The organism is Serpentinimonas sp. SSL01 (assembly GCF_056323735.1).
This window is the reverse complement of record NZ_CM150487.1, coordinates 724,224-781,894: the sequence shown is the minus strand read 5'-3', so window position 1 is coordinate 781,894 and position 57,671 is coordinate 724,224. Positions and strand designations below refer to the sequence as shown.

Here is a 57,671-nt window from a genome sequence, read left to right as displayed (position 1 = left end):
GCCGCCATGCCAGCGGCTTCGCTGCGCAAGGCCGCGCTCACCTCCTCGTCCCCCAGCCACACTTGCTGGCCCTCAAAGCGCAGCGGCAGCTCGCGCGCCAGCTGGCCCAGCGCGGCGGCGCAGCCCGGCTGCTGCAGGGCCGGCGCGCGGGTGTCGATGCCGGCGCGCTCGGCCGCTAGGCCCAGCAGCCGGTACAGCAGGCCGGAATCGAGCCGGTGGTAGCCCAAGCGCTGCGCCAGCTCGGTAGCCAGCGTGCCCTTGCCCGAGGCCGTGGGCCCGTCGATGCACAGCACCGGGATGTGGGCCGCATCGGTCTGGCAGACCGCGAACAGGGTCTCGAAAAAATCGGGGAAGGTCTTGGCGACGCACTTCGGGTCCTCGATCCGCACTTTGATGCGCGCCGGGTTGAAGGCGGCCAGGGCAAAGCACATCGCCACCCGGTGGTCGTCGTAGGTGTGGATGCTGGCGCTGCGCCAGCCGCTGCCGTCGGCGGGCAGGGGCTCGATGCGCAGATAATCGCTGCCCTCCTCGACTTGGGCCCCGAGTTTGCGCAGCTCGCAGGCCATGGCGGCCAAACGGTCGGTCTCTTTGACGCGCCAGCTGGCGATGTTGCGCAGCACGCTCGGGCCGTCGGCGTACAGCGCCAGCACGGCCAGCGTCATGGCGGCGTCGGGGATGTGGTTGCAATCGAGGTCGATGGCGCGCAGCGGCCAGCGAGCGCGGCGCACGAGCAGCGCGTTGGGCTGGCCCTCGACTTCGGCGCCCATGGCGCGCACGGCATCGACGAAGCGGATGTCGCCCTGAATCGAATCCAGCCCCACGCCCTCGATGCGCAGGCCCGCGCTGCCGGGGCTGGGCGGCGCGATGGCTCCGAGCGCCACAAAGTAGCTCGCCGACGAGGCATCGGCCTCGACGTGCAGCGCGCCGGGCGAGCGGTACTGGCTGCCCGCCGGGATGACGAAGCGCTCCCAGCCCTCGCGCTGCACCTGCACACCAAAGCGCGCCAGCATGGCCAGCGTGATGTCGATGTAGGGCTTGGAGATCAGCTCGCCCTGCACCTCGATCGCGATCGCCTGTTGCGCGCTCACCAGCGGCAGCGCCAGCAGCAAGGCGGTGAGGAACTGGCTCGAGACGTCGCCGCGCACCCGGATGGCCTCGTCCAGCCGCAGCGCGTGTTGCGCGCCGTCGCCCACGCGCAGCGGCGGGTAGCCTTCTTGGCCCAAGCACTGCACCGGGCAGCCGAGCTGGCGCAGCGCGTCGAGCAAATCGCCGATGGGGCGCTCGTGCATGCGCGCCACGCCGGCAAGCTCGAACTGCGCCCCTTGGGTGGCCGCCAGCAGCGCCAGCGCCGCCGTGAGCGGGCGCATGGCGGTGCCGGCGTTGCCCAAAAACAATTGCGCTTGGCGCTGCACCAGCTGGCCGCCGAGTCCGTGCACTTGCAGCGTCTGCGCGCCCGTGGCGTCGATGCGGCAGCCCAAGGCGCGCAAGGCCGCCAGCATGACTTGGGTGTCGTCGGACTCGAGCACCTCGTGCAGCGTGGTGCAGCCGGCGCTGAGCGCGGCCAGCAGCAGCACGCGGTTGGAGATGCTCTTGGAGCCCGGCAGCCGCACCCGGCCAGCGGCGCTCGTCAGGGGGGGCAAGTCGAGGAAGGCGGTTTGGTACATGGTGAAAAATGGGTGCGGTGGCGGCCTGCGGTGGCGCCACCCTAGGGCCGATGCGGTGGCGCGGTGCTCGGGGCAACGGGCGGTGTGCAGCCAGACGCCGGCTGCCACTGGCTGCGCAGCGCGCTGGCGTGGGCGATCAGCTTTTGCAGGACGCTGCCGTCGCTGTGCTGCATGGCCGCTTCGAGCGCGTCGAGCGCGGCGCGAAACTGGCGCGATTGCGCCAGCACCTCGGCCGCGTTGGCCTGCAAAATGTCGCGCCAGATCACCGGGTCGCTGGCGGCGATGCGGCTGAAATCCCTAAACCCGGGGCCGGCCAGCTCCAGCCACTGGCGGCCGGCGCGCTGCTGCCCGAGCGCATTGACGGCCGCAAAAGCCAGCAGGTGCGGCAAGTGGCTCACGGCGGCGTAGGCGGCGTCGTGGTCTTGTGCGTCCATCAGGCGCACCTGCGCCCCCAGCGCCTGCCAGAGCTGCTGCGCGCGCGCGCTCTGCTGCGGCGCGGTTTCGGGCAGCGGCGTCAGGATCACTTGGCAGCCGCGGTACAGGTCGGCGTCGGCGTGCTCGATCCCGGCCACCTCTTTGCCGGCGATCGGGTGCGCAGGCACGAACTGCGGCAAGTGCGCGCCCAAGGTGCGCCGGGCCGCCGCCACCACGTCGGCCTTGGTCGAGCCCACGTCCATGAGCAGCGCCTGCGCCCCGAGCAGGTGGCGAACGGCCTTGAAGGTGTCTTCAGTCGCCGCCACCGGCAGCGCCAGCAGCACCAGGTCGGCCCCCGAGACCGCCAGCAGCGCCGACGGCGCTTCGACGTCGATCACGCCCAGCGCCCGCGCCCGGCTCAGGGTGAGGGGCGATTTGCTGTAGCCCACCACGCGCCGCACCAAGCCGGCGCGCTTGAGCGCCAGCGCAAAAGAGCCGCCCATGAGGCCGCAGCCGATCAGACCGAGTTGTTCGAACATCACCGCCGCCCCCTTCAATCGGCCACCGGGTAGGCCCCGAGCAGTTGGTAAAAGGCACACAAGCCCTGCAACTGCTGCAAGGCCGCAGCCACGTTCGGCTGCGTAGGGTGGCCGGCGAGGTCGATGTAGAAGTAATACTCCCACTGGCCCGATTTGGCCGGGCGCGATTCGAAGCGCGTCATCGACACACCGTGCTGCTTGAGCGGCACCAGCAGATCGTGCACGGCACCGGGGCGGTTGGGCACCGACAGCACCAGGCTGGTGCAGTCGCGCCCTGAAGGCGGTGGCATGGCCATGGTCTGCGGCAGGCAGATCACGGCAAAACGGGTGCGGTTGTAGGCTTCGTCTTGCACCGCGTGCGCCACGATGTGCAGGCCAAACTGGGCCGCGGCGCGCTCGCTGGCCAGCGCCGCCCAAGCCGGGTTGGCGGCCGCCAGCCGCGCGCCCTCGGCGTTGCTCTCGACCGCGCGCCGCTCGGCCTGCGGCAGGTGCCGCGTCAGCCATTGTTGGCACTGCGCCAGCGCCTGCGGGTGCGCCAGCACGGCCTCGATGCCCTCGAGCGCGTTGCACTGGCGCAGCAGGTTGTGGCGGATCAGCAGGCTGACCTCGCCCACCACGTGCACCGGCGAGCGCAAAAACAAGTCGAGCGAGCGCGTGACCACGCCTTCGGTGCTGTTTTCGATCGCCACCACGCCAAACTGCGCCGTGCCGGCGGCGGTGGCGTGAAAGACTTCGTCGAAGCTGCTGCAAAAAATCAGGTTGGCGGCGCTGCCAAAATACTCCACCGCCGCCTGCTCGCTGAAGGTGCCCGCCGGCCCCAGCACCGCCACCCGCTGCGGTGCCTCCAACGCCAGGCAGGCCGACATGATCTCGCGCCAGATCGCGCCCACGTGCTGGTTTAGCAGCGGGCCGGGGTTGCGCGCCTGCAGGCGCTCGATCACCTGCGCGACCCGGTCTGGGCGGAAAAAAGGCGAACCCTCGGCGCGCTTGATCGCCCCCACCTGCTCGGCCACGCGCGCGCGCTGGTTCAAGAGCGCCAACAGCTGCGCGTCGAGCGTGTCGATCTGCAGCCGCAGGTCGGCCAGCGCTGGGGTTTGCACGACCGGGTTTTCAGCGACCGGGCTTGGCAGACCTGCCGGGCCAGCAACAGGCGCGGCGGCTGTTGGATCGGCTGGCCCTGAAGCAGCCGCGCTCGAAGAGGCAGGGTGAGGCAGGCTCATGGGGTGTGGTCTGCGGTGGGGTTTATGACTGGCGCTCAAACTCGCGCAGCCACTCCACCAGCGCTTGCACGCCTGCCAGCGGCATGGCGTTGTAGAGGCTGGCGCGCATGCCGCCCACCATTTTGTGGCCCTTTAGTTGCAGCAGCCCGCGCTCGGCCGCTCCGGCCAGAAACGCGGCGTTGCGCGACTCGTCGCGCAAGAAAAACGGCACGTTCATGCGCGAGCGGCAGGCCGGATCGACCCGGTTCTCGTACAGCTGCGAGCCATCGATGCAGTCGTAGAGCAGCTGGGCCTTGGCGATGTTGCGCGCCTCTACGGCGGCCAGCCCAGTCAGATCGCCCTCGCGCTGCGCCTTGATCCACTGCAGCGTCAGGCCGGCGATGTAGATGGCGTAGGTGGGCGGGGTGTTGAGCATCGACTGGTTGTTGGCCTGCAGCCGGTAGTCGAACACGCTCGGGCAGATCGGCAGCGCGTGGCCCAGCAGATCTTCGCGCAGCACCACCAGCGTCAGGCCAGCCGGACCGATGTTTTTTTGCGCCCCGCCGTAGGCCAGCGCCACCCGGCTCCAGTCCAGCGGGCGCGACAGCACGTGCGAAGAAAAATCGATCGCCAGCGGCGCCTCGCTGCCTAGGGCGCGCAAGTCGGGCAACTGGTGAAACTCGACCCCGTGCACGGTCTCGTTGCTGCACAGGTGCACGTAGCTGGCCTGCGGGCGCAGCCGCCAAGTGGCGGGGTTTGGGATGTGGGTGTAACCGTCCGCCTTGGCCACCACTTGCGCGTCGCCGTATTTCAGCGCCTCTTCGGCCGATTTTTGGCTCCAGCTGCCGGTGACCACGTAATCCATCTGCCGCTGCGGCTTGAGCGCGGCCAGATTGAGCGGCAGCACCGCGTTTTGCGCCTGCGCCCCGCCCTGCAAAAACAGCACGCGGTAGTGGGGCGGAATCGCCAGCAACGCACGCAAATCGGCCTCGCATTGCTCGATGATGAGGCCGTAGTCGCGGCCGCGGTGGCTCATCTCCATCACGCTCATGCCGCTGCCGTGCCAGTCGAGCATTTCGGCGGCGGCCTGTTGCAGCACCGATTCGGGCAGCGTGGCCGGGCCGGGGGAAAAGTTGTAGGGGCGGCTCATGGGCAATGGGGGCTAAAGGGTGGGCGCTGCGGCTCAAGCGCTGGGGTTGGCGTCGGGGTTTGCTTCGGGATCGGTGGCATCCGGGGTGGCGTCGGGGCTGGCCTCGGGGTCGGCGGCAGGCTCGGTGGCGGCGTCGTTTTCCACCACGCGCTGCAAGCCGCTGAGCTTGGCGCCGGCGTCGGTGGCGATCAGCGTCACGCCCTGGGTGGCGCGGCCCATCTCGCGGATTTCGGCCACCCGGGTGCGCACCAGCACGCCGCTGTCGGTGATGAGCATGATCTCGTCATCGGGGTGCACCAGCGTCGCCGCCACCACGCGGCCGTTGCGCTCGCTTTGCTGGATGGCGATCATGCCCTTGGTGCCGCGGCCGTGGCGCGTGTATTCGCTGATCGCGGTGCGCTTGCCGTAGCCGTTTTCGGTGGCGCACAGCACGCTGGCGCGCGCCGCCGGGGTGGTGGTGCTGGCTTGCGCGCCGCCCGCTTCGTCGGGCGCCTCGGCCACCAACATGGCGATCACGCGCTGGCCTTCTTCGAGCATCATGCCGCGCACCCCGCGGGCGTTGCGGCCCATCGGGCGCACATCGTTTTCGTCGAAGCGCACCGCCTTGCCGCCGTCCGAGAACAGCATCACGTCGTGGCGGCCGTCGGTGAGCGCGGCGCCGATCAGGAAGTCGCCCTCGTCCAGATCGACAGCGATGATGCCGGCCTTGCGCGGGTTGGAGAACTCATCCAGCGCCGTCTTTTTCACCGTGCCCATGGCGGTGGCCATGAACACATATTGGTCCGCCGGGAAGCGCCGGTGGGCCCCGGTGAGCGCCAGCGCGACGTTGATCTTTTCGCCCTCGGCCAGCGGGAACATGTTGACGATCGGTCGCCCGCGGGCGCCGCGCGAACCCGAGGGCACCTCCCAGACCTTGAGCCAGTACAGGCGGCCGCGGTTGGAAAAGCACAAAATCCAGTCGTGCGTGTTGGCGATGAACAGCTGGTCGATCCAGTCGTCCTCTTTGGTGGCGGTGGCCAGCTTGCCGCGCCCGCCGCGCTTTTGCGCCCGGTACTCGTTCAGCGGCTGGCTCTTGATGTAGCCGCCGTGGCTGAGCGTGACCACCATGTCGGTCGGGGTGATCAGGTCTTCGGTTGACAGGTCGTGGGCGCTGTGCTCGATGGTGCTGCGGCGCGCGCCCAGCTTGGTCTGGCCAAACTCGGCCTTGATCGCGTCCAGCTCCTCGCCGATGATCACCGACACGCGCTGCGGCGTGGCCAAAATGTTGAGCAAATCGTCGATCTCGGCCATCACGGCGCGGTACTCGGCCACGATCTTGTCTTGCTCCAGCCCGGTCAGGCGCTGCAGGCGCATCTGCAAAATCTCTTGCGCCTGGGTCTCGCTCAAGCGGTACAGGCCGTCGGGCTGCATACCAAAGTCACGCTCCAGCGCATCCGGCCGGTAGTCGTCGGCGTTGACGCTGCTGCCGTCGGCGCGCGTGCGCGTGAGCATCTGGTGCACCAGCGCGCTGTCCCAGCGCCGCGCCATCAGTTCGGTGCGTGCGATCGACGGCGTGGCCGACTCGCGGATGATGCGGATGAACTCGTCGATATTGGCCAGCGCCACCGCCAGCCCCTCGAGCACATGGCCGCGCTCGCGCGCTTTGCGCAGCTTAAACACCGTGCGCCGCGTCACCACCTCGCGCCGGTGCTGCAAAAAGACCTCGATCAAATCCTTGAGGTTGCACAACTTGGGCTGGCCGTCGATCAGGGCCACCATGTTGATGCCAAAGGTGTCTTGCAGCTGGGTCTGTTTGTACAGGTTGTTGAGCACCACCTCGGGCACTTCGCCGCGCTTGAGCTCGATCACCAGCCGCATGCCGGATTTGTCGCTCTCGTCTTGGATGTGGCTGATGCCCTCGATTTTTTTCTCGTGCACCAACTCGGCCATGCGCTCTTGCAGCGTCTTTTTGTTGACCTGATACGGCAGCTCATCGACCACGATGGCTTGGCGCTGGCCGCGGTCGATGTCCTCGAAGTGGCATTTGGCGCGCATCACCAGCCGCCCGCGGCCGGTGCGGTAGCCCTCGCGCACGCCATGCACGCCGTAGATGATGCCGGCGGTGGGGAAGTCGGGCGCCGGGATGATCTCCATCAAGTCATCGACGCTGGCCTCGGGGTGGCGCAGCAGGTGCAGGCAGGCATCGACGACTTCGTTGAGGTTGTGCGGCGGGATGTTGGTCGCCATGCCCACGGCGATGCCGGTCGAGCCGTTGACCAACAGATTGGGCAGGCGCGCCGGCAGCACCAGCGGCTCTTTTTCGCTGCCGTCGTAGTTGGGGCCGAAGTTCACCGTCTCTTGGTCGATGTCGGCCAGCATCTCGTGCGCGATCTTGGACAGGCGGATTTCGGTGTAGCGCATGGCGGCCGCGTTGTCGCCATCGACCGAACCGAAGTTGCCCTGGCCATCGACCAGCAGGTGGCGCAGCGAAAAGTCCTGCGCCATGCGCACAATGGTGTCATAGACCGCGCTGTCGCCGTGCGGGTGGTACTTACCGATCACGTCACCGACGATGCGCGCCGATTTTTTGTAGGGCCGGTTCCAGTCGTTGCCCAGCTCGTGCATGGCAAACAGCACGCGCCGGTGCACCGGTTTCAGGCCGTCGCGCGCATCGGGCAGGGCTCGACCCACGATCACGCTCATGGCGTAGTCGAGGTAGCTGCGCCGCATCTCCTCTTCGAGGCTGATGGGCAGGGTTTCTTTGGCAAACGAGGTCATGGCGCGGCAGGGTTGGCAACGGGAAGGCAATCCGCGATTTTAGGCGCTGGCGCTGGCGCGTCGTCTTAAACCCCGGCCAAGCTTTCAGACTTGGCCCGTGCAGCCCAAGAACCTAGGTCAAACCCTAGCCATGTTGCTGCCATGCAACATTGGTGACATCTACGGCACCGGCGCAGCATCTGTCTCGCGCACAATCAGATTCGCCACTCGATTCGCTTGTGGCACAATGTGTACACCTTCGGGCGAGGCTTCGTGCTTCGGTTGAATCTCAGTCCACCCGCTTTTAAAGAGGAATGCAATGAAAAAACTGAACAAAATCGCAGCATTGTTTGCCGCAGTTGCCCTGACCGCCGTTGCCGCCTTGCCAGCCCACGCACACAACCACGGCGCCCCCGCCACCGCCACGATCGACAACTGGCGCGCCACCGACGGCTCCGTCTGGCGCAGCGCCGACCGCCTGTGCTGGCGCAACGCCAGCTGGACCCCGGCCACGGCTGCCCCGGGCTGCGATGGCTTTATCGTGCCACAACCAGTTCCGGCTCCTGCGCCCGCTCCGGCCCCCGCACCCGCTCCGGCTCCGGCACCCGCTCCGGCTCCGGCAGCCGCCCCGGCCCCAGCACCCGCTCCGGCCCCAGTCGCCGCTGCACGCGTCACCTTCTCGGCCGACGCCTTCTTCCCCTTCGACAGCGCCGTGCTGCAACCCGAAGGCCGTGCCCGCCTCGATGACCTGGTCGAAAAAATCGCCCCGATCAACCTCGAGGTCATCATCGCCGTGGGTCACACCGACTCCGTAGGTTCGGCTGCCTACAACCAAGGCCTATCCGAGCGCCGCGCCGAAGCCGTCAAGGCCTACTTGGTGAGCAAAGGCATCAGCGCCGACCGCGTTTACACCGAAGGCAAGGGCGAAACCCAGCCGGTGGCCGACAACCGCACCCGCGAAGGCCGCGCACAAAACCGCCGCGTCGAGATCGAGGTGGTGGGCACGCGCCGCAACTGATCCTGCTGGGCCTAGCCCAGACGGCTCGAAACCGCCCTTCGGGGCGGTTTTTTTATGGGGCAGCATTGCGCCCTTTAAACGCGATGCTCGCTGCACGCGCACCTGCGCGTAATTTTGTATGCACCTGCAAGCCCAGCCATAATCCGGCCATGGACAAACCCCTCAACGCCGACCCGGCCGAACTGGCCAAATTCTCCGAGCTCGCGCACCGCTGGTGGGACCCCGAGAGCGAATTCCGCCCGCTGCACCAGATCAACCCCCTGCGCTTGGGCTGGATCGAAACCCTCGTCCCCTTGAGCGGCAAAACCGTGCTCGATGTGGGCTGCGGCGGCGGCATCTTGGCCGACGCCATGGCACGCAAGGGCGCCCAGGTGCTGGGCATCGATTTGGCCAGCAAAGCGCTCAAGGTGGCGCAGCTGCACGCGCTCGAGGCCGAAACCCCGCGCGTCAGCTACCGCGAAGTCAGCGCCGAACAACTGGCGCAAGAGCAGCCCGCGCACTACGACGTGGTCACCTGCATGGAAATGCTCGAGCACGTGCCCGACCCGGCCTCGGTGGTGCAAGCCTGCGCGGCCTTGGTTAAGCCCGGCGGCTGGGTGTTTTTTTCCACCCTCAACCGCAACCCCAAGTCGTTCGTGTTTGCCATCATCGGTGCCGAATACGTGCTCAAGCTGCTGCCCAAAGGCACGCACGAATACGCCAAATTCATCCGCCCCAGCGAACTGGTGGGCCACTGTCGCGCCGCCGGCCTGCAAGCGCAAGGCATGCGCGGCTTGCAGTACAACCCGCTCACGCGCCGCTACTGGCTCGACGCCGACACCAGCGTCAACTACCTCGTGGCCACCCAAAAACCATTCGCATAAAACCCGCCGCATGAAATTTGCCCATGTACGCGCGGTGCTGTTCGACCTCGACGGCACCCTGATCGACAGCGCGCCCGACCTGGCCTGGGCCGCCGACCAACTGCGCCGCACGCGCGGCCTAGAGCCGCTGCCGCTGGCCCACTACCGCCCGGCCGTCGGCGCCGGGGCGCGCGGGCTGATCCACGCCGCGCTCGGCTTGGGCCCCGAACACCCCGAATTCGATGCGCTCAAACACGAGTTCTTCGACACCTACCAAGGCTGCATGCACCAGCGCACCCAAGCCTTTGAGCAAGTGAACGAAACAGTCGCCGCGCTGCTCCAATACGGCATGGCCTGGGCCGTGGTCACCAACAAAATCGAGCGCTTCGCCCTGCCCATTACCGCCGCGCTGCCGCTGTTTGCCAGCGCCGGCACGGTTATCGGTGGCGACACCACGGCGCACCCCAAACCGCACCCGGCCCCGCTGCTGGAGGCGGCGCGCCGGCTGGGCTGCGCCCCCGCGCACTGCATCTATGTGGGCGACGACCGGCGCGACATCGAAGCCGGCCGCGCCGCCGGCATGGCCACGGTGGCCGCGCTGTACGGCTACATCGGCCACGCCGACGACCCCCACACTTGGGGGGCCGACGCCGCCATCCATGCCCCGCTCGAACTGTTGAACTTTTTGCAATCGGGTGTACACTAACCCGGACTGGGGCTGCATTGGTTTCGACGTGGGAACGGATGCGCTGCAGGGCATGTCGAGGTTCTGTCACCTCGTTAATCAGCAGAAAAAAAGTAACTGCAAACGACGAACGTTTCGCACTCGCCGCTTAACCCGGCGAGCCTTGCAACAGTTGGCCAATGGGCTGGGCAAGGGCGGCAGCGGTAGCAATACCGTTGGCGTCCCGGCTGCAAGGTAATCTACATCGGCTGGCCAGCGCGCGGGCAACTTGCGCACTGGTAAGACTCAAGGTTGCTGGCAGGGTGTGCAGCGTGTCGCTGCGCGGCACACCTAGCGAGACCCAAATCAGACGACTACACATGTAGAACTGCACACAGATGGCTTGCGGACGGCGGTTCGATCCCGCCCAGCTCCACCAAATTGAAGGGCTCGGATAATCTCCGGGCCCTTTTTCTTGCCTGCTATCCCCGCGTGGCGCGGGGTTCCGAGGGTTTGCCCTGCGGGTGCCATCCCCTTCGGATGTGCCGAATCGGCCCGTTTCCCGGCCAGCCCAGTCTCTTTTCTCCGTTTGCCCTGCGGGTAGTCGCGAGGCCGAGCCCTGCAATTACAGGGACTTGGCGCGGCCTTTCTGTGGTCAACCATGGTCACCAATCGGTCGACAAACCGCTATGCATCGAACCCGTCGACCACCCGCCGCTGCTCGATCCAGTCCAGCGGCAACGGGTTGCGCTGGAACCAGATCAGGCTCATGCAGCGCGGCTGCGTGCCGGCCAGGATGGCCTGGATGATGGCAGGCTCCAGCAGGGTCAGGCGCAGCAGTTCGTTCACCGTCGAGTGATGCAGGCCTTCGCGCTGGGCGATCTCGGTGCCGCTGGCGACCACGCCGTCATCGAGCAACTGCTGCCAGTAGAAGGCCCGTGCCAGCGCCACCAGCATCGGGCTGTCGAACTGGCCGCGTGCGGTCGGACTGGTGCTCTCCCCGTCCGGGCGGATCATCACCTTGCGCACGCCGCGCTTGCGGATCTGCAACGGAATGAAAGTCGAGAGTTTCAAGGCACCGCCGTCCATGCGCTGCAGCACGGTGGCCTCGCCCGATTGCCGTATCCGCGTCATACCGTCATCTCCACTTCCGCAAGTTCCGCGCCGATGCTGCCGGGGCGCAGTTCGTCGATGAGTTCCACCCAGCCGGCGTCGCGCCAAAGGATCTCCAGCCCGTCGTCGCCGATCAGCACCCGCTCAATCAGCAGCTGTGCCAAGCGCCGCTGCTCGGCCGGAAACAGCGAGGGCCATACGGCGGCGAGCTGGCGCATTGGCACCACCACCCGTGCCTGGTCGAGATCGAGGCCGCTTTCGCGTACCCGGTCCCACACCGCTTGCACGCTCTCTGGCGCCCGCAATACCTGGCAGATCTGTTCTACCACCAAGGCCTCGATGGGCTCGGCAGGCAGGCTACCGAAGTCGGAGGCGCCCGCCCCGAAGTGCCGATCCTTGCTCGGGGTGTAGTAGCGGTAGCACTGGCCCTTCTTGGTCGTGCGGGTCGGGATCAGCCGCTCGCCGCTGGTGGTAAAGATCAATCCGCGCAGCAGCGGCAACCCCCGCCCGTCCGTGGCGACCGCCGCGCGCCGTTCCTCGGCGGTCTGGGCCAGAACATCGTGCGCGGTCTGCCACTGGGCGCTGGTCAGGATCGGCGGGTGCTGGCCGGGGTAGTAGCGGCCCTTGTGGACGATCTCGCCGAGGTACATGCGGTTGTGCAGCAGCTTGTAGATCGACTGCTTGCAGAAGGTGCGGCCCGTCTTGGTGCGGATGCCCTCGGCCGCGTAGTTTCGCACCATGTGGGTGGTCGAGCGATCGCGGGCGAAGTCCGCAAAGATCCGCCGCACTACGGCAGCCTCGGCCTCATTGACGACAAGCAGGCGGTTCTGCACGTCGTAGCCCAGCGGCAGCGGGCCACCCATCCACATACCCTTGGCCTTGCTGGCGGCGATCTTGTCGCGGATGCGCTCGCCGGTCACCTCGCGCTCGAACTGGGCAAAGGACAGCAGCACGTTCAGCATCAGCCGTCCCATCGAGGTGGCTGAATTGATCTGCTGGGTGACGGCGCTGAAGCTCACGCCGCAGCGGTCGAACACTTCCACCATGCGCGCGAAGTCGGCCAGTGAGCGGCTGAGCCGGTCGATCTTGTAGACCACCACGATGTCGATGCAGCCGGCTTCGATGTCGGTCATCAGTCGTTTCAGCGCGGGGCGCTCCATGTTGCCGCCGGAGAAGCCACCGTCGTCGTAGTCGTCCGCCACCGCGATCCAGCCCTCGTGGGTCTGGCTCTTGATGAAGGCGCGGCCGGCTTCCTTCTGCGCGTCGATGGAGTTGAAGGACTGGTCGAGGCGTTCGTCGCTGGAGACGCGGCAATACACCGCGCAGCGCTTGGGTGAGGCCAGGATGGCGGTGCTCATCGTTTGCCTCCCTTCCCGGGCTTGAGCCCAAAGAACTTCGGCCCCGACCACTGCGTGCCGGTGATGTGGCGCGCCGCCGCCGACAGGCTTTTGAAGCGCTGGCCGTTGAGTTCGTAGAGACCGTCTGCGGTCACGGTCACCCGGTACTCGCGCTCATCCCATTCGCGCACCAGCACCGTGCCCGGCATCAGATGGCATTCGGTGCCGCGCCCGGCCTGCTTGATCTTCGAGAACTGTGCGCCGCGCTCCACCAGATAGCGGCGCACGCCTGCCGGCAGCGGCCCGTAGGCCTGCTCCTGCAGCCGGTAGGCCAGACGCGATTCCACGTAGTGGCGGTTGGTGTGGGCGGGACGGCGCGGGAAGTGCGCGTCCCACAGCGCCCAGAGGTCTTTCATGGGCAGGCCAGGCAGCGCCGCCACCTGCGCGCTGATGCTGTCTTTCATTGCGGTATCGGTCATCGGTTTACTCCTGTGGTTGAGACAGGTCGATGAACGCGCTGTGGCGGGCAGAAGCCAAGGTGAAACCCCTCTCAGCGGGCCGACAAATCAGCATCCAGCGCGGTACTGGCCGCCTCGAGGGCCTCCACGGGGATCTCGATCTCGTACCGCCCCTGCTCCCGCGTGAACCCCGCCCGATGCCGCGCCACCGCCGCCCGGGCGATGACGCCGATGAAAGCCGGCAACTGCTCCTGCAGTTCGATCTCGGCCACCATGGCCTGGGCGCCCCGATAGCTGTCCCGCGCCAGACGGATTTGATCGGGCAAGGCATCATGCTCGCTGTGCAGGGTCTCGATGCGCCGTGCCACTTCGTCGCGGGTGTGGCGGGTGGCAGTCAGTTCCGCGTGCAATGAGGCCAGCGCCGCCGGGAGTGCGGTCAGCTCACCAGCATCGATCAGACGGTTGGCGGTGGTCTGAGTGTCTCGGGCGATCTGCTGCTCGACAGACTCGATGCGGGCATCGAGCTGCGTCTGCAGCGTCCTGGCCTTGCTGATCTCCTGGGCCAGCGCCGTGCGCCGGTCGGTCAGCGCCGCCATCTCGACGCGCGCTGCCTCCAGCTGGGCGGGCGCCTGGACTTTCCATTTCAGACGGGCGTGCTCTTCACGCAGCGGCACCAGATCCTGCTGGAGTTGCCGGGCGACGGCTTCGAGCTGGTTCTTCTCGCGGAAAAGGCGCTGCTCGATCACCGACCAGTGTGTGGAGTTCGAACGCTGTTCGAGTTCGTGATAGGCACGGCGTTTGGCATCGGCTTCCTCCTGTGCGGTGTTGGCGGCAGCTTCTGCTTCTTGCAACTGCTGGGTCAATGCGTCGAATTCGCTGCGCAGGGTGTCGAGGTAACTGGTGGATGCCTGACGGCGTGAGGGGTTCGATTTCATGGGCGGGCTCCTGGGGTTGGCATCGCCACAACACCACGTCGCAGCGACCGTTTCGCACTGTCGAAATGGTCGCTGTCAGAGACTGGTTTGGTCGATCAGCGCGCAGCGGGCGAACGCGGTCCGTCGATGACGGATGCGGGTGGATGCGTACTGCCGCGCGCCCGGACATGAAATGGCGTCGAAGCTCGAGGCGCATCGAACGCATGAGCACGGGTGCGGAGTTCAGCGCCCCGCGCGTCATTGCCGCACCGGCGAACACCGCGAAGAATCCCGTTCATCAGGTGTCACCGAGCCCCAGTGAGGGCCGCTGGGGGCACCGCTCACCGAACGGGAGTCACACCATGAACGTCACCCTGCCATCCACCGAACTGCTCAGCCCACGCCAGCTCGCCGCTCGCTGGGGCTTGTCTGAAAAAACTCTCGAACGCTGGCGGATGCTCGGCACCGGCCCCGCGTTCCTGAAACTCGGCAGCCGCGTGCTCTACAGCCTGGCCGAGATCAAAGCACACGAACGCGAGCGCACCCGTAGCTGCACGGCAGGCGATCGGCCTCGCGAGGTGTGGGCATGATGAACCGCCAGCAGCGCCGAGAGCGCGAACGCATGACGCGGCAACTGCGCGCCCACATCGCCCGGCATGGCATCGAGCCAGTGCTCGACAAGATGTTCGGCCCCGGCAGCTGGCGCTATGACGCTGACGAGGAAATCTGGATCGTGCCCGACACCCAGCATGTCGGGCCGGGGCGTTCCTACTACTGCGTGCGCGCCAACGGCGACTGGTTCAAGGCACGGCTCGAAGGTGAGCACACCCAATGAGCACGACCGCAATCGACACGACCACCATCCCGCTCCATCCCTTCTTCGACTTCAACGACGCGCCCGACCGGATCGAGCGGCGCCACGACAAGGACGATCTGCGTGCCCGGCTGCTCGATCAGCTCGAAGCCGTGCTGCTCTATCTGTTCCCGAACGGCAAACGCCAAGGCACGCGCTTCGTGGTCGGCAACGTGCAGGGCGATGCCGGCGACAGCCTGGTGATCGAACTCGAAGGCCCGAAGCGCGGGGTGTGGATCGACTTCGCCACCGGCGAATCCGGCGACGTGCTGGCGCTGTGGGCAGCGGTGCGGGGTTTCGCGGTGCCGCGCGACTTCGGGGAACTGCTGGATGACGTCGATGATTGGCTGGTGGTGCCGGGCTCGTTCACCCCGGCGCCGGCCAAGTCGTCCGCCGCTCATGACACGCTCGGCCCGCACACAGCGAAGTGGGACTACCGCAGCGCCGACGGTGAACTGCTGGCCTGCGTGTACCGCTACGACACGCCCGAGGGCAAGCAGTACCGACCTTGGGATGTCGCCTCCCGCGCGATGCGCATGCCTGACCCGCGCCCGCTCTACAACCTGCCGGCTGTCGCCGGTGCCGATACCGTCGTACTGGTCGAGGGCGAGAAGTGCGCGGACGCGCTGATGCAGACTGGCATCGTCGCCACGACTGCGATGGGTGGCGCCGCGACGGCTATCAACAAGACCGACTGGTTCCCGCTGGCTGGCAAGACCGTCATCGTCTGGCCAGATCACGACGAGGCCGGCGCCAGGTACGCCGATACCGTGATCCCGAAGTTGTTGAGCATCGGCGCCAATGTGCGGCGCATCCACGTGCCAGCAGACAAGCCCAAGAAGTGGGACGCCGCCGATGCCGTGGCGGACGGCAGCGATATTCAAGCCCTGTTGGCCAGCGCCACGCCTCTATCCAGCTGCAAGGTCGAACGGTACTTCGACATCACGCAATGGCTTGCCTGCGAACGCTTCACCAGCGACCCGCAGCCCCGGCGCTGGCTGATCGAAGGTGTGTTTCCGCTCGCCCAGGCCGCGCTGGTGGCGGCCGGTGGCGGTGTCGGCAAATCCTTCCTGCTGCTGGCACTGGCCCGCGAGGTCGCCGCCTTCGATGGTGTCTGGGCTAATGCGCCCACGCTGTTCGGTGGCGCGCTCGCCGGCCAGGGCGTGGCGATCTATGTCACCGCCGAGGACGACGCCATCGAGGTCCACAATCGCCTGAACGCGCTGGGACCGATCCCCGACCGGCTCTACGTGCTGCCGCTGCCCGATGCCGGCGGCGCCGTGCCGCTGTTCGCGCCCGATCCGGCCACACGAGGACCAGCGACCACGCCGGCGTGGCTGGCTTTGGAACATCAACTGACCACCCTGGCCGGCCTGAGTCTGATCATCCTCGATCCCCTGCAGCCGCTGTGCGCACTGGATCTGAATGTGCCGGAGAACGCCCAGTTCGTCTGCTCGCGGCTCGCCGCACTGGCGGCCAGCACCGGTGCCTCGGTGATCGTCTCGCACCACTTCGCCAAGCGCGAGGCATCCACACCGGAGCAGGCCCGCGAAGCGATCCGAGGCACCGGCGGCCTGGTGGATGGGGTGCGCTCGGTCTACGCGCTGTGGAACCCGAAGGAGGATCAGGCCAAGGCGATCTGCAAGGCGCTGGGCGAACCCTTCGAGCGCGGCCGGGTGGTGATGGGTGGCGTGGTCAAGGCCAATGGCCGCGCGAATCTGCGGGTGACCACCTTCCTGCGCGACAGCCGTGGCCTGCTGGTGGATCGCAGCGACGCCCTGGTCCGCGCCCGCCAGACCGACGTGGATCTGCTGCCGGACCTGAAGGCCGCCATCGCGCGGGCCGCCGCCGAGGGTAAGCCCTACACCAAGACCGGCGGCAACGGCGTCTACGAGCGTCGCCATGAACTGCCCGAAGCCTTCCACGCCATCGGCAAGCACCGGCTGGCTGAATGGGTGGGCACACTGCTCGACCGGGAGGAGCTGGTCATGGCCATGGTTGATGGCTCGAAGCTGGTGAAGTGGCTGGACGTGCCCGATGGCCCCATGGCCAGCGGCGAGGCCGCCTTCGTCACCGGGCACCTGAAGCGATCGGCTGCGGGCCAGCGGGATCAGACGTGAGCATTCCCGGCGCAACCGTCCGTTCCCGGTTTCCCGGTTTCCCGGTTCCCGACCGGGAATGCAGGGCCGGGCGGGAACGCCAAACCCAAGCCTGGCACGGGTTTCCAGCGTTCCCGGGCAGAATCGTTCCCGGATGGGGGTGGGAACGCGCAAACCCAGCAACGACGCCACTTTCCCGGTTCCCGGGGTTTCCTCTCTAAAGAGAGAGGGTGAGCATCGGGAATGCTCACCTCCCTCGATTCCACTGGCTGGTCGGGCATGGGAACGGTGCACCGAGGAGACGGCACGGGTCCTTCCTGGCCGGATTCGTATACGGGGGGCGCGAGCGCGCTGCTCGTCCACCGTCAGGGTGCAAACCGAGGTTTGCAGGGTTTGCGGTTTGCACCCGCCCGCCTCGACCCGCTCCAAAGGCGAACAGGGTAATCCTGTAGCCAATGGGGCAATGGCAACGGCTGTTACCCCATTTCCCGTACGCCCAGAAGATCACTGCTAGCGACAGATACTATCCGCATCTGATAGCATCCCGAAACCACATCGGGGGAATCGAAGCATGCGCACAGTGATTGGCATCCGTCCGACCAAATCCGGTCGTCGGGCAGTCGATGACGCCAACGGCCCCACGCCCACCGTCTGGTTCGATTCCTGGCGGCAGTTGGCCAGCCTGCTGTCGGACGAAAACCGCGCGCTGCTGCGCCTGATGCAGGAGCGGCAACCGCGCACGGTGCTGGAGTTGGCCGAGTGGTCAGGCCGCGCAGCCAGCAACCTTTCGCGCACCCTACGTCACCTGGAGCGCCACGGCCTGGTCAAGATGCACCGCAGTTCGGACACCCGAGCCGTGCGTCCGGAGGCACTGGCCACCGAATTCTTGATCGTGCTGGATTGATGGAGAAAAACAATGAATAGAAGCCTGCAGGAGTACGCCGTTTGAGCCAAGAAGGCCAACTCCTCGACCAAAAATCCTTGCGGTCCGTGTTCGGCAAAAGCGCCGACTGGAACGAGCTGTTCAAGGATTGCATCGCCTTCGCCAACGCGACGGGCGGTCGTCTGTTGCTCGGCATCGAGGACGGTCAGGACGCGCCACCCACAGGCCAACAGATTCCCGCCGATCTTCCGGACACCATCCGGCGCAAGATTGCCGAGCGCTGCGTCAACGTGGCCGTGCTTCCGGATGTGATTACTGCAGCCAATGGCGGGCAGTACATCAACCTTGCCATTCCCCGGGCCATCGCGGTGGCATCGACCACCGACGGCCGCTACTACCTGCGCGTGGCCGACCAGAGCAAACCTGTCACGGGTGACGATGTGCTCCGGTTGGCGGCGGAGCGTGCGGCGCTGCCGTGGGAAACCCAGACCACACTGCAGGTGCCCAGATCAGCAGCCGCCCCGGACAAGCTCGGCAAGCTGGTGAATGCACTGAGGGGATCGGACCGAGTCAAGCCGTCCGTCAAGGAAAAGTCCGATGACGAGCTGCTCGACCACTACCAGCTCGCACAAGGTGGCTACCTGACCCACCTGGGCATCCTTTGTCTGGGACAGCAGCATCAGCGTGCGCAGCTGACCACCGCCCCGGTGATCCAGTTCATCAAGTACGACGAGCACGGCCAGAAGGTCAACAAGCTGGTGTGGGACGACCACACCTTGAATCCGATGGAACTGATCGAGGCCGTCTGGGTGGAGGTGCCCGACTTTCGCGAGCGCTACGAATTGCCGGATGGCCTGTACCGCCAGAACGTGCCCGCCTTCGACGAGGTGGTGGTACGCGAGCTTCTGGTCAACGCGCTGGTGCATCGCCCCTACACCCAGCGCGGCGACGTCTTCCTGAATCTGCACCCGGACCGGCTGGAAGTGGTCAACCCGGGTCCGCTGCCGCTGGGCGTGACTCCGCAGAACGTGCTGCACACCACCGTGCGCCGCAACGAGCACCTGGCCCGGCTTTTCCATGACCTGAAGCTGATGGAGCGCGAAGGCAGTGGCTTCGACAAGATCTTCGAGGTGCTGCTGTCGCAAGGCCGTCCGGCGCCGGAGCTGATCGAAACTCACGACCGCGTCCAGGTCACGGTACGCCGCCGCATCCTCAAGCCCGAAGTCATCGACTTCATTGCCAAGGCGGACCAGACCTACCAGCTTACCCAGCGCGAGCGCATCGCCCTGGGCCTGCTGGCGCAGCACGACGCCATGACCGCCCGCGAACTGGCCGCCGTGTTGGAGCTGCCTTCGGTCGAGGCGCTGCAACCGTGGATCAAGCGGCTGCTGGAATGGGATCTGATCCAGAGCGCAGGGCGCACGCAAGCCACGCGCTATTTCGTCGATCCGGGGTTGCTGCGCACCCTCAATTTCGTCGGTGGCACCACGCTCAAGCGCATCGAACCGCACCGATTGGCCGCGCTGATCGTCGAGGACGTCGGTCGCTACCCCAAATCGAAGATCGGTGACATCCACGAGCGGATCGGACTGGAAATCCCGCGCTCGCGCATCCGGCGGGGCATTGAACAACTGGTGAAGGCCGGCAAGCTGATGGCAGAGGGGGTGAAAAATGGCACACGCTACCGCCTTCCGTAATTTGGCTCAAAGCCGGGTCTATCTGCCCGCCTTGCGCCAAACCGCTGCACCAAAAGCCAGGGGCACAACCGTAACTCTTTGTCCTGCCTGGCTTTTCGTTTTGGCTCACGCTGAATGCCCGAGCCAAAGCGATGCGCCAAACACCGCTCCCCAACATGCCGTAGCGGGGATGACTCACGAACAGAACAGGTGGCCTCGATGACGGCAGCGACCCAAATCATGACCGAGGCCGATACCTGCCGGGAACTGGTCACACCCAAGCTCGTCGAGGCCGGATGGGGCAATGCGCCGCACGTGATCGGCGAGCAACGCACCTTTACCAATGGCCGCATCATTGTCACCGGTGGGCGTGTGCGCCGTGGCAAGCAGAAACGTGCTGACTACCTGCTGTACTACCGGCGCGACTATCCACTGGCCGTCGTGGAAGCGAAAGAACTGGGGCTACCGGCGGAAACCGGGGTGCAGCAGGCCAAAGAGTACGCCGAGATCCTCGGCCTGAAGTTCGCCTATGCCACCAACGGCCACCGCATCATCGAGATCGACTACACCACCGGCACCGAGCGTGAGGTGGATCGCTTCGCCACGCCCGCCGAGCTCTGGCAGCGACTGAGCGCCGCCACCGCGCTGCCCGATCCGGCCACACCCCACCTGCTCGAACCCTTCAACCTGGTGTCGGGCAAGGTGCCGCGCTACTACCAGCAGATCGCGATCAACCGGGTGATCGAGGCCATCCTGCTCGGCCAGAAGCGCGTGCTCGCCACGCTGGCCACCGGCACCGGCAAGACCTGCGTGGCGTTTCAGCTGTGCTGGAAGTTGTGGAACAGCCGCTGGAACCGCACGGGCGAATACCGGCGACCGAAGATCCTGTTCCTGGCCGATCGCAACATCCTGGTCGATGACCCGATGGCCAAGATGTTCGCGCCCTTTGGCGATGCCCGCCACAAGATCGCCGGGGGCGACGTGAGCCAGAGCCGGGACATGTACTTCGGCATCTATCAGGCGCTGTCCACCGCCAACGAAGACGTGTTCCGCCAGTACCGACCGGACTTCTTCGATCTGATCATCATCGACGAATGCCATCGCGGCTCCAGCCGCAACGACAGCAACTGGCGTGCGGTACTCGATTACTTCGCGCCCGCCGTGCAGTTCGGCATGACGGCCACGCCGCTGCGTGAGGAGTCGCGCGACAGCTACGAATACTTCGGCAATCCGGTCTACACCTACAGCCTGCGCCAGGGCATCGAGGATGGCTTTCTCGCGCCTTATCGCGTGCATCGCGTCATCACCACGGTGGATGCCGCCGGCTGGCGTCCGTCCAAGGACGAGCTCGACCGCTTCGGCCGCCCGGTGCCGGACGACGAGTACCAGACCAAGGATTTCGAGCGCGTCATCGCACTGCGTGCGCGCACCAAGGCCATTGCCAAGCACCTTGCCGACTTCCTCAAGGGCACCGACCGCTTCGCCAAGACCATCGTGTTCTGCGTCGATCAGGAGCACGCAGCCGAAATGCGCCAGGAGCTGGTCAACCTCAACAGCGATCTGGTCAAGCAATACCCCGACTACGTCTGCCGCGTCACCGCCGACGAAGGCGCCATTGGCCTGACCCATCTCGCGCACTTTCAGGACGTGGACAAACCCACGCCGGTGATCCTGACCACCTCGCAATTGCTGACCACCGGCGTCGACGCCGAGATGGTAAAGAACGTGGTGTTGGCGCGCGTGGTCGGCTCCCGTTCCGAGTTCAAGCAGATCATCGGGCGCGGCACACGGCTGAAGGTCGACTACGGCAAGGAGTACTTCAACATCATCGACTTCACCGGCACTGCCACCCGGCACTTTGCCGATCCGGATTTCGATGGCGATCCCGCGCGCATCGAGGAAGTGACCATTGATGATGCCGGCGAAACCATCGAGTCGGTCATCGAAACGCCACCCGGCGTCGAAGAGCCGCCGGCCGACTACATCGTAGACACCACGGAAACCGACGCAGGCCAGGGTGAGATCATCACCGAACCGCCGGAGGAGCCGCGCAAGTTCTACGTCGACGGTGGCGACGTCGAGGTGATCGGTCATCTGGTCTACGACCTCGACACCGACGGCAAGAAGCTACAAGTAGTCAAGTACACCGAGTACTCGGGCCGCACCGTTCGGACCCTGTACCCGACCCGCGATGCGCTGCAATCGGCCTGGGCCAACCCCGACACCCGAGCCGAGGTGCTGCGTGAGCTGACCGAGCGCGGCATCAGCTTCGAGGAGCTGGCGGCCAGCGCCGACCAGCCCGACGCCGACCCCTTCGATCTGTTGTGTCATCTGGCATGGAATGCGCCGCTGCTCACCCGCCGCCAACGCGCGGAACAGGCCAGAAAGGCAGCGCAGGATCTGTTTGGCCAATACGGCGATTCAGCCCGCGAAATCCTCACACTGCTGCTCGACAAGTACATCGAGCGCGGCATCGTCCAGTTCAACGCTCTGTCCGAGCTGATGAAGGTGCAACCCTTCGACCGCTTCGGCAGCCCCTCCGAAATCGCCACCCGGCATTTCGGCGGCATAAAACCCTTCAAGGAAGCCGTCTCGCGCCTGCAGACGGCCCTTTACCAATGACGAGAAGTTCCTGAATGGCCGCAACCGAAAAGAAGACCCGAACCAAACGTGCCAAGGCTCCGCTGACCACGCGCGACAACCTGTCGGCGCTGATCGGCAGCGCGCGCAAGATCCTGCGCAAAGACAAGGGCCTTAATGGCGACGTCGACCGCCTGCCGCCGCTGACCTGGGTGATGTTTCTCAAGTTCCTCGACGACCTCGAAGTCGTGCATGAGGAAGAAGCGGAACTCGACGGCAAGCCCTACCACCCCATCATCGAAACCCCCTACCGCTGGCGCGACTGGGCCGCACGCGAGGATGGTCTCACCGGCGACGAACTGCTGGCCTTCATCAACCAGGACGAATGCCACCGTGCCGACGGCTCGCGCGGCGCAGGCCTTTTTGCCTACCTGCGGGCCCTGGCCGGCAGCGGCGAGAAAGGCAGCCAGCGCGAAGTCATCGCCAACGTGTTCAAGGGCGTGCAGAACCGCATGGTCAGCGGCTACCTGCTGCGCGACATCATCAACAAGATCAACGGCATTCACTTCAGCAGCAGCGAGGAGATCCACACCCTCTCGCATCTGTACGAATCCATGCTGCGCGAGATGCGCGACGCTGCCGGCGACTCGGGCGAGTTCTACACCCCGCGCCCGGTCGTGCGCTTCATGGTGCAGGTCACCGACCCGCGCTTGGGCGAAACGGTGCTCGACCCGGCCTGCGGCACCGGCGGCTTTCTGGTGGAAGCCTACGACCACATCGCTCAGCAGGTGACCAACCCGGACCAGCGCCGCACCCTGCAACGGGATACCCTGTTCGGGCAGGAGGCCAAGCCGCTGCCCTACATGCTGGCGCAGATGAACCTGCTGCTGCACGGGCTGGAAGCGCCGCAGATCGCCTACGGCAACACACTGGAGCGGCGCATCACCGAGATCGGCCACAGCGAGCGGGTGGACGTGATCCTCACCAACCCGCCCTTCGGCGGCGAGGAAGAAGCCGGCATCAAGGCCAACTTCCCGGCCAACATGCAGACGGCCGAAACCGCACTGCTGTTCTTGCAGTACATCATGCGCAAGCTGCGCTATGCCGGGCATGGCGCCGAGCAGGGAGGCCGCGCCGCCGTGGTGGTGCCCAACGGCACCCTGTTTGGCGATGGCGTGTGCGCCGTCATCAAGGAGGAGATGCTCAAGGAGTTCAACCTCCACACCATCGTGCGTCTGCCGCAAGGCGTGTTCGCGCCCTACACCGACATCCCGGCCAACCTGCTGTTCTTCCAGCGCGGCGGCCCGACTGACGAGATCTGGTACTACGAACTGCCCCAGCCCGAGGGCCGCAAGAAGTACAGCAAGACCGCACCGCTGCCCTTCGAGGCCTTCCAGCCCGTACTCGACTGGTGGAACGCCCGCGACGAAGGCCCGCAGGCCTGGCGCGTAGACTTCGCCGCCAAACGCGCTGCCGCCCTCGACGCCGCCACACCGCACTGGCAACGGGCCGAAACCGAGCGTACCAGCGCACTCGCCTTGGGCAAGCCGATCCGCGAACTGGATCAGACCATCGGCAATGCCGCCAATGGCGACAAGGCCGCGCTGCAAGCGCAGTTGCGCGAACTGAAAGCCCGCCAGCAGGCCCATGAGGCCGCCGCCAAGGCCGCGCAAGCCGAGGGCGATGCCCTCTACTGGCCGATCTACAACCTCGATCTGAAGAACCCGCATGCCGCCGAAGGGCTGGAGCACGCCGATCCGAAGGACCTGGTCGCCGCCATGCGGGCGGGCGAGGAAGATGTGCTGCGCCTGCTAGGGGAAATCGAGGCGCTGGTGGCCGAGGTGCAGGGATGAGGCAGTGGCCGAAGGTTGCGCTGGGGGATGTGTGTGTCCCCGTTGAGCGATTCGTATCGCCAACTGCGGGAACGGCTTATCGCCAGCTCGGCGTTCGTCTTTGGGGAGAAGGTGCTTACGAGCGCGAGACCATTGACGGTGCCGACACCAAGTATTCCAAGTTCAACCGAATCGAAGCTAACGATCTGGTCGTCAACAAGATCTGGGCCAGGAACGGAAGTGTGGCAGTAGTCACGCAAGAACTCGCGGGTACCCATGTCAGCGGGGAGTTTCCGACATTTGCGCTGGACCGAGACCGCACAGACCCGCGATGGATACGACTCATCACGAAATGGCGTGGCTTCTGGAATCTTTGTGATGAGAAGGCACAAGGCACGAGCGGGAAGAACCGGATCAAGCCGAGCCAGTTCTTGGGAATTCAGATACCCCTTCCGCCGCTCGCCGAACAGCAAGCCATCGTCAGCCGTCTCGATACGCTGGCCGACAAGGTGCGGCAGGTCAACGAACACCTCGACGCCATCGAGTACGACGCCGACCGACTACTCGCCGTGCGCTTTCGTGACGCGATTGTCGGTGCGCCCATGCGGCCGATGGCCGAGGTGGCGCCATTGGTGCGGCGGGAAATTGCCATCGAACTTGAAGGCAGCTATCCGGAGCTGGGCATCCGCTCTTTTGGCAAAGGCACGTTCCACAAGCCTCCACTCTCTGGCGCCGACGTGGGTAGCAAACGACTGTTCAGCATCGAACCCGGTGACTTGCTCTTCTCCAACGTGTTCGCCTGGGAAGGAGCCATCGCCGTTGCCCAACCGGAGGATGCGGGCCGCTTCGGCTCGCATCGCTTCATCACCTGTCGCGTTGATCCCGATGTCACTTCGCCGGAGTTCCTGCGCTACTACTTCCTCACCGATGCCGGCCTGGAAAAGCTTGGCGAGGCATCGCCTGGCGGAGCGGGCAGAAACCGGACACTGGGCCTCGAAAAGCTGATGGCGATTAAGGTTCCGATTCCATCCCTAGCCACGCAGCGAACCTTCGACGCCCTGCAAACAAAGGTGGCAGAACTGAAAGCCCGGCACGCCAGCATCCGCCAGGCGAACGACGCGCTGATCCCGGCGACGCTGGAACGCGTGTTCTCCGGAAGCCACTGAATGCAGTTCGTCCGCCACGGCCCCGATATCCCCGAACGCCTGCTGCAGGCGCACGAGGACGGGCGCGTGGTGTTCTTCTGCGGCGCGGGCATTTCCTACCCGGCGCGCCTGCCGGGCTTCGCCGGGCTGGTGGCGAAGGTGTATGAAGCGCTGGCCGCCACACCCAACGCAGTGCAGCAGGCGGCGATCAAGGCCGGGCAGTTCGATACCGCCATCGGCCTGCTGGAGGCGGACATCGTCGGCGGCCGCGAGACGGTGCGAAGGGCGCTGGCCGGCATCCTGACACCCGATCTCAGTGCCCCGAACGCCACCGCCACCCATGATGCCTTGCTGACGCTGGGCAAATGCCGCAATGGCCAGACCCGCCTCATCACCACCAACTTCGATCGTCTGTTCGAGGAGGTGATTGCGGCGAAGTCCCTGCCCATCGAGCGGTTTCAGGCGCCACTGCTGCCCGTGCCAAAAAACCGCTGGGATGGTCTGGTGTACCTGCATGGCCTGCTCAGCGCCACACCGACCGCGAGCGAGCTGGACCGGCTGGTCGTCTCCAGCGGCGATTTCGGCCTGGCCTATCTCACCGAGCGCTGGGCGGCGCGTTTCGTCAGCGAGTTGTTCCGCAACTACACCGTGTGCTTCGTCGGCTACAGCATCAACGACCCGGTGCTGCGCTACATGATGGATGCCTTGGCCGCCGACCGTCTGCTGGGTGAGTCGCCGCCGGAGATGTTCGCGTTCGGCAGTTTCCCCAAAGGCAAGGAAGAGGAACGGGCCAACGAGTGGCGGGCCAAGAACGTCACGCCCATCCTCTACCGCGAGCACAGCCGGCATGCGTACCTGCACAAAACCCTTCGCGCCTGGGCCGAAACCTATCGCGACGGCGTGCGCGGCAAGGAGCGCATCGTGGTCGAATGCGCCATGGCCCGCCCCTTGGCAAGCACCCGGCAGGACGATTTCGTCGGCCGCCTGCTGTGGGCGCTGAGCGATCCGGGCGGCCTGCCCGCCAGACGCTTTGCCGATCTGGACCCGGTGCCGTCACTGGATTGGCTGGAGCCTCTGAGCGAGGAACGCTACCGGCATGGCGACCTGGGGCGCTTCGGTGTGCCGCCCAGAACGAGCGTAGATGACAAGCTCACCTTCAGCCTGACCCGCCGACCTTCGCCGTATCCGCTCGCACCGTCGATGTGTATCGTCGATGCCGGTGCGCGCGGCAGCCGCTGGGATGAGGTGATGCGGCAACTGGCGCGTTGGCTGATCCGTCATCTGGACGACCCGGTGCTGCTGCTTTGGTTGGTCAAGCGCGGCGGGCAGCTGCATGACGATCTGGTCTGGTGGATCGAACACCGTCTGGACGAGCTGGCCAAACTGGAGCGTGACGGCAACACCGCCGAGTTGGCGCGCATTCGTGACGGCGCACCCAAGGCGATCCCCGGCCCGCTGATGCGCACCTTGTGGCGACTGCTGCTGACCGGGCGCGTGAAATCGTGGCTGCGCGACTTCGACCTGTACCGCTGGCGCGACCGCTTCAAGCGCGATGGGCTCACCGCTACCCTGCGCCTGGAACTGCGCGAGATGCTGACACCGCGCGTAGCCTTGCGCGAGCCGTTCCGCTGGCCCGCCGAGGACGGCGAAGCCCGCGAGCCGGAGCGCATCAAGGAGCTGGTGGAATGGGAGATCGTGCTGTCGACGGATCACGTCCATTCCAGCCTGCGCGATCTGCCCAGGGACGAGCGCTGGGACGCCGCATTGCCGGCGCTGCTGCCCGATGTCAGCGCCCTGTTGCGCGACGCACTCGATTTGATGCGCGAGCTTGGCAGTGCCGAGGACAGGAGCGACCTGTCCTACATGCATCAACCCTCGATCAGTGAACACCCGCAGAACCGGGACTTCCACGACTGGACCGCATTGATCGACCTGACCCGGGATGCGTGGCTCGCCACTGCTGCGCAATCGCCAGCGCGGGCAGCGCTCGTGGCGCAGGCCTGGTGGCAGACGCCCTATCCGCTGTTCCGGCGCCTCGCCTTCTTTGCTGCCGCACAGGACAACGTGATCCCCCATCGCCAAGCCCTCGACTGGCTGCTGGCGGACGATCACTGGTGGCTGTGGTCGGTGGAAACCGAACGGGAGGCCATGCGCCTGCTAGTGGCACTTGCGCCGCACCTCGATGCGGTGATGCTGCAGGAACTGGAACAGGCCGTGCTCGCCGGTCCTCCGCACGACATGTTCAAGGGCGACATTGAGCTGGAGCGCTGGACCCGTATCTTTGACCGCGAAATCTGGCTGCGGCTGGCGAAAATGGCTGAGGCCGGCGCGGTCTTGGGTGCTGAAAGCAGCGCCCGGCTAAGTGGGCTTTCGGCACAGCATCCGGAGTGGACCCTAGCGGCGGATCAGCGCGACGAATTTCCTTACTGGATGGGCGATGGCGACGAGTGGCGCAAGTTCGTCGCCACACCGCGCCATCGGCGTGAACTGATCGAGTGGCTCAGGCAGCAACCCAGCCCAGATCATTGGCAGGAGGATGACTGGCGGCAGCGCTGTCGCGACAACTTTGCCACGACCGCTTGTGCCTTGTGCGCCTTGGCCAGGGAAGGTGTTTGGCCGACAGAGCGCTGGCGCGAGGCCCTACAGGCCTGGTCAGAAGAAAAACTCCTGAAGCGCTCTTGGCGTTACATGGCGCCGATCCTGGCCACCGCACCTGACGAGGTACTGCAGACGCTCGCCCATGGCGTCAGCTGGTGGCTACAGGCCATTGCCAAAACCTTCGAAGGCCACGAAGCACTCTTCTTCGTGCTCGCAGGCCGTATCCTGGCGCAGGATCATCAGGACGGCGTCGATACCGACGACCCCGTCGGGCGAGCCATCAATCATCCCGTGGGCCACGTCACCGAGGCACTGCTGCGCTGGTGGTATAGACGCTCGCTGGAGGATGGGCAAGGCTTGCCTGAGGAGATCAAGCCCACGTTTACCGAGCTTTGCGATCCTCGGATCGACAAATTTCGGCATGGCCGCGTGTTGCTGGCAGCCCATGTCATCGCCTTGTTCCGCGTCGACGGGGATTGGGCGAAGCAATACCTGTTGCCGCTTTTCGTCTGGCAGCGCTCGGAAGCCGAAGCACGTGCAGCGTGGGAAGGATTCCTGTGGTCACCGCGCCTGTACCGTCCTCTGATGGAAATGCTCAAACCGGCCTTCCTCGACACCGCGCGCCACTATGCGACATTGGGCAAGCACGACGGGCAATACGCATCGTTGCTGACATTCGCCGCCCTCGATCCGGGTGACACGTTCACCACCACCGAACTGGCGGCCGCCACTCGTGCACTGCCACCGGATGGTTTGCACGATGCAGCACAGGCATTGGTGAGAGCGCTGGAAGGCGCGGGCGATCAACGGGCCGACTATTGGACGAACCGGGTTGCCCCGTATCTGCACGCCATCTGGCCCAAGACGCGAGACAACGTTTTACCTGCCATCGCCGAAAGCCTCGGCCGCCTTTGCGTAGAGGCACAGGATGCGTTCCCCGAAGCCTTGACGCTGCTCCGCGCCTGGTTGCAACCACCGGCCCACCCGGACTATCTGGTGCACCGGCTACACGAGGCAGGTCTCTACGGCAAGTTTCCGGAACAGGCACTGGACTTCCTGAGTCTGGTGATAGGGGATCAAACCCAATGGCCGCCCAGCGACCTCGGCGCCTGCCTTGATGCGATGCGCATAGCCGCGCCGGAACTCGAGGCTGATCCGCGCTTTGAACGGTTGATGGCGTACCTTCGCCAGCATGGACGAGGCTGAGGTGGTGTCTTTGGCCTGCGCCAGTTATCCGAGAATCCCGGATAACTGGTCCCCGCACCGGCAACCCTCCGGCGATTCCGGACAGTTGCCTACCCGCAAGCTCGCAGGAATTCGCGCCTGTTTGCACGGGTCCGAAACGACTGACCGAGGACCAAGTTCTGCGGTCAACCATCCGCCACCAATAATGAAACCCCAACCGTTCTCGGTTGGGGTTTTTTCTTGCCCGATCGCGCTGATTCCCGCGTACCCGTGCGGGTTCCTGCGAACGCCTGCGGACTTCGCCAGCCGCCCGAATTGGCCGTTCCCGGCCACATCCCACTCTCTCCTGGCCATTCTTCGCTCCGACCTCGCTCCCTGAAACAGGCCCGAAGTCCGCAAAGGCCGCAACGCAGACCCATACAGATCAAAGAGTTACGCGCGGACGAATCAAGCGGTCGGATTGCAGCATTGGCTAGGGCACGGAATTAACGAAGACCGACTTACATGCCCCCTTTGACACTGCAAATGTGCAAGCACAGTGCACATACCCTTAGGGGCGACAAGGATCAGGATGGTGCCCGGCGCGGGGCGCAACACGTGAGCCTGGCGCCGCAACACTAGGACGCCCCATCGCTTGCCATAGAGACAGTGACGCTGAGGCGCGAATGGGGCACAATGTAGCTACAAGCGTGCCACGAGACAGTGATGACAAGCAGCAGCGACGTAGTTCGCGCCCGGATTGACGGGCACATCAAAGAGGAAGCCAAGAATGTGCTCGCAGGGATGGGTCTGTCTGTTTCGGACGCCATTCGAATATTACTCACTCGAATTGCGGCCGATAAAGCAATTCCCTTCGATATCAATCGTGCTCAGTCCCAACCGGACACCAAGAAGCCATGAGATCTTGCTTGAGAAAATCCAAGAACAATAAGTCACGGGCCTGAACTAATGGATCGCATACAGCAGCTCAACTACGAAAAGGACTTCCGCATTGCCTTCTTGGAATCCAAGGGGGATGCGTTTCAACGCCTGTTCGAGAAGCTGATGTCGAAGGCCCATCCCAACGATTTCATGGCTTGCCGGCCTTGGGGCAATGTTGGAGACCGAAAGAACGATGGGTATCTGCCTTCTGCGCGAATCCTGTTCCATATCTACGCGCCGAATGAAATGAGCGCCGCAGAAGCCACCAAGAAGATCGACGAGGACTTCGAGGGGGCCAAGGAGCACTGGGAAAAATATTTCGATGAGTGGAACTTTGTCCACAACGCACCCGATGGGCGTCTAGGTCCCCACATCATCGAAGCCCTGGCCAAACTCAGACAAGACAATCCGAAGATCAGGATCGGGCATTGTGGGTACGAAGAAATGTTGGCGACGTTCCGTCAGTTGAGCCTTCAGGATCTTGAATCTTGGTTTGGCCCCTCGCTAACGATGGAAGCGAACGTCAATCTGGGCTTCAGCGACCTGGCCGCTGTGCTCACTCATATCAGCATCACGCCCGTACCCACGACGAGCGAGGTGAAGGATGTGTCGCGCGGAAAGATCGAGGCAAACCTCCTTTCTCAGGCTGTCGCTGACTTCCTGAAGATCGGCATGCAGAAGTCACCGCTCGTTGCACAGTTCTTCAATAGCTGGAAAAACCCTACTTATGGCGAGCAGATCGCGGAGGCGTTCAAGAGCGAATACGTGCGACTGCGGGATGGTCTTCCTCAGCTCCATCCTGATGAGATATTCGGCCGCCTCGAAGCATGGACCGGGGGCATGGCTAACACCACGCCCGCGCACAAGGCAGCCGTGTTGGCCGTGCTGGCATACCTGTTCGACAAGTGCGAGATTTTTGAAGACGCTCAAGCGATGGGGGCTGCATGATCCTGCCATCCAAGCATCTGCCGCAGGATCGTGCGCTACTGACCGTCGGCGCGCATGTTTTGACGTTCCTTGCACATCCCAAGACCGTCTCGGCGCTTTGGGAAGAATTGAACAGACCTGACGCCGGTTTGGCGGCGACGCCCCGGCGCATTACCTATGACTGGTTCTTGCTCGCCCTCGACCTCCTGTACGCCCTTGGAACCATCGAACTTGAAAGCGGCCTTGTGGCAAGGAGGACAGCGTGATTCATCACATCTTCAGCACGCTGCCCAGCTTCAAGAATCTTGGAGATCTGAAGCCCGGCCTGAATGTGCTGCTAGCCCAAAAAACCGAAGGGGCGACCACCAAGCAAACACGCAATCGTGCCGGCAAAACCAGTTTCGTTGAGTTGGTTCATTTTCTGCTTGGCGCCGACGCTGGTCCAGACTCGATTTTCCGCACCCCGGAGCTGGCGGAACACACATTCGGCATGGACTTCGAGCTGAAGTCGGAACGCACGGTCGTCGAGCGCAGCGGTGGCTCCAAAGCCAAAATCTTCGTAACAGCCCCGCCAGCAGCGAAGGTCAAGTTTTCAGCGACAGAGTGGTGCACGTACCTCGGCGAACAAATGTTTGGTCTGAGCAGCCTTGAAGCTGCAGGTAGCAAGCCGCCTTCGTTCCGGTCGCTGTTTGCCTACTTTGTGCGCCGACAGGCGAGCGGCGCCTTCATGACGCCGGAAAAACAGGCCACGATGCAGGGCACCGGCGACATGCAGATGGCGCTTATGTTCCTGCTCGGATTGGACTGGCAGATCGCACGAGATTGGCAAGCTGTTCGCGATCGTGAAAAGACCCTTGAGGAGCTGAAAAAGGCGGCAGGGAACGGCGCGTTCGGTTCAGTCATTGGCAAGGCCGCCGACTTGCGCACGGAGCTGACCATTCAGGAAGCCCGTCTCAAGAAGCTCCACGCGGAAGTTGAGACTTTCCAAGTCTTGCCAGAATACCGGGAATTGGAAGTCGAAAGCGCTACGTTGACCCGCCTGCTCAACGAGTTGGCCAACGCAAACACTATCGACTTTTCGGCCATTCGTGATCTGGAAATCGCGCTGGCCTCCGAGGTTCCTCCAGACCATGAAGACCTCCAGGCGGTCTATCAAGAAGCGGGGGTCGTGCTACCTGGCTTGGTCAAGCGCCGCTATGAGGACGTGAAGAGCTTTCACGAATCGGTGGTGCGCAATCGAAAGGACTATCTGTCCAGCGAACTCGAAGCTGCCAAGCTGCGGATCGAGCTGCGCGATAGCAAGAAAGCGCAGCTCGACCAACGGCGTGGCGAAATCCTGGGCATTCTCAAGAGCCATGGTGCACTCGAACAGTTCCTCAAGCTGCAAGGCGAACTGGGGCGGCTGGAGTCCGAAGTGGAGTCGCTGCGGCAACGCTTCGAAGCCGCAGAGCAGCTCGAAGGCTCCAAGAACGAGCTGGAGATTGAGCGCAACCGCCTCACGATCCGTCTACGGCGTGACTTCGCGGAGCAAAAGGACAGGCTTGCGGAGGCCATCGTCGCTTTCGAGGAAACTTCGCAACGCCTGTATGAATCGGCCGGCAGCATGACGATCGATGAAACTTCCAACGGACCGATATTCAAGTTTCCGATGCAGGGTGAGCGCAGCAAGGGCATCAAGAACATGCAGATCTTCTGCTTCGACATGATGCTTATGCGATTGTGCGCCAAGCGGCAGATAGGGCCAGGGTTCCTAATCCATGACAGCCATTTGTTCGATGGCGTTGACGGGCGCCAGGTAATCAGTGCGTTGCGTCTAGGCTCTGAGATCGCGCGGGAACTTGGCTTTCAGTACATCGTGACAATGAACGAAGACGACGCCTTCAAGGAGACCATCGAAGGCTTCAACCTTAACGACTTTGTGCTGCCTAAGCGATTGACGGATGCCACCGAAGACGGTGGATTGTTTGGCATCAGGTTTGGGTAAACCGCCACCTTGAACGAGAGGTCACAAACACAGTCGCTCCCGCTGCTCATCCCACAGCGCCGGCGGATCAACCGCCAGATCGAACAGCGTGATGTGATTCGGCAGCGTGTCGTCCAAGATAGCAGCCACGATGTCGGGTGCCAGCGTGGTCAGGTTGACCATCCGGCTGACGTAGCTGTTGTCGATTCCTTCCCGCGTGGCGATCTCCTTCAAGGACTTCGCCTCTCCTGACTCCAGCATCGCCAGCCAGCGGTGGCCCCTGGCCAGCGCCAGTTGGATGGAGGTCGGTGCTACGTCCCACGGTCTAACCGGCGCGGTTTCGCCGTTTGGCAAGGTGACCAGCTTGCGGCCGCTGCGGCGTTTGATCTGGATCGGCACGGACAAGGTCAGCCTGCCGTCGCTGGTCTGCAGGATGTCGGGCTCGCCGGTCTTCTGGATGCGGATGTCGCTCATGCCATTGCCTCCGCTTGTTGCTCGACCGGCTCGGGGCGCAACTCCAGCACCAGGCGTTCGATGCCGTTGGCGCGCAGCCGCACTTCGAGGTCGTTGGGTGACACGATGACTTTCTCCACCAGCAACTTCACGATCCGGGCCTGTTCTGCCGGGAACAGCTGATCCCAAATCGCGTCGAGCTGGGTCATGGCCACGGTGATCTTCGCCTCGTCCAAGGTTGGATCGAGCTTGATCGCCTGCGGCAGCATGTCGCCGAGTAGATTCGGGGCACGCAGGATAGCGCGCAGTTGGTCGAGTACCGCCGACTCGAGTTCGGCGGCCGGCAAGCGCGGCAGGCCTGAGGCGCCCGCGTGCTCCTTGGCGTCACGCTGAGGCACGTAGTACCGGTAGCGACGGCCATTCTTCTTGGTCGTGTGCCACGGCGACAGTGCCCGGCCATCGTTGCCGAACACGATGCCCTTGAGCAGATACGCCACGGTTGCCCGAGTCGCGTTGCCTCGCACCCGGCCATTGGTGGCCAGGATCGCGTGGACGCTATCCCACAGTTCGCGGCTGATGATGGGCGGGTGCTCCGCCTGGTACCACTGGTCCTTGTGCCGCAACTCGCCAAGGTAGGTCCGGTTGCTGAGGAGCTTGTAGATGTGGCCCTTGTCGATCGGCCTGCCCTCGCGCGTCTTGCCGTCTTGCGTGGTCCACGCCTTCGACGTTACGCCATCCAGTTTCAGCTCCTTGACCAGCGCAGTACTGGAGCCGAGTTCGACGAAACGCTGAAAGATGTGCCTGATCAGTTTGGCCTCACGTTCGTTGGGCACCAGTCGGCGGTTCTCGACGTCGTAGCCTAGAGGTGGCACGCCGCCCATCCACATGCCCTTGCGCTTGCTGGCCGCGATCTTGTCGCGGATGCGCTCGCCGGTGACCTCGCGCTCGAACTGGGCGAAGGACAGCAGGATGTTCAGCATCAAGCGGCCCATCGAGGTCGTCGTGTTGAATTGCTGGGTGACCGAAACGAACGACACGCCGTAGCGCTCGAACACCTCGACCATCTTGGAGAAGTCCGCGAGGCTGCGCGTAAGGCGGTCGATCTTGTAGATGACGACCACGTCGATCTTGCCGGCCTCGATGTCCGCCATCATGCGGCGAAGCGCCGGACGTTCCATGTTGCCACCGGAGAAGGCCGGATCGTCGTAGTCGTCGGCTACTGGAATCCAGCCCTCGGCGCGCTGGCTGGCGATGTAGGCGTGACCGGCGTCGCGCTGGGCATCGATGGAGTTGTATTCCTGGTCGAGTCCCTCGTCGGTGGACTTGCGCGTATAGACCGCGCAGCGCATGCGGCGCTTCAAGACTTCGCTCATCGTCCACCTCGCTTCTTAGTGGACGGCTTAGTCTTCGCATTGGATGGCGGCCTGAGCCCAAAGAACAGGGGCCCGGACCAGCGCATGCCAGTGATCTCGCGGGCGATCATCGAAAGGCTGGGGTACATCCGGCCTTCAAAGTCGTACTGGCCATCGGCGGTCGCGATCACGCGGTGTTCGACACCTTTGTATTCCCGGACCAGCAGGGTGCCGGCGGCCGGACGGTAATCGCGGTCGCGCTTTTTCACCTTGCCGGTTGCCACCAGGGATTCGATGCGGCGCTGATTGCGATCCAGCAGGTTGGCATCGACCTTGCGGAACTCCAGCTCTTGCAACCGGTAGGCAATCCGGCGTTCGAGGAACTGACGGTTGTGGGTGGGCGTGTCGCCGCCGACCAACTTCTGCCAGAGGGCCCGGATCTCTGCCATGGGCAACTCGGGCAACCTGGCGATTTGTGCTGCCACCGATGGCGGCGTTGAAAGTGACGTGCTCATTTGGACTCCGTAGTTGTCTTGTTGACGGGGTCTGAATGAACGCGCTGGTTGCCAGATAAGCCAAGCAGGACTGGCATGCTGCGGGCAAGGAGCTGCGGCGCTGGGTGTATGGCGGTGGGAAAGTGCTGCCGGGCCTTGTCACACGGCGGGAGGCCGAAGTGGCGCTACTGCTGTGACCCAGGCGATTTCAGGGATGGCTCACACAAGCGCAGCAGTTGCGCTCGGATGTCCGCAGGAGTTGCCGTCAAATCCACAGTGGCAAATCGAATGGCGTGCCCCTGGATCAGCACTGTCTCGTCGACCATCTTGCCGATCGCGGGATGCAACAACAATCCACTCGCGTGATCTGCAAGCGCATCGCCGCACCCAACCTGGGAGCGCAGATAGGCGTAGATCTGGTACACGTATCCGCTGCGCAGGGTTTCCTCACGGTACCAACCGCTCGTCACAATCGAGGTGAACTTGGTATCGATGACGATCCGCTGCCCGTTTGACGGGTGGTCGAGCACGACATCAGTTCGCATGGTCGGCAATATCTTGTCGATCCCCGCTGTCTTCTGCTCGATCTGCCAGCCCATCGTCCCGCCGCACAGCACCCGCCAGCCCTGCAGACTCAATACGACTTGGTAGAAGCCGCCCACCGCTCGCTCAAACAAACGACGTACCCACGTCGCTTCTCGGTCCGGCAGAGAGAGCACATTCGCACCCGACGCCTCCGTAGGTAGCACTAGGTCGAACGCCAGCTTTGCGGCTGCCACCATGAACCGGTCGTCCGCATCGTTACGGCCGAAACGATCGGTGCTCATTTGGGCGCGGGTCGGTGCGTCCCCTGATACACCCATTGCCTTCATGCCACCCGCAAGTGCGCGGCACCGATGGGCAACGTCCTTCCTCTGAACGATCCTGGAGATGGACTCCAAGGCTGCTCGGACGAAACGATTGCGTGGGGTGTCGATGGTGAGTTCGTCGAACCGGCACGCCACCAGGCCTCTATCCATCAACTGATGGCGTTCGGTGGTCAAGACGTCGATCCGGCCACGCACGCGATTGATGACTGCATCACGAGATCGATATCCAAGACTCAAGCGGCGACGCTGTCGCACCTCAACCGCGTGGGCAAGGATCTCCGCGACTAGATCCGGTAGATCGTCCGGGCGGTCTTCCAAGCCGATCTTGCCGATGCCGCGAGTGCGGAACAGGTCAGAGGCGTAGAGCATCAGCAGCCAGAGGTTGCGCACCGGAATGCGTCCGATGAACCCCTCAGCGCTCATGGATGCACTTTCCACCTGTTCTGCGACGGCGGTCATCACCAGCCCTGCGTCAGCCGTGCAATCGCCTTTTGTGCTTCGTCGGGCGCGTCGAACCAGTATTCATCCAGCAACGGGCCGATCTCCGTCTCCACGACCTGCTGGAACCACTTCTTCGTGTCTCCCGCCTCCAGTCGATGTGCGGGTGTCACATAGCTGTGACCAATCCGGAATTGCTTGCCAAGGCGCGCATCCGCCGCGATCTGGTCGTTTAGCTCGGCGATACGGCGCTCGATATCCGCGACCAAGCCCGGATCGACAGCGCAATCCTTGACCACCCAATCCCGCCAAACCTGGCCGAGTCTCGGCTCCAGCCCAACGAAAGCAAAGCGACGACGCAATGCCAGATCGACCAGTGCAAGCGATCGGTCGGCGATATTCATGGTGCCGACCACATAGAGATTCTCGGGAATATGGACGGGACGTCGTTTGCCGTCCGCATCCGGATAACAGAGTTCCAGCGCTTCGTTGGGCGTCCGTTTGCCCGCCTCAAGCAGCGTCAGCAACTCGCCGAAGATCTGCGCCGGGTTTCCGCGGTTGATCTCCTCGATTACCACGACAAACTTCGACGAAGGGTCCTTCGATGCAGCCTTGATGGCTTCCATGAAGACACCGTCCGCCAGCGACAACTTGCCTTCGCCAGTGGGGCGCCACCCTCGAACAAAGTCCTCGTAGGACAGGTTGGGGTGGAACTGCACTGCACGGACCCTGCTGTCGTCCTTCTGGCCCATGAGCGCGAACGCGAGCCGTTTGGCTAGCCAGGTCTTGCCCGTGCCCGGAGGCCCCTGAAGGATGAGGTTCTTTTTTGTGCGCAGACGATCGAGCAAGCGGTCAATCTCGGCCCGCTCCAGGAAACAGCCGTCCTTGAGGATGTCCTCCACCGAGTAGGGAGCGATTGGCGCTGCCACCTGAAAGGCTTCGCAAACTTCGCCTTCAGTTTCCTGTTCTGCTCCGGCATTGGTACCGATATCGCCAGCCGGCACAGGCTCGTCAACCGGGTCTTTGTACATCCAGGACGCAAGAGACAAGTCTGGGAAACTGTGGACGGGATAGCCGTCTTCGCCGAAGCGCGAACGCAAATCGTCCAGCAGCTTCAAATAGGCCCGACCATCACATGGGCCTTGCTGACCACTGATGGCGACATTCAGGCCGAGCCGCTTGTTGATGTAGTGGCGCGACTGGCTATCCAAGGTCAGGAATTCCCACGGATGCGCCCAGTAGAGACCTGTCGAAAGGTTCCATGCGACACCCCACACTTGGGTTGCCTCATCATAAGCCCGGATGAAGGCATCGCGAGTGTCCAACTGGTCGCCATCGACCATCTTGCTCGCGGCAACGAATACCTTCCATAGCGCGTCGATGTCGCCCGCACCACGCTTGTCGGCATAGGCGAAAAACCAGGAACGTTGGTTGTTGAGAACGGGAATGCCTTCGAATGAAGGCGGGACCGGCACCGTCACACCCAGCAACTTGGCAAGTTCGCCCGCGATGGTCTTGCGGTTGGCATCGGTCATGGACCGGTTAAAGGTGCCCATCGTGGTGAACGGGCAAATGTCCCGCAGCGGACCACTGGTTCCATCAGGAAACTTATCCTGGAGATAGGTCAGCCCCGGCACCCGGGACGCGATCTCGTGGATGCCCTCGATGAGCGGAGTTCGATCGTCTGCGTGGGCCAGCAGCTTTTCGGCAACTGCCTCGTAAAAGTCAGTCCACTCGAAGCGCTGCTTTTCTGGCGAAGTCGTGCCGTAACGCTCCCGCCAAAAGGGCTCGTTGCGAAAGCGATCCACATCCTGCGGCTTGCCGTCAAACGCAAATGCAATCAGCGCATCGTTCATCCATTCGCCGGGCAACACGCGCCAGATCGTTGCTCGGTGAGTGTAGAAGTACCACTCCCGTACCGGCTCGACCTTGGCCCAGTCCACCTTCACCCGCTTCCCGTCGTTCAGGTTTTCGGTGATCGTGCCGACCGCCTTGATGCCCATAACCGAAACCGCTCGGCCTCGGCTATCGAAAGGCAGACCGTGCTTTCGCGTGTAAGACGACTTGATGGCGATCCGCTCTCCCGGGCGCATGGAACGCACCACATCGAGGAGCTTGTCGTCGTATCCGTTCTCCCAAATTCCTTCTGCAAGAAATCGAGGCATCTGATCATCAGTACCGCCGTAGCTGGCGCCGACAAACCAGGTTGCATGCGGTGCACTATCTATCGTCTGAGTGGTCATCCTCCGCCCCCTTTAGTAATACTGCCGGATGTAGCTGTAGGCCTTCTCGAACAACTCTTCATCCGCATGCAGCTTGTATTTGAAGAGGGCTTTGCGCAGGGCCTTCTTGACTTCACGCTCACCGGCCTGCGTGCCTTGCCAGCCCGGGAAACGGACCAGTCGCACAATCTCGTCGATGTCCGCGACCACGCGTTCGACCATGATAGGCGTCTCGGCCGTCTTGACCTCGTTGAATAGTTCAGTGAGCGCCGCCTTGCCGCGATCCTCATCCTCTTCGGGCGGGACCTCCTTCTCGGCTTGCAGCGTCTCCTTGGCGATCTCCAGTAACTGCTTCAAAAATTCGACGCTGTTGATCTGGCCAGACTCGAACCGGTCTTTCAGCGCATCAAGCCGTTCCGACAGCTTCTTGAACTTGGGGTTGCCGCCATGCCCGCGCAGCCGGCGCTTGAGCTTGATCTCGATCTCCTTGGCCTTCGTCGGGTCGGGGCTCGACAGCACGGCTTCCAGCAGATCAGCGTCCAGCACCAGGGTGTCGAGGTCATCCCGCACGGCGTCCACATGCACGTTCTGGTGAATCAGCTCGATGGTCTTGGCGCCCAGCGAGTGCCAGATCAGCTTGCCGTGGCCACTGGAGGGCTGCACCGACTGGTACACCTGCGACAACCACTTGTAGTCCTTTTCGAAGGGGCCCAGAACGGTGTCCGGTGACAGCGCCTCCCAGATCTTGTTGAGCACGCTGTACTCAGCAGCAAAGTTGTCCCGCACCTCATTGTTGGGCAGGCACTGCTGCGCGGCGATCAGGCCCTCATAACCTTGCAAACTGCGATCGCAGCCAGCGAAAAAGGCTAGGCATTTCTGCATCGCCTCAGGCAGCTTGTCCTTCAACTCCTGGATGTTGCTGACCACCTGCTTGACGCTCTGGTCGTCGAACTCCAGCGCTGCTGCCACATCATCGAAGATGCCGAGGTAGTCGACGATCAGGCCGTGGGTCTTCTGCTCGGAGTAAGTGCGGTTCACCCGGCAGATGGCCTGCAACAGCGTGTGGTCGCGCAGCGGCTTGTCCAGGTACATGGCCTGCAAGATCGGCGCATCAAAGCCGGTCAGCAGCTTGGCCGTGACGATGATCAGCTTCAAAGGGTCGGCCGGGTCGCGGAAGCGATCGAGCAGCCGCTCTTCCTCATCGCGTGAACGGTCGTAGGCCGCGTACTCTGGATGCTCCTTCTTGTCGGACGCCTGCACCGACATCACGATGTCTGTAGCCTCGGGCGGCAGCAGCTTGTCCAGCTCGGCCTTGCACAGCAGGCAGGACTCCCGGTCGAAGGTGACGATCTGGCCCTTGAAGCCATTGGGCTCCACCTTGGTCTGGAAGTGCTCGACGATGTCTTCGCACACCTTGCGGATACGCTCAGGCGTCTTGACCAGCACGGCCATCTTGGCGGCGGTCTTGGCGAGGTTGTCCTTGTCGAGATCCGAGAGGCCGCCGGTCAGGTCTTTGTAGGCGGCGTCCAGCGCGGCCTTGTCGATGTGCAGATCGATCAAGCGCGGTTCGAAGTGCAGTTTTAGCGTCGCACCGTCGCGGATCGACTCTTCGAAGCCGTACCGGCTCATGTAGCCCTTCTCGTCCTCGTCGGCACCAAAGGCGTAGAAGGTGTTGCGGTCGGCACGGTTGATCGGCGTACCGGTCAGGCCGAACAGAAACGCGTTGGGCAGGGCCTCGCGCATCTTGCGGCCCAGGTCGCCTTCCTGTGTGCGGTGGGCCTCGTCCACCAGCGCGATGATGTTGCTGCGGTCGTTCAGACTGCCCGTGGCTTCGCCGAACTTGAAGATCGTGGTGATGATGATTTTGCGCACATCCTGCGCGAGCAGCTGCTGCAATTTCTCGCGGCTGTCCGCCTTTTCCAGATTGGGAATATCCGCTCCGGTGAACGTGCCGGTGATCTGGCTGTCTAGATCGATCCGATCCACCACGATCAGCACCGTGGGGTTCTTCAGGCCGGCGTGCATACGTAGTTTTTGCGCAGCGAAGACCATCAGCAGCGACTTGCCCGAGCCCTGGAAATGCCAGATCAAGCCCTTCCTGGGGTAGCCCGCCAGCACGCGCTCGACGATCTTGTTGGCTGCTTCAAACTGCTGGTAGCGGCAGATGATCTTGATGCGCTGCTTTTTCTTGTTGGTGGCGAACAGGGTGAAGCTGCCGAGGATGTCCAGCACCACATGCGGGCGCAACATGCTCTCGGCCGACAGCTTGAGCGACTTCAGCGGGTGGTGCTGACCATCCTCCCCATTGCCATCCAGATGCCAAGGGCCCCAGTCCTTGACTGGTAGCCCGATGGAGCCATAGCGGTACGCTTTGCCCTCGGTGGCCACCGAGAACACGTTGCAGACGAACAGCTCGGGTACGAACTTCTCGTAGTCGTCGTGCACCTGCACCGACGCGTCGACCCAGCTGATGCACTTCTTGACCGGGGTCTTGGCCTCGATCAGTACCAGCGGCAGGCCATTCACCAACAGCACCAGATCGGCACGGCGCTCGGTGGGGCCAGCACGGTAGGTGTACTGTTGGGTGACGATGTACTGATTCTGCTTCAGATCGTCCAGGTCGATCAGCCGCACCGGCACATGCTCGTTGTTGTGGCCGAAGGGCATCGAGCGCTCGCCGCGCATCCAGGCGGTCATCTCCTCGTTGGCGCGGATCAGGCCATCCGAGCGCACCGACAGCACGATGGCGCGCAACTTGTAGAGCACCTCGTCGGCGCGGTCGGGCTGAGCGGCAATCTCCGGATTCAGCCGAATCAGCGCCTCACGCAGCCAGGGTTCAACCAGCACTTCCTGAATCTGGCGGGGCACCTCAGCCGGGGCGGCGTAGCGCCAGCCGATGCCTTTGGGGCTGGGGCCGTAGCTGGCTTGCGGTTCCTGGGCGGTGTTGGCCGGGACAGCCTTGACTGGGCCGGCGAGCAGATCGCGGACGTAGGCTTCGACGGTGTTGGATTCTGTAAAGGCCACGCTCATGTCCCTCCGTCGAGTTGATTCGTCAGACGCGCAGCCAGTTGCCGTGATGCAGCCAGGCGAGAACCGAGGTTCTCAATGGCCTCATCGATTGAGGCGCAATGGGCAATCACCTCCTCCTGCACCGAAATACTGGGGATCGCTATCTGATACTTGGCAAGGTGCTGCCAGAACATGTGCTTTACCTTGCTGCCCTCGCAGTTTGCGTGGGCGTGCTGGCGAAATCGGGATGTCTGCAAGCATCTGAACAGAAACTCCGGCCGCAGCAAGTCCTCGTTGCAGCGGAACCTACCGATTCGCTGATTAAGAAGACTCTTGTCGTGTTCTCGGGCTAGGCAGACACGGCCCATGAATCCGTCTTCCAGCGACTGTGCAGTCAGGTTGATGACAACATCGCCGGGACGTATCACGAAGTCTGCCGCAGAGGTTTCCCATTGGGGGTCAAGGCAGACGGTCTTTTCCGTGAGCCAGGTCAGATAGCCAGAAACTCCCAAGTTGCCAGGACGAAGCAGCCTGGTGCCTTGATCAGCGTACTCTTCCCCCGGAAAGGGGCGACCATTCTGCATAGTCGCAACCTGCTCAAGGCGAACAAATGTGCCGCTCTCTGGAAGGCGCAGCAGGTGATCGATAGTTGATTGTCTGAGGCCCTGCAGATTTCTCAGTGCATCTGCTTGGGCGTCCGCGACGGTGCGAGATGCCTGCAGGACTTCGACGATGACTTTCTGCTCCGCAGTCGTGGGCAATGCGAACTCAAAGTCCGCCAAACTAGTCCAGTTGGTGCGGGGACTCAAGGAGCCTGCCGACGTACCCACGGCGTGATCGAAGAAGGCATCGGTCTGGCAAATGAAGGGCAGCAACTCCGGCAGCAAAACCTGTGCGTCCTTGGTCTCCAGCACGTAGATGTCCCCGGAACACACCCCGGAGAAATCCGCCACAGCCACCTTGCGCTGGTAAGCGCGTCGCTTGCCGAACAGCACCTGCCCCGGTTGAAACACGCTGGTGAAGGTCACGCCGTCAGCGACGCTGCCCCAGCTGCGGATACGCAAATCACCGGGTTCGAGATGTTCCAGACCGACGTAGCGTTCAATGCCATCGCCCAGCGGATCTTGGCTGCGGGCTTTCGAGAGGCGCACCACGTCGCCGAATTTCACCCAACGCCAGCCGGGCTTCAAATCCCTTTCAATCATTACGCTTGTCCTCTGGGGCAACATACGCCTGGTGTGGATGTTTGGCGCTTTCCGGGTAGCGGAAACGTAATTGGCCGTCACGCACCATGGGGATCAGATGCTTGTTACGCAGGTAGTCGCGGTCTTTTCCCAGCAAGGTTGCAAGTTGGTCGCCACTCTGAGGCGCCCACTGACAAAGGCGTCGGATACCGTTACGCAAGGCTTCGCTGCTGATCCGGCCCTGCAAGGTTGCAAGTAAGGTTGCAAGCTCAGGCGGCAAGGTTGCAAGCTGAGGGTTGCATGCTTGCTGGCCCGCTACCGCCTCTGCAGGCTGAGGCTGGCCAACAGGAGGGGTGTCTGCTGGGACATCCAACGGCAGCTCTGACTGTGCGCTCTCCAGAGTCGGACGAGGCTCATTACCGGCCAGGGTGTAATAGGTGCGACTGCCTGCACCCCGCTTCTCAAGCAGGCCCCGGTCGCGCAGCCGGCGCAGTACCATGCTGGCTGCCAGGGTATCCGAGCCACAGAAGTCGCGGCAGGCGGTGTTATCCACCGCGCCGGTTGCCCGCACATAGATCAGCACCTTGGCTTCGTCGGGGCCCAGTGTGCTGCCCGCATAATTGCGCAGCCAGGTGTGGTCTTCTTCGGTGAGCAGGTTGTGCAGAAACAGGGTGAGCTTAAATTCATTGGCCTGCCGGTCTGAGTGGAACTCTGGCAGCGGCAAGCCTGCATCCGCAGCCAGGCGACGCATGGCACGAATCCCCGTACCCTTGGCTTCGGCCAGATGCAGATCATGCAGCACTGCTGCAATGGCTGGGTTGCGCAGACGTGAACCTGGCATGCCGAGCTGCGCTGGCTCCTTGAGGGAGTAGCCGACGTTACGAATTTCGATGCGGTTGCTGTAGCGAATGATCTGCGTTGGGCTGTGTAGAGTGTAGTTGCGGTGCATGGCGGCATTGGCCAGCGCCTCGCGGATCACCTTGCGCGGCAGAATGGGCTCTTGCACGCTCTGTAGCTGGCCCTCTGGCAGGCGAAAGCCTTTAGGCAGCTCATCAATAATGCTGGCTTCGGCGAGCGGCAATGCCAGTATCAGGGGCTTGCGGATGTCGATGGATTGGAAGCGATTTTCTGGATCTTCGACCCATTCGTTACCCGGCACACGTATGTAGTCAATACGCACCATGGGCAGCAATCTGCGCAAAGCTAGCGGTTTACCGAACAAAACGATGCCAGCCAATGTGGGTTGCAAAACACCATCCACACGCCTCAGTGCCCCCAGCGCTTCGAGCATGTCTTCGTCGCCATAGTCCAGCTCTTCGGCCTGGGGGTTGATGCGGGCACGCTCACGCCGATACGCGGCAATCGCGGTCGGGTCAAAGTCGTCGGCGCGGGCATCAGAAAGAATGCTTGAATCAGGGCCATGCAAGGGCTGGCTTTCACCACGCAACACCCAGAGGTCTTCATCGACGCAGCGCTGGTCGCTTGAGCCGATGCGGCGGTAAGCGCCGCCTGGTAGGCCCGTGGCTTTTTTGTAGACGGGTTTGTGAGTGACGTCAGCCTCGGGCACGTACACCACCAGCAGCGTCTTGCCACCCACCTGCTCCAACTGCATCTCTGGCCGCAGAGCGACGTTGAGCATGCTGGCACACTGGCTGGCGAGATCACGCTGCACCTTGTCCGGATCGGGCAACCCCACCGGCCGGTACACGGTATCGCCCTTGTCGTTGATCGCCCAGTCCACGCCCAGTAGCAGGTAGCCGCCATCCAGACCGGGCTCGTTGGCAAAGGCGATGACCGTTTCCATCACCGACTTACCCGTGTCGCTGGCACGCTTGGCTTCGATGCGGGCGGACTCGTCCACCGCATTGAGTTCATCCAGTAGATCGGTAGCGCTACGCATCGGCTGCCTCCTGAGCGACGAGGCCATCGAGCGTTTCGACCAGCGCATCCATCTGTTGCCAGAACGCGCGGCCATCGGTTTGCCATTGGTCCCAGGCCGAGCGCAGCGATACTGCGTCACCATTGCTGTCGGTGGCGATGGCGGCAGCAATGCGCTTCACGTACAGCGGGATCGAGAGGTTGCCGGCATTGGCGCCGATTTCGGCCAGAGTGGCGACCTTGGCGAAACCGGGCACATCGGCAAACGTCTTGTAAGCGGTCAGGATGCGCTGCTGGTGCTCGGGCTTCAGAAAGCTCTGCGCCCGCTCCCGGGTGACCTCGTTCACCGCGTCGATGAAGATCACCTTGCCCTTGCGAGCGGCGACCTTCTTGCGGTTGCAGATGACGATGCACGACTCCATCGGGGAGTTGTAGAACAGGTTGGGCCCCAGCCCGATGACCGCCTCCACCCAGTCTTGCTCGACCATCTTGGCGCGCATGGTCTGTTCCTCGTTGCGGAACAGCACGCCGTGCGGCCAGAGCACGGCACTACGCCCCTTGGCAGTGAGGCTGGTCAGGATGTGCTGCTGGAAGGCGTAATCGGCGCGGCCTTGCGGCGGCGTGCCCAGCGAGTTGCGGCCCCACTTGTCACTGCTCCAGGCCTCCCGGTTCCACTGCTTGATGGAGTACGGCGGGTTGGCCAGGATCACATCGAACTGACGCAAGCGGTCGCCTTCGATGTGCTTGGGTTCGGCCAGGGTGTCACCCCGGATGATTTCGAAGTCCTCCACGCCGTGCAGGAACAGGTTCATGCGAGCGATGGATGAGGTGATGAGGTTGCGCTCCTGCCCGTAGAGCTTGAGCGTGCGGTACTCGCCGCCCGAGCGCTTCACTTCGTCCAGCGCCGAGATCAACATGCCACCGGTACCGCAGGTAGGGTCGTAGATCGACTCGCCTGCCTGAGGAGCCAGCAGTTGCGTCATCAGGTGCACAACGGTGCGGTTGGTGTAGAACTCGGCCGCCGTGTGGCCGGAATCGTCTGCGAACTTCTTGATCAGGTACTCGTAGGCGTTGCCCAACTCGTCCTCGGGCACGTTGACCACCGACAGCGTCTGGGTGGAGAAGTGCTCGATCAGGTTCTTCAGCGTTTCGTCGGGCAGGCGCTCGCGGTTGGTCCAGGGTGCATCGCCGAAGATGCCATCAAGCAGATCCGGGTTGGCGGTCTCGATAGCACGCATGGCTTTCTGGATGGCGGCGCCTACGTTCTTGGGTGCCTGGCGAACATCGTTCCAGTGAGCGCCTTGGGGAATCTGGAAGCGGTGGTTCTCCGCGAACTGCGCGTAGGAGAGGTCGCCCTTCGAGTTGGCCAGGGCCGCCTGGTATTCCTCCTCCCACACATCCGACACGCGCTTGTAGAACAGCAGCGGGAAGATGAACTGCTTGTAGTCGCCGGCGTCGATGAGGCCGCGCAGCAACACGGCGGCACCCCACAGGTAGCTTTCGAGTTCTTGTTGGCTGATGCGTTTACTTGGGTGACTCATTTCAGCCATCCCCCTTCAGTAATGACCTGCGCGAGCCGCTCTTCGGCTTCACGGCAGCGGATGAGCGCGTCCTTGAATGCCGTGATGGCAACCGGCAGCGGGGGGATGTCTTCTTGCAATGGCGGCAGGACATAGCGCGAGATGTTCAGCGTCCAGTCCTCGACTTTGATCTCGTCGAGGCTGACCACGCGGACCGCGTCCTGCACATCGGCAAAGCCGCGATACCAGCCGAGGATCTCGGCGGCGTGCTCGGGTTCCAGATAGTTTTGCGCGCGCCCCCGGCGGAACAGGCGTGACGCATCGGCGATCAGCACCTTTTTTTTGTGCTTGACCGGTTTGCGCTTGCGCAAGACCAGGATGCACGCGGCCAGGCCGGTGCCGTAAAACAGGTTGGGCGCCAACCCGATTACGGCCTCGACCAGATCCATCTCCAGCAGTTTCTGGCGGATGCTGCCTTCCACACCTTTGCGGAACAGGGCGCCCTGGGGCAGCACCACGGCCATCCGGCCGCTGACGTCAGCCATTGACTTGACCATGTGCTGCACCCAGGCAAAGTCACCGCTGGATGAGGGCGGCAGGCCAGCAAAGTTGCGGCCGAAGGGATCGTTCAGCCACAGGTCCTCACCCCACTTTTCCAGCGAGAACGGGGGGTTGGCGATCACGCAGTCGAACGTGGCCAGCCGATCAACCTCAAAGAAGGCCGGGTTACGTAGGGTGTCGCCACGCACCACCTGGAAATCTTCAATGCCGTGAAGGAACAGGTTCATCCGCGCGATGGATGAGGTGGTGAGGTTTTTCTCTTGTCCGTACAGCTTGCCCCACAGCCGCTTCACGTCGCCATGCTGTTCCTTCACGTGCTGCACGGCGGCCAGCAGCATGCCGCCGGTACCGCAGGCCGGGTCGTAGATGGTCTCGGCTTCTTTGGGATCGAGCATGTCGATCATCAACCGCACGACGCTGCGTGGGGTGTAGAACTCGCCGGCTTTCTTGTTGGTGGCGTCGGCGAACTTCTTGATCAGGTATTCGTAGGCGTCGCCGAGCAAGTCCGAACTGACGTTCTTGTTACCAAACGGCAGCTTGGAGAAGTGCTCGATCAGGTCCTTGAGCAAGGCGTCTGAGAGTCGTTCCTTGTTCGACCACTGAGCATCGCCGAACACGCCGTATAGGGTGTCAGGGTTGGCCTTCTCAATCTCGCGCATCGCGCGCTGAAGGGCCGTCCCGACATTGCTGGCCTTGGTGCGAACGTCGTTCCAGTGGCAGTCTTCCGGGATCTGAAAGCGGTGCGATTCCGGAAACCAGGCCAGCTGCTCATCGCCGGTCTCATCAACGATCTCCTGGTACTCCTCGTCCCAGACGTCGCAGATGCGCTTGAAGAACAGCAGCGGAAAGATGTAGGTCTTGAAGTCAGCCGCATCCACCGGGCCGCGCAGGATGTTGGCGGATTCCCAGAGGTGGCCTTCGAGTTGGCTGAGGGTGATTTGTTGGTCGCTCAAACGCATGGCCCTTCTATATCGATGCCGTCGCACTGCGACTTGTGTTCTTGTTTGGTCTTCATCGGTTACTCGAACAGCCGCTTTTGCTTGACGATGTAGCCCGCAGGCTTCTTCTGTTTTTCTAGTACGCCTTCGTCGACCAGACGCTGCAACCATGCCTTGGCCTGCGCGTTGGAAACGTCCAGCGCGGCTGCCACTTCGGCGTCCTTCATCGGCGCACTCAAGAGTTGCTGAATCGCTGCGCGCACGGCAGCGAAGAGCACTTCGGCAGGGGTCGATTCCGGCTGCGCAGGTTCCTTGGCCTCGTCTAGCGGCGCCACCGCCTCTGGCGTGACTGGCGGCAGTTCTTCCAATGCCTCAGCGGGTGGCTGCGCATCGGAAACAACGTCGACCGGTGCCGATGGCTCGCTCGCGGCCTGAGGCAATGGCGCGGCGTCGGGTGGCACGGGCGCCGTTGGCTTGGCGTCAGCCGACGTTGGCTCTTCGTTTGAAAACAGCGCAAAACCAACCTGTGGGGATGCCGTCGGCGTTGGCATCGCCACGTTGAACACATCCTCGAACGAATCCACGTCTTGCGGGTTAGGCCAGGGAAGTGCGCCTTTCTTTCGTAAACCATCCAATCCGGCGGAAGACTCGCCCGTCGATCGAATGAAGACCGGGACAAACTTGAGTTTGTCGAGCTGCTCGACAGCACCCGCCCAGGTGCCGCCCTTGTTGAGATCGGAGCTGACCACCAGCGAGGTGTCTGCCAATGCATAAATCAACTTGTTCCGCTGCATGGCGTTGCCCACATTGAACCCGGCACTCGGGTCGTAGGGCGAAATTAGGACCAGCTGCCCATCGAGCAGCAGATTGCGGTGCTCGCGGTTCATGGTGGTCTTTTCCAGACTGTCCGCCAGCACGCCACAAACTCTTCCACCCCCCTCCAGCGCGCCACGCATGGCGGCCTGATCGATGCCCTTGGCGCCACCGGAGACAAGCGTTTTACCTGCCCGAGCAGCGAGCCGGCCAACTGCCATTGTGTAGTCGATGAGGGCGTCGTCCACATGGCGCGATCCAACGACGGCAAGCCCACCGGTTTCGAGCAAAGCCATGTCGCCACAGCCGTAGAGCACTGCCGGCGCATCTTCACGAAGGCGGGTCTTCAGGCGACGCGGATACTCGGCGTCGGCGCGACTGACCACCCAAATGGCGCGCGCTTGCCAGCGCTCGATCACTTGGCTCAGCAGGAATCCGCGCCCCAGCAATTTCTGCAGGCGGCCCTCGTCAATCACCGGCTGGCACGCGCGCAAGATCTCAGCTGCGTCCGGCGAGAGTAGATCCGCTGGCTGACGCTGGATCTCGCGCAAATGGCGCGCAAGACGTTTGTATTCACCAGGCGAGATAAGATCCGATGACGCAGTGCCTCGTCCGGCAATGAGCGGCGCCGTCAGCAGCAGGATCGCCTGGGTGTTGGGAGAGAGGACTGGCGTCATTCGTCGTGCCCCGTTTGTGAAAGGGCCATAGGCCAAACCGCGCCACTACCGCTTTTGCGCAGCAGCCATGCAGACACCGTCAGCGTCCAGCGCGAGTCGACCATGTCATCAACCAGGAGGACCGGGCCGGGAGGAATGGGCTGGCCGTTGAGTGCGAGCGAACCATCAATGTTGCGCGCCTGTTGTGTACTGTTTGCCATCGTTTTCTGTTCGGGCCTTGCGTCTGTTTTTTCGATGACCATATGAAACGGCAGACCCAGCGCAGCAGCCAAGCGTTGCGCAAAATTCGGTACCAATTCGGGATGCCGAAGCGAAGGAACGCAGGTCACCCAGGTCGGGCTCGGCTGCGGATTCCACTCTTGAATCATCTTCACGCACGCAGCAACGAGGTCATCGGAAAAGTGGCCGTCGTGGTATTTGCCCTGTCGAACCAAGCCACCCCAACCGGCATCACCCCAGACGCAGAGGGCTTTGCCTGGCTGCGCTTGATAGGGAATGGTGGATGCGGTGTGAATTCCGTACTGCGGCATTCCCCCCACGGGCCATTTTTTGCGAGGCTCGATGGGCAGACTTGTGCGACAAAGAAATTCCTCGGCTTCCCGAACCAGCAACTGATCTACGTCTTCTGACAGCGGCGGCAACGACGGTGGGCTGACGGTGCTTGAATCGCCATCAAGCGCATCAATCAGAAAGCCCATGTGCTGCCCGAAAGGCCGAGAGACGTATTCCTGCATTTGCTGGAGCTCGGCACGCCTCAATTTGGTGAGCCGGTCTGCTCGCGCCCAGAATTCGTCTCCTAGCTCGGCTGCAGTAAGCTGCCACTTCGTACCTTGCTTGGCGATCGGCGCTGGAGATTCGAGAGACAGTGCAGTGATAGTCTTCTCGATGCGACCTTTGCTCATGTTCACGCAGGTCATGAGGTCAGGTATTGAAAGTCCTTCCGGTGCCTCATTAAGAGCCCCCAGGACATCGTCTACCTCTTGGCGAGTTGGGAACGCGCTACGGATAAACCAGTCGGTAATTCCTTCTTCTTCATCTCCGCTCAAGAGCACGCCATATGCAGATTCCAGCGCTCTTCCTGCGCGCCCTACTTGCTGGTAATAGGCGACAACTGAGCCTGGCATCTGAAAATGGATAACGAATGCCAGATCCGGCTTGTCGTAGCCCATACCCAATGCGGTGGTCGCTACAAGTGCCTTAACCTTGTTCTCCTGCAGAGCCTGCTCTAGCTCCTCACGCCGATCACCTGTCTTACCTGTATAGGCCTCTACAGCAAAGCCCTGGGCCTTGAGCCAATCCGCTAGTTGATTGGCATCTCGGATAGTGAGTGTGTAAATGATGCCGTGCCCTGGAAGTGAACTGAGTTGCTGCGCGATCCATGCCAGACGGACAGCCTGACTGGGTAAACGCATCGTTTGCAGCGTCAGAGAACTTCGATTCAGGTCACCGCGCAGCACCTTCATGTTGGGGCCGAGCACAGCCACAAGGTCTTCCATAACGCGATCGTTTGCTGTTGCTGTTGTGGCCAGCAGCCGCAGATTGGCTGGAAGCGTTCTGGCGATACGTTCCAGCAGTCGGTAGTGAGGACGGAAGTCGTGACCCCAATCGGAAATGCAATGGGCCTCATCGATAACCATCAGCGAAATCTGCCCTGCGATACCAGCTAGAACCTCTGTGTTAAACCAGTCGTTACCCAGCTTTTCTGGCGCTATCAGCAGAATGTCTACTTCGTTTCGACGCAGCTTGGCTTCAACCGATTTCCATTCATCCTGGTTATCGGAGTTGATGGTGGCGGCGCGAACCCCCATCCGTTCTGCCGCTGCGATCTGGTTTCGCATCAGCGCCAGCAGCGGCGAGATCAATAACGCCGGGCCGGCTCCAGCTTCCCGCAGCAACTTGGTCGCGATGAAGTAGACAAAGCTCTTACCCCACCCGGTTTTCTGCACGACCAGCAAGCGCCCTTTGCCTTCGACGATGTGACGAATGGCATCTTCTTGGCCGTCGCGGAAAGTGGCATCGGCGCGTCCGGAGCCGATGCGGAGAAGTTCCGGCGCGCGTTTTGGGTCGTAGGCCACGTTATTGCTCTCCCTTGTTTTGGTCGGGCGAGCGGTACCCCGGCGCCAACACAGCGTTCTTGACGCCGTACAGCGCCAGGTGATCTTTCAGCCAGAGCCTGAATTCATAACCGCGCAGACTGTGGTCCGGAGAGCAGTCCACACTCCACTGCCGCAAGATGTATCCGGCGGTGGCAGCACGCAGCTTCATCCGCAGTGACCCGCGAACCATGCCGTAATCCATCTCCGTAATTTCAGGGCGGGGCTGGTCCGGGTGCGGCACCATCTCCAGCTCCACGATCCGGGTCCATTGGATGTCCTGATCACTGCGCTCATGGGGCTGCACATCTGCATCCCTCATAAGGAACGGGCGCTTGATCCGCGTGATGACGAAATCCCGGAACTCTTGGGATTTCCGGTCGAAGGCGCGGACGTGCCAGCGCAGGCCGTTGTCGATCAGCGCGAACGGGACGATCTCCCGCTCGGTGCGGCCACTGGAGATGGAGTGGTACTCAATACCGAGCGGACACTCCTGGTGAATCGCACGGGTCACGCTCGCCAGCACATCCAGATCCGGATGCGTGAGCCGTGACGGGCTCTCGCTGGCCACCCACGCCTTGAGACGCATCGGCTCACCATCGCCAAAGCCCTGGGTCAGCCACGACAGCACCCGCTCCGGTGGAAAGTCGAAGACGGGCCGGAAGTCCGGCCCCAGGATGTAGGTCTTGCCCTTTGGGTCGTAGTCGATGTTGCCGGGCGCCAAGTCCTTGTACAGCGCCAGATCCCTGGATGCGGCGGCGGACTGGATGCCAAACCGCGTGACCAAGTCCTGACGGCGTATCTCCCCGATGAAGCGCACGCGCAACTCCACGAACGCGAGCCGGTCGCGTTGTGGCTGGGTTAGATCTGCAAGCTGTTCGTTCGACATCCTGGCTGGCTCGTTCGGGTTAGCGAATGCTTGTACGGGTTATTGCGGAAAGTATATGGTCTGCCCTAGAATCTGTCCATAACTCTATTTTAATTTGTGTGTGCGTCGTATTGTGATAACTACAAGCGACGCAGCGATAAAAGGATCGGTACGGGCGCCATGCAGAATTTCGCAGAGCTTCACCTCAAGCCAGAGACGCTGGCGCGGTACGGGTTGCCGGACATCCCGTACCCCATCCCAGCAGCCGATCTGAAGTCGGCCGTGCTAGACAACGGGGACCTGCCGCTGGCCGTGATGCTGCACGGCCTGCAGCAGCGTAGCCGGGATGGTGACGCCGAATGGCAGCAGGTCGAACCCGCAATGGATCGGCTTGCCGAGCTGTTGGCGCCCGACGATGCCCGCGATGTCATTTCAGCGGCTGGGGACCACTGGTGGCTCGAGGTCGGGCCCGTGGACCTCGGCGGCAAACTGGTCACCATCCAACGTGGCGGTGCTCTGATCGCTGCCATCACCGCCCGGGACGACGGACGCTTGCGGGTGGCCGTGTTTCGCCCGTTGGACGCCAAGAGCGCGGAATACCTGATCGGGCTGGGGCAAGTGCCTCACCCTGAGCACGGAGTCTGCATGCGCGAGAACAACTGGGAGTACGCGCTCGACTGCTCAGCCGGCAACGGCAACTACTACGCCGCCGACCGGGGCGAGGCCTATCTGTCCTACTGGGAGAAAGGCTTGGGCATCAGTTGGGACGGCTCCGATGTGCCTGAGTGGCGTAAGCAGCTGGACCTCGTCGCCCGGCCCGCCGCCCGCGTAGTAGCAGAGCTGGGCGTCTACTACACCCGGTCCGGCAATGAGGACGAGGAGCCTGTTGCCGATACGGGCGCGGCGGAACGAACCGAGACACCGGCACCACCTGCCTGGCGCAGTAAGCGCCAGCAAAAGCGCACGGTCCAGGGGCGTTTTCTGGGCTGCCTACTCGGTGGCGCAGTCGGCGATGCGCTGGGCGCACCGGTTGAGTTCATGAAGCGAGCCGAGATTCTGCGTCGCTTCGGCCCGAAGGGAATCACCCAGTACGCACCGGCTTATGGCGGCATGGGGACGATCACCGACGACACGCAGATGACCTTGTTCACCGCCGAGGGGTTGATCCGAGGTTGGGTGCGCGGCTGCTTCAAAGGCATCACGACCTATTCCGGGGTAACGGCGCACGCCTATTTGCGCTGGCTGCAAACCCAAGGCGAAAGCCCGACATGCGACATCAACTTCGGTACCGATGAGCCTGGGTGGCTGTTTCAGCAGCGTCAGCTGCACAGCCGTCGCGCACCGGGCAACACCTGCCTATCGGCCCTGCGGGCGATGAACTCCCTCGGGGAGCCGGCCCGCAACGACAGCAAGGGCTGCGGCGGCGTCATGCGGGTTGCGCCGGTCGGTCTGTTCGCCTGGCGCCTGCGTCAGTACGAATCTCCCCAAGACGCCTTCCGGCTGGGTACCGAGTTGGCTGCGCTGACCCATGGCCACCCGACCGGAGCCCTGACCGGTGGTGTGCTGGCGGCGCTGATCCTGGCGCTGACCGATGGCGCGTCGCTGCGCGAAGCACTGGCCGCCGCCAAAAGCCTCCTGCGAGCCGAGCCCGGCTTTGAGGACACGCTACGGGCGATCGAGATGGCTGAGGAGTTAGCCGATTCCGGTTTGCCGCATGAAGAAGCCATTGTCCGGCTGGGCCAGGGCTGGATCGCCGAGGAGGCCCTGGCGATCTCCATCTATTGCGCGCTGGTCGCCCGCAATTTCAAACAGGGCGTGATCCTGGCCGTGAACCACGATGGTGACTCCGACTCGACCGGAGCGATCGTCGGCAACCTGCTGGGCGCGATGCACGGCGTGAAGGCGATCCCTGCCGAGTGGCTGGAGCCACTGGAACTGCGCGACGTCATCACCGAATTGGCGGAAGACCTCTACGCCTTCAAGGATTGGGCGATCGGCGAGTACAGCAACAACGAAGAGCTGAACCAGCGGATCTGGCGGAAGTACCCGGGATTCTGAAGTGAAACCAGACTCCACGACTCATTCAAGCCGGCGTTATCTGCACGTTGTAGCCTATGCTCTGCAGCCGTTTGAGCAGGCGGTTGGCTACTTTCTGGGTGTTGGCTTGGTCAAAGTGCGCCGCGCCCAGATCGTGCCACTCGGTGCCATCGCGCAGCATGTGCCAAACGGCCGTGAGCATGGAGGCGGCCACGGCGATGATCGCTTTCTTGACGCCCCGGCGGGCGCGGATGCGATGGAACTGCGCTTGCAAGTAGCCGCCATTGACCCTGACCGCGGACCAAGCCGACTGCACCAGTGTGCTCTTGAGCCAGACGCCGCCTCGTCGCAATCGGGTGCTGCGCCGCTTGCCGGCGCTCTCGTCACTGCGCGGGCACAGACAAGCCCAAGACAGCAAATGCGCCGGCGAAGCAAAGCGCGACATGTCGATGCCGATTTCGGCAATCAGCACATTGGCGCTGACCTCGCTCACGCCGGGTATGGTGCTCAGCAAGCGGGCAGCTTGCCGAAACGGCTCGAGCCCTTGGCTCACCTCCTGTTCGATCTCGGCGATGGCCTGATCCAAGGCCTCGATGTGACCCAAATGCAGCTTGAGCATGAAGCGGTGGTGTGGGCTGATGCGCCCGCGCAGCGCTTCGCGCAACTCAGCTTGACTGGCCTTGACACGGGTGGTGATCTGCGCGGCCAAGAAGTCGGGGCTGCTGTGACCGGCGATGATGGCCCGCAACACCGCACGTCCCCCATGGCCCAAGATGTCGCTGATGACGCTGGTGATCTTGAGGTTGGCGTCTTCGAGCACGTTCTCAATGCGCTGCACATGCGCAGCGCGCTCGCGCACGAACTGCTTGCGCGTGCGCGTGAGGGTGCGCAACTCCTGCACTGGGGTGGGCGGCACGAAGCTGGCGCGAATCAAACCATGCGCCAGCAGGTCAGCCAGCCACACCGCGTCGTTGACGTCGGTCTTGCGCCCAGGCACGTTCTTGACGTGCGCCGCGTTGGCCAGCACCAGCTCAAAGTGCCCCTCCAAGATGTGCCAGACGGGCTTCCAGTACACCCCCGTGGCCTCCATGCCCACGTGCTCGATGTGCAAGGACTCCAGCCAGTCCACCAACTCCAGCAACCCCGAGGTGGTGGTGGCAAAGGTGCGCACCTCTTGCAACAGCGGGCCTTGGCCCGCCACGCGTGCACAAGCCACCACGGTCTGCTTGTGCACGTCCAGTCCCGCGCAACGGCGGTAGATTACGTCCATGATCGCCTCCAAGTCGCGGCGACATCAGCGTGCGGCCCACGTCATCGAAGTCTGAAGTGCGTGCTCAGGGGCGCTGGTCCCCAGGCGACAGTGCGGGGTGCTCGTGAGGCCGCGGGTCCAACTGAGAAACGAGCTCGAAGCACCAAGTACGAACCGACCTCTGTGCCGGACGCCGCCCCTCAATTACACACCGGTTTCATGCGTCGCGGGTGCCGCGTTCGCGGAATGGATAACTGAGATGGAGTGAACTGGCATGAGCGGAAATCGATGGGACCAGCCGGGCGTGCCCCACAAAGGATGGCACTGCGTGGACGTGGTCGACCTGCGGGCCGACGGGGAGTCGGCGGACGAAACCGATTACGCGACCTGCCAGATGTGCGGCAACGAGAAGATCCGCTACGTCCACATCATGGAGCATCCGGATCTGGACGAGAACTTCGACGTCGGGTGCGTCTGCGCCGAGAAGATGAGCGGCGACTACGAGGGGCCGAAACGGCGTGAGACCAAGTTGCGCAACCGAGCAGCACGCCGGACCCGATGGTTGCAGCGCAAGTGGCGGGTGTCCGCCAAGGGGAACAGCTTCTTGAACGTCGATGGGCACAACCTCGGCGTCCACATGAATAAGTTCAAGCGGTGGGGCTACCGGATCGGCAGCCGGTTCAGCGCCAAGACCTACGCAACTAAAGACGAAGCCAAGCTGGCGCTGTTCGATGACTTCTGGGCCGCGACCCAGGATGACGATCGGCTGTGGGCTTCGGACTGATTCCAGCAGGCTGGCGGACCAGCCGTAGACCAGGACACATCAAACAATGAAAACAAACTTGATCGAAAAGTACGCGCCGATTCTTTGTGGGTCGACGCTTCCGGTGGTGCGCGACCCGCGCCTGCTGATGGATGCAAGCGGCGACGTGAAGATTTATTACGCGCCGTTCGAGTACATCAACCCCAGTGCGCGGATCGTTCTGGTCGGGATCACACCGGGCCCCACCCAGATGGTCAATGCCAACAACGAGGCGCGGCGCGCGCTTCAGGCCGGCAAGTCCAGCGCGGAAGCGATCCAGGCCGCCAAGAGCGTCGGCGCGTTCAGTGGTGAGCCGTTGCGGAGCAACCTCATCAACCAGCTCAACCATTGGGGCTTTCACAAGTGGCTCGGCCTGACCGATTCGGCCGACCTGTTCTCCACTTCGCGCCACCTGGTGCAGACAACCTCGCTGCTGCGCTATCCGGTGTTCGTCAAGGGCGACGATTACCGTGGCTCACCTGACATGACCAAGCACCCCTTGCTGAGGAAGTACCTGCTGGAGAACTTCGCGGCGGAGGTCGAGGAACTGAAGGATGCCGTGTTCGTCGGGCTCGGGCCGCAGGTCCAGAAGGTGCTGGACCGTCTGATCCAGGAGCGGGTCCTGAAACCCGACCGGGTGATTGGCGGCATGCTGCACCCATCCGGCAACTGCACCTACCGGATCAATTACCTCATCGGGGACAGAAGCGCGCCGGTCCCCCACGCCACCAACCCTATGCCTTACGACCAGGGCCGGCGAGCATTTCGGGAGCGGTTCGTCACCGCCTGATCGAAGGTCGGGTGAGTCGATGCGGACGCGGGTTCAATTCCGCAAATGGGAATCGAACTGGCGTCCTGTCTGATGCACTTGGCTGGTGACCCCGGCCGGGCAGAACTGGTAGGATTGCTGGCAGTTGGGGCTGGATTCCGCACCTTTCCGCAGGAGTTCGCAGCGGTTCTAAGGCGCTGAGTTACATAGGTTTGGCGCAGGGTTCCACCCCACCACCACTCACCCAAATCCCGACCCCTCTCCGGTCGGGATTTTTTTTGATAATTTCCAAATAGGGTCAACCTCTTACACGTGTTGCCTCGAGTGCGCCCAGCGCCGAAAACGCCCTCATTTCCCCCCGAAAACCGCCCTGGAAACAGAGAATTCTCCGTTTCTCCCCCGAGGTCTCGCGAGCGTTCGCGAGGCCAGATCTATACAAATCAATAACTTACGCTGGCCGAGTTGTAGCCGGCAAGTGCTCTCCATTCGGGATTTGAAATATGAAAAACGCCTCTGCACGAGAAAGCGGCGCTCCGGCGGAATGGGCATCGTGCTCGATCACCACGAGACGTTGCTGCTGCATGGCGTGGCCTGTCACCGGCAGCGCTCACCCCTTGACCACACTCGATGAGGGCATGGGCTCGGTTGGGTGCATGCGCTGAATTTTGCGTACGGTGGGGGGTGTAGTGTGGTTTTGGTGGCAATGGGGGCTTGGGGGGCTCGGCTCAGCTGCGG

General features: G+C 63.2%; 42 protein-coding genes, 1 other RNA gene and 1 pseudogene (1 of these 44 only partly in view). 21 read left to right on the top strand and 23 right to left on the bottom strand.

What is annotated here, in order from left to right:
• The 5 genes from ACVMK0_RS03780 to gyrA form a co-directional block, all read right to left on the bottom strand.
• Window positions 1-1,664: the 5' portion of a bifunctional 3-phosphoshikimate 1-carboxyvinyltransferase/cytidylate kinase gene (locus ACVMK0_RS03780; protein WP_476464358.1), read on the bottom strand. 406 nt of this gene lie to the left of the window's left edge; the window shows 1,664 of its 2,070 coding nt (coding positions 1-1,664); the start codon lies at window positions 1,662-1,664; the stop codon falls past the left edge of the window.
• A 41-nt stretch (window positions 1,665-1,705) separates the two neighbouring features.
• Window positions 1,706-2,617 carry a prephenate dehydrogenase gene (locus ACVMK0_RS03775; protein WP_476464357.1) on the bottom strand — a complete coding sequence of 304 codons (912 nt, stop codon included), beginning with the start codon at window positions 2,615-2,617 and terminating at the stop codon, window positions 1,706-1,708.
• Window positions 2,618-2,631: 14 nt separating this feature from the next.
• Window positions 2,632-3,717, bottom strand: coding sequence for a prephenate dehydratase (gene pheA / locus ACVMK0_RS03770; RefSeq protein ID WP_231851238.1), 1,086 nt, complete (start codon window positions 3,715-3,717; stop codon window positions 2,632-2,634).
• Between the two features lie 142 nt (window positions 3,718-3,859).
• Window positions 3,860-4,966, bottom strand: coding sequence for a 3-phosphoserine/phosphohydroxythreonine transaminase (serC, locus tag ACVMK0_RS03765; protein WP_476464356.1), 1,107 nt, complete (start codon window positions 4,964-4,966; stop codon window positions 3,860-3,862).
• A gap of 33 nt (window positions 4,967-4,999) precedes the next feature.
• Window positions 5,000-7,723, bottom strand: coding sequence for a DNA gyrase subunit A (gene gyrA, locus ACVMK0_RS03760; RefSeq protein WP_476464355.1), 2,724 nt, complete (start codon window positions 7,721-7,723; stop codon window positions 5,000-5,002).
• Window positions 7,724-8,021: 298 nt separating this feature from the next.
• Between gyrA and ompA the strand changes: the two genes are divergently transcribed.
• From ompA to ssrA, 4 genes are all read left to right on the top strand, one after another.
• Window positions 8,022-8,720 (top strand): outer membrane protein OmpA, encoded by a 699-nt coding sequence (ompA, locus tag ACVMK0_RS03755; protein ID WP_476464354.1) that lies wholly within the window; start codon window positions 8,022-8,024, stop codon window positions 8,718-8,720.
• Window positions 8,721-8,869: 149 nt separating this feature from the next.
• Complete coding sequence (gene ubiG, locus ACVMK0_RS03750; protein WP_250960073.1) at window positions 8,870-9,583, top strand: bifunctional 2-polyprenyl-6-hydroxyphenol methylase/3-demethylubiquinol 3-O-methyltransferase UbiG; 714 nt, start codon at window positions 8,870-8,872, stop codon at window positions 9,581-9,583.
• A gap of 10 nt (window positions 9,584-9,593) precedes the next feature.
• Window positions 9,594-10,268, top strand: coding sequence for an HAD-IA family hydrolase (locus ACVMK0_RS03745; RefSeq protein ID WP_045535133.1), 675 nt, complete (start codon window positions 9,594-9,596; stop codon window positions 10,266-10,268).
• Window positions 10,269-10,276: 8 nt separating this feature from the next.
• Window positions 10,277-10,665, top strand: a transfer-messenger RNA (tmRNA) gene (ssrA, locus tag ACVMK0_RS03740).
• A gap of 248 nt (window positions 10,666-10,913) precedes the next feature.
• Here ssrA and ACVMK0_RS03735 read toward each other — a convergent pair.
• From ACVMK0_RS03735 to ACVMK0_RS03720, 4 genes are all read right to left on the bottom strand, one after another.
• On the bottom strand, window positions 10,914-11,360 hold the full coding sequence (locus tag ACVMK0_RS03735) for a hypothetical protein (protein ID WP_476464353.1): 447 nt from the start codon (window positions 11,358-11,360) through the stop codon (window positions 10,914-10,916).
• Window positions 11,357-12,697 (bottom strand): recombinase family protein, encoded by a 1,341-nt coding sequence (locus ACVMK0_RS03730; protein ID WP_476464352.1) that lies wholly within the window; start codon window positions 12,695-12,697, stop codon window positions 11,357-11,359. The genes ACVMK0_RS03735 and ACVMK0_RS03730 overlap by 4 nt, the downstream gene beginning before the upstream one ends.
• The gene (locus tag ACVMK0_RS03725; RefSeq protein WP_476464351.1) at window positions 12,694-13,155 is read right to left on the bottom strand and encodes a DUF2924 domain-containing protein; all 462 of its coding nucleotides are present in this window, start codon (window positions 13,153-13,155) and stop codon (window positions 12,694-12,696) included. The genes ACVMK0_RS03730 and ACVMK0_RS03725 overlap by 4 nt, the downstream gene beginning before the upstream one ends.
• Before the next feature lie 71 nt (window positions 13,156-13,226).
• Window positions 13,227-14,069 (bottom strand): hypothetical protein, encoded by an 843-nt coding sequence (locus ACVMK0_RS03720; protein ID WP_476464350.1) that lies wholly within the window; start codon window positions 14,067-14,069, stop codon window positions 13,227-13,229.
• 341 nt (window positions 14,070-14,410) lie between these two features.
• Between ACVMK0_RS03720 and ACVMK0_RS03715 the strand changes: the two genes are divergently transcribed.
• The 13 genes from ACVMK0_RS03715 (at window position 14,411) to ACVMK0_RS03655 (ending at window position 32,731) form a co-directional block, all read left to right on the top strand.
• Window positions 14,411-14,638, top strand: coding sequence for a helix-turn-helix transcriptional regulator (locus ACVMK0_RS03715; RefSeq protein ID WP_476464349.1), 228 nt, complete (start codon window positions 14,411-14,413; stop codon window positions 14,636-14,638).
• On the top strand, window positions 14,635-14,883 hold the full coding sequence (locus ACVMK0_RS03710; RefSeq protein WP_476464348.1) for a hypothetical protein: 249 nt from the start codon (window positions 14,635-14,637) through the stop codon (window positions 14,881-14,883). The genes ACVMK0_RS03715 and ACVMK0_RS03710 overlap by 4 nt, the downstream gene beginning before the upstream one ends.
• Window positions 14,880-17,021, top strand: a complete 2,142-nt coding sequence (locus tag ACVMK0_RS03705; RefSeq protein ID WP_476464347.1) for an AAA family ATPase — start codon at window positions 14,880-14,882, stop codon at window positions 17,019-17,021. The genes ACVMK0_RS03710 and ACVMK0_RS03705 overlap by 4 nt, the downstream gene beginning before the upstream one ends.
• A 550-nt stretch (window positions 17,022-17,571) precedes the next feature.
• Entirely contained in the window at window positions 17,572-17,904 is a 333-nt protein-coding gene (locus ACVMK0_RS03700; protein ID WP_476464346.1) for an HVO_A0114 family putative DNA-binding protein, read from the top strand.
• A 41-nt stretch (window positions 17,905-17,945) separates the two neighbouring features.
• Window positions 17,946-19,580 carry an ATP-binding protein gene (locus tag ACVMK0_RS03695; RefSeq protein WP_476464345.1) on the top strand — a complete coding sequence of 545 codons (1,635 nt, stop codon included), beginning with the start codon at window positions 17,946-17,948 and terminating at the stop codon, window positions 19,578-19,580.
• A gap of 198 nt (window positions 19,581-19,778) precedes the next feature.
• Window positions 19,779-22,181 (top strand): EcoAI/FtnUII family type I restriction enzme subunit R, encoded by a 2,403-nt coding sequence (gene hsdR, locus ACVMK0_RS03690; protein WP_476464344.1) that lies wholly within the window; start codon window positions 19,779-19,781, stop codon window positions 22,179-22,181.
• A gap of 14 nt (window positions 22,182-22,195) precedes the next feature.
• Window positions 22,196-23,992, top strand: coding sequence for a class I SAM-dependent DNA methyltransferase (locus tag ACVMK0_RS03685; RefSeq protein WP_476464343.1), 1,797 nt, complete (start codon window positions 22,196-22,198; stop codon window positions 23,990-23,992).
• Window positions 23,989-25,137, top strand: coding sequence for a restriction endonuclease subunit S (locus ACVMK0_RS03680; protein ID WP_476464342.1), 1,149 nt, complete (start codon window positions 23,989-23,991; stop codon window positions 25,135-25,137). Before ACVMK0_RS03685 ends, ACVMK0_RS03680 begins: the two co-directional genes overlap by 4 nt.
• Window positions 25,138-28,920, top strand: a complete 3,783-nt coding sequence (dsr1, locus tag ACVMK0_RS03675) for an anti-phage defense-associated sirtuin Dsr1 (RefSeq protein WP_476464341.1) — start codon at window positions 25,138-25,140, stop codon at window positions 28,918-28,920.
• Window positions 28,921-29,604: 684 nt separating this feature from the next.
• Window positions 29,605-29,799 (top strand): type II toxin-antitoxin system RelB/DinJ family antitoxin, encoded by a 195-nt coding sequence (locus tag ACVMK0_RS03670; protein WP_476464340.1) that lies wholly within the window; start codon window positions 29,605-29,607, stop codon window positions 29,797-29,799.
• A gap of 48 nt (window positions 29,800-29,847) precedes the next feature.
• Window positions 29,848-30,768: an ABC-three component system protein gene (locus tag ACVMK0_RS03665; RefSeq protein ID WP_476464339.1), complete on the top strand. Its 921-nt coding sequence runs from the start codon at window positions 29,848-29,850 to the stop codon at window positions 30,766-30,768.
• Entirely contained in the window at window positions 30,765-31,013 is a 249-nt protein-coding gene (locus tag ACVMK0_RS03660) for an ABC-three component system middle component 6 (RefSeq protein ID WP_476464338.1), read from the top strand. Before ACVMK0_RS03665 ends, ACVMK0_RS03660 begins: the two co-directional genes overlap by 4 nt.
• Window positions 31,010-32,731, top strand: a complete 1,722-nt coding sequence (locus tag ACVMK0_RS03655; RefSeq protein WP_476464337.1) for an ABC-three component system protein — start codon at window positions 31,010-31,012, stop codon at window positions 32,729-32,731. The genes ACVMK0_RS03660 and ACVMK0_RS03655 overlap by 4 nt, the downstream gene beginning before the upstream one ends.
• 21 nt (window positions 32,732-32,752) lie before the next feature.
• Here ACVMK0_RS03655 and ACVMK0_RS03650 read toward each other — a convergent pair whose 3' ends face one another.
• The 3 genes from ACVMK0_RS03650 to ACVMK0_RS03640 are packed head-to-tail and all read right to left on the bottom strand — an operon-like array spanning window position 32,753 to window position 35,030.
• Window positions 32,753-33,184: a LacI family transcriptional regulator gene (locus ACVMK0_RS03650; protein WP_476464336.1), complete on the bottom strand. Its 432-nt coding sequence runs from the start codon at window positions 33,182-33,184 to the stop codon at window positions 32,753-32,755.
• Window positions 33,181-34,536, bottom strand: coding sequence for a recombinase family protein (locus tag ACVMK0_RS03645; RefSeq protein WP_476464335.1), 1,356 nt, complete (start codon window positions 34,534-34,536; stop codon window positions 33,181-33,183). The genes ACVMK0_RS03650 and ACVMK0_RS03645 overlap by 4 nt, the downstream gene beginning before the upstream one ends.
• Complete coding sequence (locus tag ACVMK0_RS03640; protein WP_476464334.1) at window positions 34,533-35,030, bottom strand: DUF2924 domain-containing protein; 498 nt, start codon at window positions 35,028-35,030, stop codon at window positions 34,533-34,535. Before ACVMK0_RS03640 ends, ACVMK0_RS03645 begins: the two co-directional genes overlap by 4 nt.
• A gap of 62 nt (window positions 35,031-35,092) precedes the next feature.
• Between ACVMK0_RS03640 and ACVMK0_RS03635 the strand changes: the two are divergent.
• A pseudogene (locus tag ACVMK0_RS03635) lies at window positions 35,093-35,206 on the top strand (glycoside hydrolase family protein); the annotation flags it as partial.
• On the opposite strand, the gene mcrC reads toward ACVMK0_RS03635, so the two are convergent.
• From mcrC to ACVMK0_RS03585, 10 genes are read right to left on the bottom strand one after another with little or no spacing between them, the layout of a single operon-like run.
• On the bottom strand, window positions 35,195-36,337 hold the full coding sequence (gene mcrC, locus ACVMK0_RS03630) for a 5-methylcytosine-specific restriction endonuclease system specificity protein McrC (protein ID WP_250960077.1): 1,143 nt from the start codon (window positions 36,335-36,337) through the stop codon (window positions 35,195-35,197). The pseudogene ACVMK0_RS03635 and the gene mcrC overlap by 12 nt on opposite strands.
• Window positions 36,337-38,559 (bottom strand): McrB family protein, encoded by a 2,223-nt coding sequence (locus ACVMK0_RS03625; RefSeq protein WP_476464333.1) that lies wholly within the window; start codon window positions 38,557-38,559, stop codon window positions 36,337-36,339. The genes mcrC and ACVMK0_RS03625 overlap by 1 nt, the downstream gene beginning before the upstream one ends.
• 12 nt (window positions 38,560-38,571) lie before the next feature.
• The gene (locus ACVMK0_RS03620) at window positions 38,572-41,568 is read right to left on the bottom strand and encodes a type I restriction endonuclease subunit R (RefSeq protein ID WP_476464332.1); all 2,997 of its coding nucleotides are present in this window, start codon (window positions 41,566-41,568) and stop codon (window positions 38,572-38,574) included.
• Window positions 41,565-42,752, bottom strand: a complete 1,188-nt coding sequence (locus ACVMK0_RS03615) for a restriction endonuclease subunit S domain-containing protein (protein ID WP_476464331.1) — start codon at window positions 42,750-42,752, stop codon at window positions 41,565-41,567. The genes ACVMK0_RS03620 and ACVMK0_RS03615 overlap by 4 nt, the downstream gene beginning before the upstream one ends.
• Entirely contained in the window at window positions 42,745-44,631 is a 1,887-nt protein-coding gene (locus tag ACVMK0_RS03610) for an ATP-binding protein (RefSeq protein WP_476464330.1), read from the bottom strand. The genes ACVMK0_RS03615 and ACVMK0_RS03610 overlap by 8 nt, the downstream gene beginning before the upstream one ends.
• Entirely contained in the window at window positions 44,624-46,150 is a 1,527-nt protein-coding gene (locus tag ACVMK0_RS03605) for a type I restriction-modification system subunit M (protein ID WP_476464329.1), read from the bottom strand. Before ACVMK0_RS03605 ends, ACVMK0_RS03610 begins: the two co-directional genes overlap by 8 nt.
• A complete protein-coding gene (locus ACVMK0_RS03600; RefSeq protein ID WP_476464328.1) occupies window positions 46,147-47,649 on the bottom strand; it encodes a type I restriction-modification system subunit M in 1,503 nt (500 codons plus the stop codon). The genes ACVMK0_RS03605 and ACVMK0_RS03600 overlap by 4 nt, the downstream gene beginning before the upstream one ends.
• Before the next feature lie 59 nt (window positions 47,650-47,708).
• The gene (locus ACVMK0_RS03595; protein WP_476464327.1) at window positions 47,709-49,118 is read right to left on the bottom strand and encodes a DNA-processing protein DprA; all 1,410 of its coding nucleotides are present in this window, start codon (window positions 49,116-49,118) and stop codon (window positions 47,709-47,711) included.
• A complete protein-coding gene (locus ACVMK0_RS03590; protein ID WP_476464326.1) occupies window positions 49,115-51,193 on the bottom strand; it encodes a RecQ family ATP-dependent DNA helicase in 2,079 nt (692 codons plus the stop codon). Before ACVMK0_RS03590 ends, ACVMK0_RS03595 begins: the two co-directional genes overlap by 4 nt.
• A 1-nt stretch (window position 51,194) precedes the next feature.
• Complete coding sequence (locus ACVMK0_RS03585; RefSeq protein WP_476464325.1) at window positions 51,195-52,100, bottom strand: helix-turn-helix transcriptional regulator; 906 nt, start codon at window positions 52,098-52,100, stop codon at window positions 51,195-51,197.
• 159 nt (window positions 52,101-52,259) lie between these two features.
• On the opposite strand from ACVMK0_RS03585, the gene ACVMK0_RS03580 reads away from it, so the two are divergent.
• A complete protein-coding gene (locus tag ACVMK0_RS03580; protein WP_476464324.1) occupies window positions 52,260-54,137 on the top strand; it encodes an ADP-ribosylglycohydrolase family protein in 1,878 nt (625 codons plus the stop codon).
• A gap of 25 nt (window positions 54,138-54,162) precedes the next feature.
• Here ACVMK0_RS03580 and ACVMK0_RS03575 read toward each other — a convergent pair whose 3' ends face one another.
• A complete protein-coding gene (locus ACVMK0_RS03575) occupies window positions 54,163-55,386 on the bottom strand; it encodes an IS110 family RNA-guided transposase (protein ID WP_476463501.1) in 1,224 nt (407 codons plus the stop codon).
• Between the two features lie 307 nt (window positions 55,387-55,693).
• Here ACVMK0_RS03575 and ACVMK0_RS03570 point away from each other — a divergent pair, with 307 nt between their 5' ends.
• Together ACVMK0_RS03570 and ACVMK0_RS03565 are read left to right on the top strand one after the other, a co-directional pair.
• Entirely contained in the window at window positions 55,694-56,149 is a 456-nt protein-coding gene (locus tag ACVMK0_RS03570) for a hypothetical protein (protein WP_476464323.1), read from the top strand.
• A 58-nt stretch (window positions 56,150-56,207) separates the two neighbouring features.
• A complete protein-coding gene (locus ACVMK0_RS03565) occupies window positions 56,208-56,957 on the top strand; it encodes a hypothetical protein (protein ID WP_476464322.1) in 750 nt (249 codons plus the stop codon).
• Window positions 56,958-57,671: the final 714 nt, after the last annotated feature.

Coding starts and splice junctions, on each gene's coding strand:
- ACVMK0_RS03730 (WP_476464352.1), bottom strand. CDS start 12,697: ATGAGCACCGCCATCCTGGCCTCACCCAAGCGCTGCGCGGTGTATTGC.
- ACVMK0_RS03715 (WP_476464349.1), top strand. CDS start 14,411: ATGAACGTCACCCTGCCATCCACCGAACTGCTCAGCCCACGCCAGCTC.
- ACVMK0_RS03600 (WP_476464328.1), bottom strand. CDS start 47,649: ATGCGTTTGAGCGACCAACAAATCACCCTCAGCCAACTCGAAGGCCAC.
- serC (WP_476464356.1), bottom strand. CDS start 4,966: ATGAGCCGCCCCTACAACTTTTCCCCCGGCCCGGCCACGCTGCCCGAA.
- ACVMK0_RS03640 (WP_476464334.1), bottom strand. CDS start 35,030: ATGAGCACGTCACTTTCAACGCCGCCATCGGTGGCAGCACAAATCGCC.
- ACVMK0_RS03735 (WP_476464353.1), bottom strand. CDS start 11,360: ATGACGCGGATACGGCAATCGGGCGAGGCCACCGTGCTGCAGCGCATG.
- ACVMK0_RS03720 (WP_476464350.1), bottom strand. CDS start 14,069: ATGAAATCGAACCCCTCACGCCGTCAGGCATCCACCAGTTACCTCGAC.
- ACVMK0_RS03625 (WP_476464333.1), bottom strand. CDS start 38,559: ATGACCACTCAGACGATAGATAGTGCACCGCATGCAACCTGGTTTGTC.
- mcrC (WP_250960077.1), bottom strand. CDS start 36,337: ATGACCGCCGTCGCAGAACAGGTGGAAAGTGCATCCATGAGCGCTGAG.
- ACVMK0_RS03650 (WP_476464336.1), bottom strand. CDS start 33,184: ATGAGCGACATCCGCATCCAGAAGACCGGCGAGCCCGACATCCTGCAG.
- ACVMK0_RS03605 (WP_476464329.1), bottom strand. CDS start 46,150: ATGAGTCACCCAAGTAAACGCATCAGCCAACAAGAACTCGAAAGCTAC.
- ACVMK0_RS03580 (WP_476464324.1), top strand. CDS start 52,260: ATGCAGAATTTCGCAGAGCTTCACCTCAAGCCAGAGACGCTGGCGCGG.
- ACVMK0_RS03710 (WP_476464348.1), top strand. CDS start 14,635: ATGATGAACCGCCAGCAGCGCCGAGAGCGCGAACGCATGACGCGGCAA.
- ACVMK0_RS03680 (WP_476464342.1), top strand. CDS start 23,989: ATGAGGCAGTGGCCGAAGGTTGCGCTGGGGGATGTGTGTGTCCCCGTT.
- ACVMK0_RS03670 (WP_476464340.1), top strand. CDS start 29,605: ATGACAAGCAGCAGCGACGTAGTTCGCGCCCGGATTGACGGGCACATC.
- ompA (WP_476464354.1), top strand. CDS start 8,022: ATGAAAAAACTGAACAAAATCGCAGCATTGTTTGCCGCAGTTGCCCTG.
- ACVMK0_RS03575 (WP_476463501.1), bottom strand. CDS start 55,386: ATGGACGTAATCTACCGCCGTTGCGCGGGACTGGACGTGCACAAGCAG.
- ACVMK0_RS03595 (WP_476464327.1), bottom strand. CDS start 49,118: ATGACGCCAGTCCTCTCTCCCAACACCCAGGCGATCCTGCTGCTGACG.
- ACVMK0_RS03615 (WP_476464331.1), bottom strand. CDS start 42,752: ATGATTGAAAGGGATTTGAAGCCCGGCTGGCGTTGGGTGAAATTCGGC.
- ACVMK0_RS03700 (WP_476464346.1), top strand. CDS start 17,572: ATGCGCACAGTGATTGGCATCCGTCCGACCAAATCCGGTCGTCGGGCA.
- ACVMK0_RS03660 (WP_476464338.1), top strand. CDS start 30,765: ATGATCCTGCCATCCAAGCATCTGCCGCAGGATCGTGCGCTACTGACC.
- ACVMK0_RS03610 (WP_476464330.1), bottom strand. CDS start 44,631: ATGCGTAGCGCTACCGATCTACTGGATGAACTCAATGCGGTGGACGAG.
- ACVMK0_RS03665 (WP_476464339.1), top strand. CDS start 29,848: ATGGATCGCATACAGCAGCTCAACTACGAAAAGGACTTCCGCATTGCC.
- ACVMK0_RS03725 (WP_476464351.1), bottom strand. CDS start 13,155: ATGACCGATACCGCAATGAAAGACAGCATCAGCGCGCAGGTGGCGGCG.
- ACVMK0_RS03745 (WP_045535133.1), top strand. CDS start 9,594: ATGAAATTTGCCCATGTACGCGCGGTGCTGTTCGACCTCGACGGCACC.
- ACVMK0_RS03775 (WP_476464357.1), bottom strand. CDS start 2,617: ATGTTCGAACAACTCGGTCTGATCGGCTGCGGCCTCATGGGCGGCTCT.
- dsr1 (WP_476464341.1), top strand. CDS start 25,138: ATGCAGTTCGTCCGCCACGGCCCCGATATCCCCGAACGCCTGCTGCAG.
- ACVMK0_RS03645 (WP_476464335.1), bottom strand. CDS start 34,536: ATGAGCGAAGTCTTGAAGCGCCGCATGCGCTGCGCGGTCTATACGCGC.
- gyrA (WP_476464355.1), bottom strand. CDS start 7,723: ATGACCTCGTTTGCCAAAGAAACCCTGCCCATCAGCCTCGAAGAGGAG.
- ubiG (WP_250960073.1), top strand. CDS start 8,870: ATGGACAAACCCCTCAACGCCGACCCGGCCGAACTGGCCAAATTCTCC.
- hsdR (WP_476464344.1), top strand. CDS start 19,779: ATGACGGCAGCGACCCAAATCATGACCGAGGCCGATACCTGCCGGGAA.
- ACVMK0_RS03620 (WP_476464332.1), bottom strand. CDS start 41,568: ATGAGCGTGGCCTTTACAGAATCCAACACCGTCGAAGCCTACGTCCGC.
- ACVMK0_RS03685 (WP_476464343.1), top strand. CDS start 22,196: ATGGCCGCAACCGAAAAGAAGACCCGAACCAAACGTGCCAAGGCTCCG.
- ACVMK0_RS03705 (WP_476464347.1), top strand. CDS start 14,880: ATGAGCACGACCGCAATCGACACGACCACCATCCCGCTCCATCCCTTC.
- ACVMK0_RS03585 (WP_476464325.1), bottom strand. CDS start 52,100: ATGTCGAACGAACAGCTTGCAGATCTAACCCAGCCACAACGCGACCGG.